Genomic DNA, 57,671 nt, shown 5'->3' with positions numbered 1-57,671 from the left:
GCCGCCGCCCGCGGACCGGCTGAAGCGCTGCCGCGTGCTGTACGTATCGCCCCTGAAGGCCCTGGCCGTCGACGTCGAGCGGAATCTGCGCAGCCCGCTGACCGGCATCCGGCAGGAGTCGGTGCGGCTGGGGCTGCCGGAGCCGGAGATCCAGGTCGCGATCCGCTCCGGGGACACCCCGGCGACCGAGCGCAGATCGATCGCGCGCCGCCCGCCGGACATCCTGATCACCACCCCCGAGTCGCTGTTCCTGATGCTCACCTCGTCCGCGCGGGAGGCGCTGACCGGCGTGGAGACGGTCATCCTCGACGAAGTGCACGCCGTCGCCGGGACCAAGCGGGGCGCGCATCTGGCGCTGTCCCTGGAGCGGCTGGACGAGCTGCTGGACCGGCCGGCCCGCCGTATCGGCCTGTCCGCGACCGTGCGTCCGGTGGACGAGGTGGCCCGTTTCCTCTCCCCGCAGCGGAAGGCGACCGTCGTCCAGCCGCCATCGGGGAAGGAGTTCGACCTCTCGGTGGTCGTGCCGGTGGAGGACATGGGCGAGCTGGGGTCTTCTCCCGCGGCGGACGCCGGGGGCGCGGGCGGCGCCGCCGAGCGTCCGTCCATCTGGCCGTCGGTCGAGGAGCGCATCGCGGATTTGGTGCAGGCGCACCGCTCCACGATCGTCTTCGCCAACTCCCGTCGGCTCGCCGAGCGGTTGTGCAACAGACTGAACGAGATCGCGTACGAGCGCGCCACCGGCGAGCCACTCCCCGAGCACCACTCCCCCGCCGAGCTGATGGCCGAGGCGGGCGCCGCCAAGGGCGCGCCGCCGCTGCTCGCCCGCGCACACCACGGCTCCGTCTCGAAGGAGCAGCGCGCGCAGGTCGAGGAGGACCTGAAGGCCGGGCGGCTCCCGTCCGTCGTCGCCACCTCCAGCCTGGAGCTCGGCATCGACATGGGCGCCGTCGACCTGGTGATCCAGGTCGAGTCGCCGCCCTCGGTGGCCTCCGGGCTGCAGCGCGTGGGCCGCGCGGGGCACCAGGTCGGCGCGGTCTCGGCCGGGGTGGTCTTCCCCAAGTACCGCGGTGATCTCGTCCAGGCCGCCGTCGTCACCGAGCGGATGAAGGAAGGCGGCATCGAGGCCCTCCGCATCCCGGCCAACCCGCTGGACGTGCTCGCGCAGCAGCTGGTCGCCATGACGGCCATGGACACCTGGGACGTCGACGAGCTGCTCACGCTCGTACGCCGCGCCGCGCCGTTCTCCTCACTCCCGGAGTCGGCGTACACGTCGGTGCTCGACATGCTGGCCGGCCGGTATCCCTCGGACGCCTTCGCCGAGCTGCGCCCCCGCGTCGTCTGGGACCGCGTCGCGCACTCGGTCACCGCCCGCCCCGGCGCGCAGCGGCTCGCGGTCACCTCGGGAGGCACCATCCCGGACCGGGGCCTGTTCGGCGTCTTCCTCGCCGGCGCCGACCCGAAAAAGGGCGGCGGCCGCGTCGGGGAGCTGGACGAGGAGATGGTGTACGAGTCGCGGGTCGGCGACGTCTTCACCCTCGGCACCACCTCGTGGCGGATCGAGGACATCACCCGGGACCGCGTCCTGGTCACCCCCGCGCCCGGGGTGCCCGGCCGGCTGCCGTTCTGGAAGGGCGACCAGCTGGGCCGCCCGCTCGAACTGGGCCGCGCGCTGGGCGCGTTCCTCCGCGAGGTCGGCGGCCTGCCCGCCGAGGCGGCCCGCGCCCGGCTCACCGCGGCGGGTCTGGACGAGCTGGCCGTGCGCAACGCCCTGGCGTATCTGGACGAGCAGCGCGCCGCCTGCGGCCATGTCCCGGACGACCGGACGATCATCGTCGAGCGCTTCCGCGACGAGCTCGGCGACTGGCGCGTGGTCGTCCACTCCCCGTTCGGGGCGCAGGTGCACGCCCCGTGGGCGCTCGCCCTGGGCGCCCGGCTCACCGAGAAGTACGGCCTGGACGCGCAGGTCATGCACGCGGACGACGGCATCGTGCTGCGGCTGCCCGACGCCGACGTGATGGGCCTCGACCTGCTGGACGAAGGGCCGGGCGGCGACGCCTCGTACGACACGGAGCAGGCCCCCGTAGGCGCCGCCGACGTGCTGCTCGACAAGGGCGAGGTCGACCAGGTCGTCACCGACCAGGTGGGCGGCTCGGCGCTGTTCGCCGCCCGCTTCCGCGAGTGCGCCGCGCGGGCGCTGCTGCTGCCCCGGCGCAGTCCGGGCAAGCGCACCCCGCTGTGGCAGCAGCGTCAGCGCGCGGCCCATCTGCTGGAGGTGACCAGTGAGTTCGGCTCCTTCCCGATCGTGCTGGAGGCCGTCCGCGAGTGCCTGCAGGACGTCTTCGACGTGCCGGGCCTGACCGAGCTGATGGGCGACATCGAGGCGCGCCGGGTCCGGCTGGTCGAGGTGACCACCCCCGAGCCGTCGCCGTTCGCCCGCTCGCTGCTGTTCGGTTACGTCGCGCAGTATCTGTACGAGGGCGACTCCCCGCTGGCCGAGCGCCGCGCCGCCGCCCTCTCCCTCGACTCGCGGTTGCTCGCCGAGCTGCTCGGCCGGGCCGAGCTGCGCGAGCTGCTGGACGCCGACGCGCTGGCGCGGCTGGCGGACGAGCTGCAGTGGCGCACCCAGGAGCGGCGCGTCAAGGACGTCGAGGGCGTCGCCGACCTGCTGCGCGTCCTGGGCCCGCTCACGGACGAGGAGTTGGCCGAGCGCGGCGCGGAGCCGGGCTGGGCCGGGGAGTTGCAGGGCGCACGCCGGGCGATCCGGGTGCGGTTCGCGTCCCGGGACCACTGGGCGGCGATCGAGGACGCGGGCAGGCTGCGGGACGCGCTCGGCGTCGCGCTGCCCGTCGGCGTCCCGGAGGCGTTCACCGAGCCGGTGGCCGATCCGCTCGGCGACCTGCTCGCGCGGTACGCCCGCACGCACGGCCCGTTCACCTCGGCCGACGTGGCCGACCGGTTCGGCCTGGGGCCCGCCGTCGCGGACGGCGCGCTGCACCGGCTCGCCGCGGACGGCCGTCTCGTGCAGGGCGAGTTCGATCCCTCCGGGAGCGCCCAGGAGTGGTGCGACGCCGCTGTGCTGCGCCGCCTGCGGCGCCGCTCGCTGGCCGCGCTGCGCGAGGAGCTGGAGCCGGTGCCGCCCGCCGCGCTCGCCGCGTTCCTGCCGCGCTGGCAGCACCTGGACACGGGCAGCCTGCGAGGCGTCGACGGCCTGGTGCGCGCCGTCGAGCAGCTCCAGGGCGCGCCCGTGCCGGCCTCCGCGCTGGAGAAGCTGGTCCTGCCCGGTCGCGTACGGCACTACGCACCGGAGCTGCTCGACCAGCTCACCGTCTCCGGCGAGGTCCTCTGGGCGGGCGCCGGTGCGCTGCCCGGCAAGGACGGCTGGGTCTCCCTGCATCTCGCCGAAACGGCGCCGCTGCTGCTGGCACCGCCGCTGCCGCTCGAGCTGTCGTCGCTGCACGAGGCGGTGCTGGACGCGCTGCGCGGTGGGTACGGCCTGTTCTTCCGCCAGATCGCCGACCACGTCTGCGCCACGCACCCGGAGGCCACCGATCCGCAGCTCGCCGACACGGTCTGGGACCTGGCCTGGTCGGGGCGGCTCACCAACGACACCGTCGCGCCGCTCCGTTCGCTCCTCGGCTCCGGCCGCACCGCGGGCTCGACGGCGCACCGCGCCAAACGGGCCGTGCCGCGCGGCCGTTACGGCTCGCTGACCGGCGCCACGCGGCGCCCCGCGGCCTCCCGTACAGGGCCGCCGACGGTCGCCGGACGCTGGTCGCTGCTCCCCGCCCCGGAGAGCGATCCGACGCACCGCGCGCACGCGCTGGCCCGCACCCTGCTCGACCGGCACGGCGTGGTCACCCGGGGCGCGGTGCAGGCGGAGGGCGTCGAGGGCGGCTTCGCCGCGGCGTACCGGGTGCTGGCGGTCTTCGAGGAGAGCGGCCAGGCCCGCCGCGGTTACGTGGTCGAGGGGCTGGGCGCCGCGCAGTTCGCGATGGACGGCGCCGTGGACCGGCTGCGTGCGGTGAGCCAGGCGCGGGAGCCCGGAGCGCCCACGCGGAGCGGCGAGGGCGCGGCCGCACGCCCCGTGGTGCTGGCCGCCGCCGACCCTGCGAACGCGTACGGCGCCGCTCTCCCCTGGCCCGAGCCCCCGCCGGGCGCGGCGCACAAGCCCGGCCGGAAAGCCGGCGCGCTGGTGGTGCTGGTGGACGGCCACCTGGTGCTGTACATGGAGCGGGGCGGCAAGACGCTCCTCGCCTGGCCCGAGGGCCAGCAGACCGAGCCGGATCCGGCCGGCGGCGCCATGCTGCAGGCGGCGGCCGACGCGCTCGGCCAGGCCGCCCGGGACGGGGCGCTCGGCGGCATCACGGTCGAGCGGATGAACGGCGTCCCCGCGCTCACCGCCCCGTACGCCGCCGCGCTGGAGGCGGCGGGCTTCCACGCGACGCCGCGCGGCCTCCGGATACGGGCGTGACGGCCGTACGGGCACGGCCCGCGTCCGGTACGGATACGGGCCCGCTCGCGTCCGTACGGGCCCGGCTCACGGGCTCGTACGGCAGCCCCCGTCCGCACCGGCGGCCACGCCCCACCGCGTCCCGCACGTGCCGCATCATGGGTCCATGCCCGAGGGAGACACGGTCTGGCGCACCGCGCACGAGCTGCACACCGCGCTCGCCGGTGCCCCGCTGACCCGCAGCGACCTGCGGGTGCCGAAGCTCGCCACCAAGGACCTGACGGGCCGCCGCGTGCTGGACGTCACCCCGCGCGGCAAGCACCTGCTGGCCCGCTTCGAGGACGGCATCACCCTCCACTCCCATCTCGGCATGGACGGCTCCTGGCGGGTGCACGCACCGCGTGAGCGCTGGCGCGGCGGTCCGGCGCACCAGGTGCGCGCAGTGCTCGGTACGGCCGGGCACACCGCCGTCGGATACCGTCTCCCGGTGCTCGAGCTGCTGCGTACGGCCGAGGAGGACCGCGTGGTGGGCCATCTGGGCCCGGACCTGCTCGGCCCCGGCTGGGACCCGGACGAGGCGCTGCGCCGCCTCCTCGCCGACCCCGCCCGGCCGCTCGGCGAGGCACTGCTCGACCAGCGCAACCTGGCGGGGATCGGCAACGTGTACCGCTCCGAGCTCTGCTTCCTCGCCCGTGTACCGCCCGAGACGCCCGTCGGTGAACTCCGCGCGCCCGAACGCCTCGTCGCCCTCGCCCAGCGGCTCCTGGAGGCCAACAGAGCGCGTCTCGCCCGCAACACCACCGGCGACCGGCGCCGGGGCAACACGCTGTGGGTGTACGGGCGCGAGCACCGCCCGTGTCTGCGCTGCGGTACGGCGGTGCGCTTGGGCGAACTGGGCCCGCCCGCCGAACGGCGCATCGCCTACTGGTGCCCCCGCTGCCAGCCCGCCGCCTGACCCGTACAGGCCGGGCCCACGCGCCCTACGGGACGGCTCCGCCGCCGTCCGTACGCCCCGGCCCGCGCCGCTCGTCCCCGTACGCGACGGCGTGCACCGGCAGCAGGCTCAGTCCCCACCCGCCGGCCACGACCACCGCCTCCACCGGCCCGCACGCGTCCGGCCGTACGGCCAGCCGCCACGCCGCGTACGCGCAGACCACCGCGCCGGCAGCGCCCGCCAGGCGGCGAACTCGCCGCAGCAGCACGCCGCGTGTCCGCATGTCCGCCCGCCTTCCGTCCGCCGGGCGGGCCAGGGAGGTGCCGCCCCGGACGATGTTCCCGCACCGGGAGCGACCACGCGACCACACAGGGCGATACAAGGGCGCCCGCCGGACAGGGGCGGCGCAAGAGGGGGCGGAACACAGCGAGGCCCTGCCGGGTGGCCCCGGCAGGGCCTCGCCCTACGTCTGCGTGCGTCTGCGTCGCCACGTCCGTGCGGAACGTCCGTGTCAGGACATCCGCGCCTTCCCCCGTCACGCCGTCCGGGCCGGAACGCCCGGCTCAGGCCGCGACGACGTCCACGGCCTCCGTCGGCGCCTTGATGGTGACGCGCTCTTCCGGTACGCCCGTGACCGAAGTCACAGACGTCATACGCTCGATCGGGTTGAGCATCGACCGCATCGGCGCGGGCACCGTGTCGCTGGTGGCGGACTCGGCGAGCTCCGCGAGCGCCAGCTCGTCGCTGACCTCTCGCATGACCTCCGACATCCGCACTTCGAGGGCGTCGCAGATCGAGGAGAGCAGCTCGGACGAGGCCTCTTTCTGGCCGCGTTCCACTTCGGAGAGATAACCCAGCGAAACACGTGCGGACGAAGAGACTTCGCGCAGGGTACGGCCCTGGCGTTGGCGCTGCCGACGCAGCACGTCACCCAACAGGCGACGGAGCAGAATCATCGGTGCTCCTCCCTCTAGAACGCGCGGCGTCATCTGCGTGCCCCATACTGCGTTGGTCATGCGGCTGGGCCCTCGGACCCGTCATCCTTCATGCTCCACCGTACCCCCTCGGGCAGGGCCCGTGCGGGGAGCGATGTCGTGTTCACTCAGGGCTGCAAACATCAAATCCCCCCGGGATGTTCCGTATCCTCTGCCCCCGCATTCTCGAAGAGTTCGTCCCACAGCAGCTTGAGCGCCGCTTGAACCGCCGCCCCGCGCACCGCCGTACGGTCCCCGTCCAGCCGGAACTCCCGTACCGCGGGCGCTTCACCGCCCGGTCCGGCGACCGCCGCGAAGACCGTGCCGACCGGCTTCCCGTCCTGCGGTGTGGGCCCCGCCACTCCGGTGGTGGCGATGCCCCAGTCGGCGCCCAGTGCCCGCCGCACGCCCCCCGCCATGGCACCGGCCACGTCCGGGTCGACAGCGCCGCGCGCTTCCAGCAGGGCGCCGTCCACGCCCAGCACGTCCCGTTTGAGGCCGGTGGCGTACGCCGTGACGGACCCTCGGAAGACACGTGAGGCGCCCGGCACCTCCGTGATGCCGGCCGCCACCAGACCGCCGGTCAGCGATTCGGCGACCGCCAGCGTCTCGCCGCGGCGCGCCAGCTCCTCCAGCAGCCCGGCGGCGTACGCGCCCTCATCCCTCAAGCCCTCAGTCCTCAAGGGCGTCACGCACCTCGGCCGCGCCCCCGGGGTCGGCCGCCGCACGAGGCCCGGCCGGCTCGGCCTCTTCGCCCGCCGGCTCCGTGTGGCCCTCCGCCGCAGTCGCGGTCGCCGTCGCCGCACCCTCCGTCGCCTCCGCGAGCCCGGCCCGGCGGAGTACGACCGCCTGCCGTACGTAGTCCAGCCCGGTGCCCACCGTCAGCAGCACCGCCAGGCCCATGACCCACCAGCGCAGCGAGGCGAGCGGCCCGGTCAGCGCCAGCACGTACATGCCCACGGCGACGCCCTGCGCGAGCGTCTTCATCTTTCCGCCGCGGCTGGCCGGGATCACCCCGTGTCTGATCACCCAGAAGCGCATCAGCGTGATGCCCAGCTCGCGGACCAGGATCACCGTGGTCACCCACCAGGGCAGGTCGCCCAGGGCCGAGAGGCAGATCAGCGCCGCGCCCATGATCGCCTTGTCGGCGATCGGGTCGGCCAGCTTCCCGAAGTCGGTGATGAGGTTGTAGCGCCTGGCCAGTTCGCCGTCGAACAGGTCGGTGATCATGGCGATGGTGAAGGCCGCCCACGCGAACGAGCGCCACGCGGGGTCGTCCCCGCCGTTCGCCAGCATCAGCAGGACGAAGCCGGGCACCAGCAGCAGCCGGACCATGGTGAGGATGTTGGCGATGTTCCACAGGCTCACCTGGCGCACCGCCGCGGTCTTCGGCTTGGCCACCGGACCGTTACCAGCCGCGGAGGCCGGCACTCCGGTCATCTGCCCGCCTCCTCGCTCTCGCCGGGGAGCAGCTCGGCGACCAGGTCCACGCCCTCGGTCGCCACCACCCTCGCTTCGACCATACGTCCGACCGTCAGACCCCGGGGTCCCGCGCCGGTGAGCAGCACCTGCCCGTCCGTCTCCGGCGCCTGGTGCGCTCCGCGCCCCAGCGGACCCTCCGCCTCCGGGCCGGCGCCCGCACCGGCGGACTCCACCAGCACCCGTACGGTCTCGCCGACCCGCTCCTCCGCGCGCTGCGCGGTGAGCTCCTCGGCGAGCCGCGAGACCCGCTCCAGCCGCTCGGCGACCTCCTCCGGGGCGTTCTTCTCCGTGTACGTCGCGGCTTCCGTGCCGTCCTCGTCCGAGTACCCGAAGACGCCCACGGCATCCAGCCGCGCCGCGCTCAGGAAGCGCTCCAGCTCGGCCACGTCCGCCTCGGTCTCGCCGGGGAAACCCACGATGAAGTTCGACCGGACGCCCGCCTCGGGGGCCTTCTCCCTGATCGACTCCAGGAGTGCCAGGAAGCTGTCCGTGTCCCCGAACCGCCGCATGGCACGCAGCACCCCCGGGGCGGAGTGCTGGAAGGACAGGTCGAAGTACGGCGCGACCCCGTCCGTGCCCGTGAGCACGTCGATCAGGCCGGGGCGCATCTCCGCGGGCTGCAGGTAGCTGACCCGGACGCGCTCCATGCCGTCGACCGCGGCCAGCTCGGGCAGCAGCGTCTCCAGCAGCCGTACGTCGCCGAGGTCCTTGCCGTACGACGTGTTGTTCTCGGAGACGAGCATGACCTCCCTGACGCCCTGCTGCGCCAGCCACCTCGTCTCGCCCAGCACGTCCGAGGGCCGCCGGGAGATGAACGAGCCCCGGAACGACGGGATCGCGCAGAACGTGCACCGCCGGTCGCACCCGGAGGCGAGCTTGACGGAGGCGACCGGGCTGCTGCCCGTACGCCGGCGCAGCGGCGCGCGCGGGCCCGAGGCGGGTGCCACCCCGGCGGGCAGGTCGGCGGGCGCCTCGCGGGCCTCCTCGGGGGTCTCCTCCGGCGCGGCCGTCCCGTGCCCGGGCAGGGCCACACCGGCCCCCGCCTCCTGGCGCGCGGCGGGGCTCACGGGGAGCAGCTTGCGCCGGTCGCGCGGGGTGTGCGGGGCGTGTACGCCGCCGGCGAGGATGGTCTGCAGCCGGTCGGAGATGTGCGAGTAGTCGTCGAACCCGAGCACGCCGTCGGCCTCGGGCAGCGCGTCCGCGAGCTCCTTGCCGTACCGTTCCGCCATGCAGCCGACGGCGACCACGGCCTGCGTTCTCCCGTGGTCCTTCAGGTCGTTGGCCTCGAGCAGGGCGTCGACGGAATCCTTCTTCGCGGCCTCGACGAAGCCGCAGGTGTTGACCACCGCGACATCGGCGTCGGCGGCCTCTTCCACGAGGGCCCAGCCATCCGCCGCCAGGCGGCCGGCGAGCTCTTCGGAGTCCACTTCGTTGCGGGCGCATCCGAGCGTGACGAGGGCGACGGTACGGGGTTCGGGCATGGGCTCAGCCTACGTCGTCCCAGGCGGCCGTCCCCCAAAGATCGACGGGACAGCTGCTTCGTCCCGCTTCGGCCCTGCTCGTAACCGCCGCGTCAGCCCTGCTCGGGGTCGCCGCGGGTGTAGCTGACGCGCTCCACGTTGCCCTCGTCGCCGAGCCGGTCGACCTCCTTGCCGTTCACCCACAGGCGTACGGCTCCGGCGTTCCCGAGCACCAGGTTGATCCGCTTGTCGTCGGTGAAGGTCTTGGTGGCGCCGTCCTTCAGCGGTCCCTCGAAGATCAGCTTGCCGCTGTGGTCCTCGGCGGAGACCCAGCTGTTCCCGTCGTCGGCCACCATGCGGACGGTGACCTTGTCCGCGGGGACGCCCGCGACAGCGCTCTCGGAGGGCTTGGGGTCGGCGGGCCGGGTCGGGGTCGGCTTCTGGGTGGTGGGCTTGGACGACGGCTTGGGGTCGGCGACCTTGTTGCCGGACTCGCCGCTGTCGCCGTTGAAGAGGGTGAATCCGACGAAGCCGACGACCGCGACGATCGCCGCGACCATGGCTGCCGTCCAGTTCGGCCGGCGCGGCTCCGGACGGATGCGCTCCGCCTCGAACAGTGCGGCCGCCGGGGTGGGCTCGGGGCGTCCGCCGTGCTCCTCGTCGTACTGCGCGACGAGCGCCTCGGGGTCCAGTCCGACGGCGCGGGCGAGCGTACGGATGTGGCCGCGTGCGTAGACATCCCCGCCACAGCGGGAGAAATCGTCGTCCTCGATTCCGTGCACGATGGGCACACGCACTCGGGTTGACGTACTGACCTCGTCCACGGTCAGGCGTGCGTCGATTCGGGCCTGATGGAGGGCTCGACCGACCGAGGGCCGGTCCTCTTCGGGGGAGTTGCCGATGGACACGAGGGCGCCTTTCGAGCTGCAGCCACCTGCTGGAGGTTCAGTCTAGGGGGGTCGCAAAAGGGTGGGGCAAGCGGGCGGGCGGATTTGTCCGCCATCAGGATTGCCGTACCGCCTGACAGTGGGACATCCATCCGTCCCCCACTTCACGTTGACGTATCGGAAGCGGAAACGGTTGCCTGACTCACTCTTACGTGTGAGTCTCCCCGCGGATGACGCTCAGCACGCCGTCCAATTCATCCGGCTTGACCAGAACATCCCGAGCCTTGGATCCCTCGCTCGGCCCCACCACGCCCCGCGACTCCATCAGGTCCATCAGCCGCCCCGCCTTGGCGAAGCCCACCCGCAGCTTCCGCTGCAGCATCGAGGTGGAGCCGAACTGCGTGGAGACCACGAGCTCCGCCGCCTGGCAGAGCAGGTCGAGGTCGTCCCCGATCTCCTCGTCGATCTCCTTCTTCTTGCTCTGCCCGACCGTGACGTCGTCCCGGAAGACCGGCGCCATCTGCGCCTTGCAGTGCTCGACGACCCCGCTGACCTCCTCCTCCGTCACAAAGGCGCCCTGCATGCGGATCGGCTTGTTCGCGCCCATCGGCAGGAACAGCGCGTCGCCCTTCCCGATCAGCTTCTCGGCGCCCTGCTGGTCGAGGATGACCCGGCTGTCGGCGAGCGACGAGGTGGAGAACGCGAGCCGCGACGGCACGTTCGCCTTGATCAGACCGGTGACGACGTCCACCGACGGCCGCTGCGTGGCCAGCACGAGGTGGATGCCGGCGGCGCGCGCGAGCTGCGTGATACGGACGATCGCGTCCTCCACGTCGCGCGGCGCCACCATCATCAGGTCCGCCAGCTCGTCCACGATGACCAGCAGGTACGGGTACGGCGTGAGCTCCCGTTCGCTGCCCTCCGGGGCCTGCGCCTTGCCGCTGCGCACAGCGGTGTTGAAGTCGTCGATGTGCCGGAAGCCGTACGCCGCCAGGTCGTCGTAGCGCAAATCCATCTCGCGTACGACCCACTGCAGGGCCTCGGCGGCCTTCTTCGGGTTCGTGATGATCGGCGTGATCAGGTGCGGGATGCCCTCGTAGGCGGTCAGTTCGACGCGCTTGGGGTCGACCAGCACCATCCGTACGTCCTCCGGCGTGGCGCGCGCCATCACGGAGGTGATCAGGCAGTTGATGCAGGACGACTTGCCGGAGCCGGTCGCGCCGGCGACCAGCATGTGCGGCATCTTCGTCAGGTCGGTCGAGACGTACCCGCCCTCGACGTCCTTGCCGAGCCCGACGAGCAGCGGATGCTCGTCGCCGCTGGCCAGGGCGGAGCGGAGGACGTCGCCGAGGTTGACCATCTCCCGGTCGCTGTTCGGGATTTCGATGCCGACCGCGGACTTGCCGGGGATGGGGCTGATGATCCGGATGTCGGGGCTGGCGACGGCGTAGGCGATGTTCTTGGCCAGGGCGGTGATCTTCTCGACCTTGACCGCCGGGCCGAGCTCCACCTCGTAGCGCGTGACGGTCGGGCCACGGGTGAAGCCGGTGACCGTCGCGTCGACCTTGAACTCCGAGAAGACCGTGGTCAGCGACGCGACCACCTGGTCGTTGACGGCGCTGCGGGTACGCCCCGGACCGCCGCGCTCCAGCAGGTCGAGCGAGGGGAGCGCGTACGAGATGTCGCCGGACAGCTGCAACTGCTCGGCGCGCGGCGGCAGCGGGGCCTCGGCGGGAGTGCTGGTGGCCTTGGTCAGATCGGGTACGGCGGCGTGGCCGCCGCTCTGCGCGTCCTCGCTGCGCGCACCGGGGACGGCGGGGGCCTGCTCGACGGCGGGCGCGTCGTATCCGTACGCGGCCGGGTCGGCGCCCGCGGGGTCGTCGCCGGCCGGGTCCGTGCCCAGCGGGGACGACGGCTGGACGCCGTGCAGCACGGCGCCGTCCAGCGAGGCGGCGGCAGCGGCGGCCACGTCCACGGCGTCGGGCGTACGGGGGCCCGCGTCCGCGGCGCCGTTCGGCAGTCGGGGCTGCACGGCGCGGCCGCGGCGGTTACGGCGCTTCTCCAGCGCCTCCTGCTCGGCGCGCTCCGGATCAAGGTCCTTGCGCATGCTGAGCCGGCCGGGGCGGCGATGCTCGTCGGCGCCGCCGTCCATGAGGTCGTCGAAGTCGGCGTACTCGTCGTCGCCGTCCTCGCCGTACTCGTACTCGGCGTGCGGATCGGAGAGCAGACCGAGGCGTACGAGGACACCGCGCATCCGCTGCGGAATCGTGTTCACCGGCGTCGCGGTGACGACGAGCAGCCCGAACACGGTGAGCAGGAACAGCAGCGGAACGGCCAGCACCTCGCCCACGGTGCGGGCCAGCGGCGCCCCCACGCCCCAGCCGACCAGCCCGCCGGCATCCCGTATCGACTCGGCGCCGTCCTCACGCCCGGGTGAACCGCACGCGAGGTGCACCAGCCCGAGCACGCCGATGAGGAGCGCCGAAAGCCCGATCACGATACGGCCGTTGGCCTCCGGCTTCTCCGGGTGCCGGATCAGCCGTACGGAGATGCCGCCCAGCAGCACCGGCACCAGCAGGTCGAGCCGTCCGAACGCGCCGGTGACCAGGATCTCCACGAGCTCGCCGACCGGGCCGCGCAGGTTCGACCACGTGCCCGCCGCGACCACCAGCGCCAGCCCGAGGAGCAGCAGCGCGAGGCCGTCCTTGCGGTGCGCGGGGTCCAGCCCGCGGGCACCGCGGCCTATGCCGCGGAACATCGCGCCGAGCGCGTGCGCGGTACCGAGCCAGCAGGCGCGCACCAGCCGGTAGACACCGCCGGTGGGCGACGGCGCGGGCTTGGCGGGAGCCTTCGCGGCGGCCTTCTTCGCGGGCGCCTTCTTGGCCGGAGCCTTTTTGGGTGCGGCCTTCTTCGCCGGGGCCTTCTTGGCCGCGGCCTTCTTCGCGGGCGCCTTCTTGGCGGCGGCCTTGCCGGGCGTACGTGAGGCCATGGTGCTGAGATTACAGAAGTTACCCGCATGGAGCACGGACGATCCCTGGGGCGGCTGGAGCCGGCGGGACGGAGGCGTGCGGAGCGCGTACGAAGGAGGGCGCGCGTGACGGCCACTCACCGAGCGGCCGGCGCACCGGACGTGGGGCGTTCCGTACGGTCGCGGCCGGGCGGGCGGCCCCGCTTCCTCGTCAGCCCCGCTGCGCGCCGCGGTCCGGGCGCGCTCAGTTCTGCGAGGGCAACTGCGCCGTCGAGCCGCCCGTTCCGGGCTCGAGAGCGTCAAGTGCCCTGCGCAGACCGGTGAGTTTCCGCTCGAGATGCGCCGCCGTCGCCACCGCTGCCGCGTCCGGCGAATCGCCCAGCTGCTTGGACAGCGCCTCGGCCTGCTCCTCCACCGCCGCGAGCCGCGCGGAGAGTTCGGCCAGGAGACCGGCCGGCTCGGGCTGCTCGGCGGCGGCCTCCGCCTGTCTGCTGCCCTCCAGCTGGAGCCGGAGCAGGGACGCCTGCTCACGCAGCTGGACGTTCTTCATGTAGAGCTCGACGAAGACCGACACCTTGGCCCGGAGCACCCACGGGTCGAACGGCTTCGAGATGTAGTCCACCGCGCCCGCCGCGTATCCCCGGAAGGTGTGGTGCGGACCGTGGTTGATGGCCGTCAGGAAGATGATGGGGATGTCGCGCGTCCGCTCACGGCGCTTGATGTGCGCCGCCGTCTCGAAGCCGTCCATGCCCGGCATCTGAACGTCCAGCAGAATGACCGCGAAATCGTCCGTCAACAGCGCCTTGAGCGCTTCCTCCCCTGACGATGCCCGCACCAGCGTCTGATCGAGCGCCGAGAGGATGGCCTCCAGCGCCAGCAGATTCTCCGGCCGGTCATCGACCAGGAGGATCTTGGCCTTCTGCACCATGGCCCGTCCTCCTCGCCCCGGCAGCCCACCGGACGCCGCCCCTGGGAGCGGCTCCTGTACGCCGCCGCCCGTCCTTGTGCCGGTCATGGTAGCCGCACCCAGCGGCTCGCCACACCCTGTCACCGTGATGTCACTGTGCACGTATCAGAAACGGCCCAGGAGAACGGAAGGTTCCCGGTTTCCCGCGTTTCCACACGTAATTGACCACACTCCGTCAACAGAGGGCGGTTCCCCACCACCGTTTCACATCAACGCGCGTCCATCCACTGCCCCATGACGGACAGCAGGTGATCGGTGTCCACCGGCTTGGTGACGTAATCCGACGCTCCCGATTCGATGCTCTTCTCACGGTCGCCCTTCATCGCCTTCGCGGTCAGCGCGATGATCGGCAGCCCCTCGAACTGCGGCATCCGGCGAATCGCGGCAGTCGTCGCGTATCCGTCCATCTCGGGCATCATGATGTCCATCAGCACGACAGCGGCGTCGTCGTGCTGCTCGAGCACCTCGATGCCCTCGCGGCCGTTCTCGGCGTACAGCACCTGGAGGCCGTTCTGCTCCAGCACGCTGGTCAGCGCGAACACGTTCCGGATGTCGTCGTCGACGATGAGCACCTTCTGGCCGCTGAACTCGGGCGTGGGCTCGGGCCGTACGAGGTCCTGGCCGTTGTTGCGCCATGACTCGTCGCCCTCGCCCGGCGCCGCGGCACGCTCCGACAGGCTCTCCTCCGCCGACTGCGGCCCGAGCTCACCGCGCCTCCCGGCCCGGTGCCGGCGGCGGCGTACGAGCGAGGCCGCGGCGCGCTGTGCGTCCGCCTCAGGCCCTTCCGCCACGTCCTCCGGCGGGAGGGCCTCCGCGCCGTTCACGGACTCCTCAGCGGTCTTCTCGGCCGTGCCGGAGCCGTCGCCGTCCCCGGGCTCCGGCTCCGCTTCCGGCTCGGCTTCCGCTTCGGTCTCCGGCCGGGACCCCGAGGTGATCGCCAACTTGCCGGGGGTGAGCTGCGGGTAGCCCTGCGGCGGCAGTTCGGCGGGCTGGAGCGGCAGGTAGAGGGTGAACGTGGAGCCGCGGCCCGGCTCGCTGGCGGCGTAGATCTCACCGCCGAGGAGCCCGGCGATCTCCCGGCTGATGGACAGCCCCAGACCGGTGCCGCCGTACTTCCGGCTCGTCGTGCCGTCCGCCTGCTTGAACGCCTCGAAGATCACCCGCATCTTGCTCTGCGCGATGCCGATCCCCGTGTCCGTGACGGAGAACGCGATCAGGTCGGCGTCCGCGTCCCGCAGCGAGCCGTGCTCCAGCATCTGCTCCCGTACGGAGTCGGGCACGCTCTCCCGCGCGGACCGGATGACCAGCTCGACGGCGCCGGAGTCGGTGAACTTCACGGCGTTCGAGAGCAGGTTGCGCAGCACCTGGAGCAGCCGCTGCTCGTCGGTGTGCAGGGTCGCGGGCAGCTCGGGCGAGACCCGTACGGAGAAGTCGAGCCCCTTCTCGGCCGTCAGCGGCCGGAACGTCGCCTCCACATAGTCCACGAGCTGGACCAGGGCGATACGGGTCGGGCTGACGTCCATCTTGCCCGCCTCGACCTTCGACAGGTCGAGGATGTCGTTGATCAGCTGCAGCAGGTCCGAGCCCGCGCCGTGGATGGTCTCGGCGAACTCCACCTGCTTCGGCGAGAGGTTGCCCTCCGCGTTGTCCGCGAGCAGCTTGGCGAGGATGAGCAGTGAGTTGAGCGGGGTGCGCAGCTCGTGCGACATGTTCGCCAGGAACTCGGACTTGTAGCGCATCGACACCGACAGCTGCTCGGCGCGCTCTTCGAGCACCTGCCGGGCCTCTTCGATCTCGCGGTTCTTGATCTCGATGTCGCTGTTGGTCTGGGCGAGCTGCTCGGCCTTCTCTTCGAGCTGCTCGTTCGACTCCTGGAGCGCCTTCTGCCGGCTCTCCAGCTCGCCGGAACGCTCCTTCAGCTGCTCGGTCAGCTCCTGCGACTGGCGTAGCAGCACCTCGGTCTTGGTGTTGACGCTGATGGTGTTCACGCTGGTCGCGATGACCTCGGCGATCTGGCTGAGGAAGTCCTTCTGGATCTGCGTGAACGGCTGAAAGGCCGCCAGCTCGACCACGCCGAGCACCGTGCCCTCGAAGATCACCGGCAGCACGATCACATGCGACGGCGGTGCCTCGCCCAGCCCGGACGAGATCTTGAGATAGCCGGGCGGCGCGTGCTCCACCAGGATCGTGCGCTTCTCCTCCGCGGCCGTGCCGATCAGCGTCTCGCCGGGCCCGAAGGTGGTGGGCATGGTGCCCATCGCGTAGCCGTAGCTGCCCAGCATGCGCAGCTCGTACGAGACGTTGTCGCCGGTCACGGCGCCGATCTCGCCGCCTCCTATGCCGTCCTTGCCGCTGCCGACCGGCACCGCCACGAAGAACGCGCCGTGCTGGGCGGAGACGACCGGGGTCAGCTCGCTCATGATCAGGCCGGCCACGTCCTTGAGATCGCGGCGGCCCTGCATCAGGGCGGAGATACGGGCGAGATTGCTCTTGAGCCAGTCCTGCTCCTTGTTGGCCAGGGTGGTCTCGCGGAGGTTCGTGATCATCGTGTTGATGTAGCCCTGGAGCTCCAGGATCTCGCCGGCGGCGTCCACGTCGATGCGTACGTTGTGGTCGCCGCGGGTCACCGCGGTCGCGACCTCGGCGATCGCGCGCACCTGGCGGGTGAGGTTGCCCGCCATCTCGTTCACCGACTCGGTGAGGTCCTTCCACGTACCCGCCACGTCGCGGACCCGCGCCTGGCCGCCCAGCATGCCGTCGGTGCCCACCTCGCGGGCCACGCGCGTGACCTGCTCGGCGAAGGACGACAGCTGGTCGACCATCGTGTTGATGGTCGTCTTCAGCTCGAGGATCTCGCCGCTGGCCTCGATGTCGATCTTCTTCGTGAGATCGCCCTTGGCGATGGCCGTGGTGACCATCGCGATGTTGCGGACCTGTCCGGTCAGGTTGGACGCCATCGAGTTCACGGACTCGGTGAGGTCCTTCCACGTGCCGGCCACACCGGCCACCCGCGCCTGACCGCCGAGCACGCCGTCGGTGCCCACCTCGCGGGCCACGCGGGTCACCTGCTCCGCGAACGACGACAGGGTCGTCACCATGGTGTTCACCGTGTCGGCGAGCTGTGCGACCTCGCCGCTCGCCTCGACGGTGACCTTCTTGGTCAGGTCGCCGTTCGCGACGGCGCCCGCGACCTGCGAGATGTTCCGCACCTGGCCCGTCAGGTTGTTCGCCATCAGGTTGACGTTGTCCGTCAGGTCCTTCCAGATGCCGGACACGTCCCGTACGCGGGCCTGGCCGCCCAGCTGCCCCTCGGTGCCCACCTCGCGGGCCACCCGCGTGACCTGCTCCGCGAACGACGACAGCTGGTCCACCATCGTGTTCACGGTGGTCACGAGCGCCAGGATCTCGCCCTTGGCGTCGACGGTGATCTTCTTCGACAGGTCGCCCTGCGCGACCGCGGTCGTCACCTCGGCGATGTTGCGGACCTGCGAAGTCAGGTTGTTGGCCATGAAGTTGACGGACTGCGTGAGGTCCTTCCAGGTGCCCGCCACGCCCTTGACCTCGGCCTGGCCGCCGAGGATGCCGTCGGTGCCGACCTCGCGCGCGACCCGCGTCACCTGCTCGGCGAACGACGACAGCTGGTCCACCATCGTGTTGAGCGTCGTCTTCAGCTCGAGGATCTCGCCCCGCGCGTCCACGTCGATCTTCTGCGAGAGGTCACCGCGCGCCACGGCCGTGGCGACCTGCGAGATGTTCCGTACCTGCGAGGTGAGGTTCCCGGCCATGCCGTTCACCGAGTCGGTCAGGTCCCGCCATACGCCCGCGACGCCCGGCACCTGCGCCTGGCCGCCCAGCCTGCCCTCCGTACCGACCTCCCGGGCCACCCGGGTGACCTGGTCGGCGAGGCCGGAGAGCTGGTCGACCATCGTGTTGATCGTGTTCTTCAGCTCGAGGATCTCGCCCCGCGCGTCGACCTGGATCTTCTGCGACAGGTCGCCGCGCGCGACGGCCGTCGTCACCTGGGCGATCTGCCGGACCTGCGAGGTCAGATTGCCCGCCATGGAGTTGACGGAGTCCGTCAGGTCCTTCCAGGTCCCCGAGACGCCCTCGACGCGCGCCTGGCCGCCCAGCCGGCCCTCCGTACCCACGTCCCGCGCCATGCGCGTCACCTGCTCGGCGAACGCGGACAGCTGGTCGACCATGGTGTTCACGGTGTTCTTGAGCTGGAGCATCTCGCCGGAGACGTCCACGGTGACCTTCTGCGACAGGTCGCCGTTCGCCACCGCCGTCGTCACCTGCGCGATGTTGCGGACCTGTCCGGTGAGGTTGCGGAAGGCGGTGTTCACCGAGTCGGTGAGGTCCTTCCACGTCCCGGCCGCGCCCGGCACCCGCGCCTGGCCGCCCAGCTCGCCCTCGACGCCGATCTCCCGCGCGACGCGGGTGACCTCGTCACCGAACGAACGCAGCTGGTCCACCATCGTGTTGACGGTGTTCTTCAGCTCCTGCATCTCGCCGGAGACGTCCACGGTGACCTTCTGCGACAGGTCGCCGTTCGCCACCGCCGTCGTCACCTGCGCGATGTCCCGCACCTGCGCCGTGAGATTGCGGAACGCGCTGTTGACGGAGTCCGTCAGGTCCTTCCAGATCCCGGCCGCTCCCGGCACCTGCGCCTGCCCGCCGAGCACACCCTCGGTACCGACCTCGCTCGCCGCGCGGGTGACCTCGTCCGCGAACGTACGCAGCGTCTCCGTCATCGCGTTGATCGTCTCGGCGAGCTGCGCGACCTCGCCGCGCGCGCTCACCGTGATCTTCTGGGACAGATCGCCGCTCGCCACCGCGGTGGTCACCTGGGCGATCTCCCGCACCTGCGAGGTGAGGTTGCCCGCCATCAGATTCACGGAGTCGGTGAGGTCCTTCCAGACCCCCGCGACCCCCTCGACCTGCGCCTGGCCGCCCAGCTCGCCCTCGGTGCCGACCTCGCGCGCGACCCGCGTCACCTCGGACTGGAACGACGAGAGCTGGTCGACCATGGTGTTCACGGTGTTCTTCAGCTCGAGCATCTCGCCGGCCACGTGGACGGTGACCTTCCGCGACAGGTCGCCCTTCGCCACCGCCGTGGTCACCAGCGCGATGTCCCGCACCTGCGCGGTCAGCCGGGACGCCATCGTGTTGACCGAGTCCGTGAGGTCCTTCCAGGAGCCGGACATGCCGCGCACCCGCGCCTGGCCGCCCAGCTTCCCCTCGGTGCCGACCTCGCTCGCCACCCGCGTCACCTCGTCGGTGAACGTGGACAGCTGGTCGACCAGCCCGTTGACCGTACGGCCGACCTTCAGGAACTCGCCCCGCAGCGGGTGCGCGGCCCCCTCCGTGCCCGGGACCCGCAGGTCCATCCGCTGCTCGAGATCGCCCTCGGCCACCGCGGACAGCACACGGCCGACCTCCGAGACCGGCCGTACGAGGTCGTCCACCAGGGCGTTGGATCCGTCGATCGCCGCCGCCCAGGCGCCCTCGCAGGCGCCCGTCTCCAGCCGCTCCGTGAGCTTGCCGTCCCGGCCGACCACTCTCCGTACGCGGGCCAACTCGCTGGTCAGATGCAGATTGCGGTCCGCCACCTCGTTGTAGACCGCGGCGATCTCCGCCATGGGGCCGTCGCCGGTGACGGTCAGCCGCTTGCGGAAGTTCCCGTCGCGCATCGACGACAGCGCGTTGAGCAGTCTGTTGAAGGAAGCCGCGTCGACCTCGATCGTCCCGTTCTTCCGGGAGCGTCCGCCCTTCGCGCGCGTGTTCGTGCTACGCGCCGCTGCGCCAGACTCCACCGTGTCCCTCCCGTAGGGTCGACCGTCCTACCCGGGCATTGCTTCGAGCCTTCCCAGTGTTTCACCCCGCCCGAACCAGGCGATAACAGTTCGGCAGCATGGCATACCACGCTCCTGACACGTTCGGCTGGGGAAAACACCGGCATCCGGCACCCGCGCACCCTGCGAACGTAAGTAACCTGGCATCCGGCTGTCCATTCGCTCCGGTGCACCGGGTCGGGCGGCGGAGCGAGCACTACGGCAATGGAGGGGCGCCGGGGAATGCCAGAGAAGAGCGCCGAGCGGGAGCAGGCGGCCGCGATCGGCGCCCAGCGCACACCCGTAGACACGGGCAGTGACCAGACAGCCATGGGGAGACCAGTGATCACCGCACGGGCCGCGGCCACGTTCGAGCCGGTCGGGCGCTCCGTCGCGGCCGCCCGTGGCTTCGTGCGCGACACCCTGCAGGGGTGGGGCCTCGGCGACATCGTGGACGACGCGGTCGTCCTGACCAGCGAGCTGGTCACCAACGCCGTCGTGCACGCCGGCACCGCCGCGGACGTGGTCTGCTTCCGCGACGCCGAGGGCGTACGGGTCGAGGTCGCCGACCACTACCCCGAACGTGAGCTTCCGCTGCACGACGCCGGCCAGCCGCCCGGCAGCCCCGACCGCGAGGGCGGCCGCGGCCTGCTGCTCTGCGCCGCGCTCGCCTCCCGCTGGGGCGTCGACTACACCGCGGCCGACAAGCGCGTCTGGTTCCACCTCGACCTCCCCGACCGCCCCGTCGGCACCCGTTCCGCCGGGCCGGCCGTGCCGGACACGGCGCTGCCCGTCGCCGCGACCCGGGTGCGGGTCGGTGTCGTGCAGGTGGACCGCGGCGGCGCCGTCTCCGCCTGGAACACCGACGCGCAGGAACTCTTCGGCTACGCACCGGAGCAGGTCATCGGCAAGCCCCTCACCGACCTCGCCGCCTGGCCGCACACCCCCGGCACCGGCACCGGCATCGCGGAGGCGCTGCTGCTGTCCCGCTGGGAGGGCTCGTACGGCGTACGGGACCACGAGGGCCGTACGGTCCCCGTCTACGCCTCCCACCTCCGCGTCCGCGACAGCGACGGCGAGCCGTCCACCGTGTGCCTGCTGGTCCCCGACCACGAGCGCGCCGTGCTCCAGTCGCCGCAGCGCGCCCCGGCCCCGGACGCCGCGTCCGGCCACGACGGGCAGGAGCGCTCCACGGCCGACCCGTTCGAGGTCTTCATCGGCTCACCGGCACCCGACGACCTGGACGGGCTGCTGCAGCGTACGGTCGAGCGCGCCCGCGACATGCTCGACGGCGACGCCGCGTATCTGCTCCTGGCCACGGACGACGAGACCGAGCTCGAGGTACGCGCCTCCACCGGGCTGCCGGCGGCGCGCCAGCGGTTCGCGCGCGTGCCGGTCGAGGGCGGCAGCGGACGGTACGGCTCCGCCCGTATGCCGTCGGTCCACGAGGACCTCAGCGTGGTGCCGGGAGCGGTCCCGCTGCTGTCCGGCACCGGGATGCGCTCGGTGGTCACCGTCCCGCTGAAGGTCGAGGGGCGGCTCACCGGCTCGCTCGGGGTCGCCACCGAGGCACCGACGCGCTACACGAACGAGGAGGCGCTGCGCCTCCAGTTCGCCGCCGACCGCATCGCCCTGGCCGTCGAACGGGCCCGGCTGACCGAGCTGGAGCGGCTGCGGCGCGGTTCGCTGTCGTTCCTCGTCGAGGCGTCCGACCTGCTCGCGGGCACGCTCGACCGGGACCAGACGCTCGCGCTGATGGCGCAGATGACCGTCCCCACGCTGGCCACCTGGTGCGCCGTCTACACGGTCGCGGACCAGGGCTCCGATCCCATGCTCTCGTACGTGCTACACGAGGACGAGGACCGCATCGACAGCCTCAAGGCACTGCTGGGGAAGGTCGATCCGCCCGACCCGGTGCCCACCCCTGGCGCCCGCGTGTGGACCGCCCCGACGGAGGCGGCGCACTCGGCCGCGCTGCGGACGTCGCTCCGTAACGCCGGAATGGACTCGGGCGACCACCGCCTCTCCCCCGCCTCCAGCCTCGCCACGGCGGCCGCGGTCGGCGGCGAGACGGTGGTGCTGCCGCTCGTCGCGCGCAACCGCGTCATCGGCATGCTGACCCTCGGCAAGCCCACCGACGAGCGCTTCCGGCAGGAAATCCTGGAGCTGGCCGAGGACTTGTCGCGCCGGGCCGCGCTCGCCCTCGACAACGCGCGGCTGTACTCGGAGCGCACCGCCATCAGCCAGTCCCTGCAGCGCAGCCTGCTGCCGCCGGAGCTCCCGGAAGTGCCGGGCGTCGAGGTGGAGGTCATCTACCGCGCGGCGGGCGAGGGCAACGAGGTCGGCGGCGACTTCTACGACGTCTTCGAGATCCGCGACGGCGCGTACGGCTTCGCCATCGGCGACGTCTGCGGCACCGGCCCGGAGGCCGCCGCCGTCACCGGCCTCGCCCGGCACGCGCTGCGGCTGCTGGCCCGCGAGGGCTTCGGCGGCCCCGCCGTGCTGGAACGGCTCAACGCCGCCATCCTCGACGAGGGCACCCGCAGCCGCTTCCTCACCCTGCTCTACGGCGAGCTGTGGCCGCAGGCGGACGGCAGCGCCGAACTCAAGGTGGTCTGCGCGGGACACCCGCTGCCGCTCCGGCTCCGCCCGAACGGCACTGTCGCCACCGCCGCGGAACCGCAGCCGCTGCTCGGCGTGATGGACGATCTCGAGCTGTACGAGGAGACGGTCGTCCTCGACCCGGGCGACGTCCTGCTCTGCGTCACGGACGGCGTGACCGAACGCCGCGAGGGCACCCGCATGCTCGGCGACGACGGCCTCGTCGACGCCCTCACCGCGTGTACGGGACTCAACGCCGGCGCGGTGGCGGCGCGCATCATGCGTACGGTCGAGCGCTTCGCGAGTGCCGCACCGTCCGACGACATGGCCATCCTGGCAATGCGGGTGCCGGTGCAGCAGGGCGAGCCGGCCTGACGGCCGGCTCGAGGGTGCTTCGTCGTTGAGGGCTCAGCGCCCGCTCTGGGTGCGGGGGGCTCAGCAGGCGGGCTCGAGCAGCAGCCCCCCGAGCGCGTTGCAGGCCGACACCACGCGCTGCAGTTCGCGCTTCGTCATCGACGCGTCGATCGGCAGGGCCAGGCACTCGTCCGCTGCCCGCTCGGCCTCGGGTAGGCGCTCACCGGAACGGAAGCCCGGCATCCAGTGCACGGGTATCTTCACGGGCACCCAGCACGGGACGCCGCGCGACCGGAGGGCGTGCTTGAACGCGTCCCGGTCCGGCCGCCCGTTCCCGGGCACCCGCACCACGTACTCGTCGTACGCGTGCTCCGCACCCTGCGCCACGGACGGCACCATGACGCCGGTGAGACGTGAGGACAGATAGGCGGCATGCTTGCGGCGGCGTACGGCGTCCAACGACCGCGCACGGGGCGGCATGCCGAACTCGACCGTCCGCAACTCGTGCCGCTCCGCCAGGTCTTGCAGCCGCACCATGTCGGCGGGATGGCCGAAGAGGTGTACGGGAGCTATCGCGGCGGTCCGTCCGGTGACGGCGGCGGCGACAGCCAACGGATCTATGCACAGGCTCCGGGGCTCGATGTCGACAACGACCGGGCGTGCTCCCGTCTCACGGACGGCTTGGGCGACCTCGCCACCGCCGTACGCGGGCAGAACAACCTCGTCGCCGGCGCGGAGCCCGGCGTCCATCAACTGTGTTGTCCCCATGGGGCGGATGCTTCCCGCGCAACGTGAACTGGGGATGACGGAACGCAAAATAGCCGTGGTCCCAGGATCGAAATCCTGGGACCACGGCTGTCAAAGATAGTTCGGCGGTGTCCTACTCTCCCACACACTCCCGTATGCAGTACCATCGGCGCAGAAAGGCTTAGCTTCCGGGTTCGGAATGTAACCGGGCGTTTCCCTCACGCTATGACCACCGAAACACAACGAAACCAGCACCCAACACCAGCACACCCCACACATGGGGTCGGGGGCGGGAGCGGGGGACCACGAGGGCTGGGAGTTGAGGGACGCCACGTCCATGTCCATCGCCCGCCGCGTGCCCTCCCGCATCACGTCCAGTTCCGTCGGCGTCAGCACGTCCTCGACGCGGCGGAAGCCGTCCGGGGCGCGTTCCGCGACCGTGTTCAGGACGCGGTCCGGGGTCATGTCGCGGCAGACGGTGAGGATGTCGTTCGCCGGGCCGCGCCGGGCGTCCTCGTACGCGCGCAGGCCTGCCGCCGGGTCGTCCGGGTGCCGGGAGAGGCCCCAGGCGAGGGCGCGGGCGTCGAGGATGGCCTGCGAGCCGCCGTTGGAGCCGACCGGCAGCATCGGGTGGGCGGCGTCGCCGAGCAGGGTGACGCGGCCGCGGCCCCAGGAGTCGAGCGGGTCGCGGTCGACCATCGGGTACTCCAGGATGTGCGGCGTCGTACGCAGCAGCGCCGCCACGTCGAGGCCGTCGATGCGCCAGTGGTCGTAGTGCGGGAGTACGTCCGCGAGCCGGCCCTCGCGTGACCAGTCGGCGGAGTGTACGGCGCCGGGTTCCGACGTGCGGACCTCGGCGACCCAGTTGACCTGTCCGTCGCCCAGCGGGTAGACGACGGCGCGCGCGGGCCGGTAGCTGCCCGCGACGATCATCGTGCGGCCGTCCAGCGGAAGCGGGGCCTCCGTGACGCCGCGCCACATCCAGATGCCGTTCCAGCGGGGTTCGCCCTCGTCCGGGTGCAACTGGCGGCGCACGGCGGAGTAGAGGCCGTCGCAGCCGACGAGCACATCCGTGTCCAGCGTCTCGGTGCCGCTTCCCGGGGGCTCCTCGGGAGCCGTCTCGTCCGCCGTACGGCGCCGCAGCACCGCCGTCACGCCGTCGGCGCGCTGCTCGTACCGTTCCAGCGCCAGCCCCGTCCGTACGACGTCGGGCCCGAGCCGCTCCCGTACGGCGTCGAGCAGCACCCGCTGCAACTCGCCGCGGTGTACGGAGAGCTGGGGCCAGCGGTAGCCCGCGTACCGGCCGCGCGGGTGGCTCGCGATGGTGTTGCCGTGCCGGTCGGTGTAGACGAGTTCGCGCGGTTCGGCGGCCACCGCCGCCAGCTGGTCGCCGAGGCCCAGCTCGGTGAGTTCCCGTACGGCGTGCGGCTGGAGGTTGATGCCCGCGCCGACGGGCAGCAGCCGCCGGGACGCGTCGATGACGACGACGCCGTCCCGTGCCCCGGCGGCATGCAGGCTGAGCGCCGTGCTCAGTCCGGCGATCCCCGCCCCGACGATCAGTGCGCGCAGGCCGCGCCGGCCCTCGGTTGTCAACTCCGCTCCCCGTTCACGTGGTTGGCCACGGCACATACGGTACCGGGAACGGCCGCCGGCCTCGTACGCGCGTTCGCTCAAACGTAACCAAGCCGGGTCCGGGCCGAGCCGGACCGGGGCCGACTCGACCGGGGCCGGACGGACCGGACCGTGCACCTACCGCACGGCGGGCCGGCCGCCCCGGTCCGCCGGGAGGACTCCCGCGAGCTCCCGCACCGTGGCCGTGTCGCTGAACGGGATCAGCGCGTCACCGACGATCTGGTACGGCTCGCTGCCCTTCCCCGCGACCAGGACGATGTCGTCCGGGCCGGCCGCCGACAGCGCGAAACCGATGGCGCCGCGCCGGTCGGCGAAGCGCTCGTACGGCGTGCCCGTCTCCTCGATGCCCGGGGCGACCTGGTCCAGGATCGCCTCGGGGTCCTCGTTGCGCGGGTTGTCGGAGGTGAGGACGCACAGGTCGGAGTGTGTCCCGGCGATCGTGCCCATCTCGGCCCGCTTGGTGGTGTCCCGGTCGCCGCCGCAGCCGAAGACGGTGATGACCTTCGACCGGGCGAAGCCGCGGATGGTGGCGAGCACCTTGTTCAGGGAGTCCGGGGAGTGGGCGTAGTCCACGATGACCGAGGTGCCGGAGGACGTCGTGACGCGCTCGAACCGGCCCGGAATCTGCGGCATCCGCTCCAGCGCCGAGACCAGCCCGGCGAGGTCGTGCCCCAGGGTGTGGCAGGCCGCGACCGTGGCCAGGGCGTTGGCCACCGAGAACCGGCCGGGGGCCGGGATCGCGGCCGGGTACTTGCGGCCGTCGTGGTGGAGGGTGAAGCGGGTCCCCGAGGCGTCCACGACCAGATCGGTGGCCCGGTAGTCGGCCTCGGCGTCGAGGGCGTACGTGGTGACCGCGCCCGGCATCAGCTTGCCGATGCCGGCGCCCACCGGGTCGTCGGCGTTGACGACCGCGTGCCGGCACAGGCCCTGGAACAGCCTGAGTTTGGCGTCTCGGTAGTCGTCCATCGTGCCGTGGTCGTCCAGGTGGTCCTGGCTGAGGTTGGTGAAGACGCCCACGTCGACGAAGGTGCGGTCGACGCGGTGCGTCAGCAGGCCCATGGACGTGGCCTCCAGCACCACGGTGCCCACCGCTCGGTCACGCATGCACCCCAGGAGGTACTGGAGGTCGGGCGACTCCGGCGTCGTCAGCACCGACCGGGGCATGGGGATCAGCTCGTCGCCGATCCGGCTGCCTGCCGTGCCGATGACCCCTGCCCGTACCCCCTCGGAGATCCGCAGCACGGACTCGACCATGTACGAGACGGAGGTCTTCCCGTTGGTGCCCGTGACGGCCACCATGTCCATGCTCCGCCCGGGTTCGCCGTAGTAGCGGGAGGCGACGACGGCGGCGGTGACGCGGGCGTCCGGCACCCGTACGACGCACGCGCCCTCCGCTGCCGCCGGCAGCTCGCAGTCGTCCTCCACGAGGACCGCCGCCGCGCCCCGTGCGAGGGCGGGGGCGACCGTGCCGGGGCCGCCCGCCAGATGTCCGGGCACCGCGACGTACAGCGATCCCGGCGCCACGCGGTCCGCGTCGAAAGCGGTGCCGGCGGTGATGTGCGTTTCCCCGGGGTCGCCCTGAAGGACGTGGTGGTTCTGTCCGGCCAGCAGCTCGCTCAACTTCAAGATGGTCGTCCCTTCGAGGGTGGCTCGGCCGTTGTGCGGCCAGCGCCGGGAGCACGGCGACGGCGGTGCGCCGAAGCCGCGGTGGGAAGTGGAGCGCGTAGGCGCCATGTGCTGTGCGGGCGTACGCGGTGTGCGGGGGCGAAGCGGTGCGCGCCGCGCTGCTCACACATGGGCGCGGAGGCAGGGGCGGGGAAGCCCGTACGGGATCGCCCCGGGCGGTAAGCGGTGAACCCGCGAAGGTCGCTAGCCGTGCCCGTGCAGGGCGGCGGTGCGGCAGCTCGCCACCACACCGGGGGCTGCCCGGTGCGGGCACATCCCGCTGACGCCCGTACGACTCATGTGCCGAGTGTACGTCCGTAAAGCGCTCCGGGTTCCGCTCCGGAGACATACGGCCGCTCCCCCACGGGGAAAGTGCCTTCCGCCGGGTGCGGCGAACCCCCTCGAAAAGGTTCGCCGCCCCGGCGCGGAAGGCACTTTCGCGTTCCGGAACGGACGGTGGGCGGGGCTAGCCGCGGTCCTCCGCCGCAGCGTCCGGGCCGGCGTCCGGGCCGGCGTCCGAGTCGGCGTCCGGGCCGCCGCCCGTACGGGCGACCGCGCCCGTACGCGCGCCCTTGCGCCCCTTCGGCAGCAGCCGCTTCAGCCACGGCCACGCCAGCAGCAGCGCGATCAGCGCGTACACCGTCACCGAGAACGGCGTGTTGACCAGCCCCGACACGCTGCCGTCGCTCAGCTGGAGCGCGCGGCGCAGCTGGAGTTCGGCGCTCGGGCCGAGGATGACGCCGATGACCGCGGGCAGCACGGGCAGCCCGTAGCGCCGCATCATGAGCCCGATCAGCCCGATGACGAGCAGGATCACCAGGTCGATGGCCTGGCCGCCGATCGCGTACGCGCCGACCGCCGCGAAGAAGAGGATGCCCGCGTAGAGGTACGGCCGCGGGATGCGCAGCAGCTTCGCCCACACCGGTGCCAGCGGCAGGTTGAGCACCAGCAGCAGCACCATGCCGACGAACAGCGACGCGATCAGCCCCCACACCAGGTCGGCCTCGCGCTCGAAGAGCAGCGGTCCCGGCTGGATGCCGTACTGCTGGAACGCGGCCAGCATCACCGCCGCCGTGGCGGTCGTCGGCAGGCCGAGCGTGAGCATCGAGCCGAGGGTGCCCGCCGCGGAGGCGGACGAGGCCGACTCGGGCCCGGCGACGCCCTCGATGGCGCCCTTGCCGAACTCCTCGGGGTGCTTGGAGAGCCGCTTCTCGGTGACGTACGAGAGGAACGTCGGGATCTCCGCGCCGCCCGCCGGGATCGCGCCGAACGGGAAGCCGATCGCCGGCCCGCGCAGCCAGGGCTTCCACGTGCGCCGCAGGTCCGACTTGTCCAGCCAGGGGCGGCCGACGGGGATGGACTGCCCCGCCGTACGGCGCAGATGGGCCGCGACCCACAGAGCCTCGCCGATCGCGAACAGTCCGACGGCGACGATGACGACGTCGATGCCGTCCGACAGCTCCAGGCTGCCGAACGTGAGCCGCTCCTGCCCCGTCATCTGGTCCAGCCCGACGAGTCCGAGCGTGAGGCCGATCAGCAGCGAGGCGAAGCCGCGGACGCGCGAGCTGCCGAGCACGGAGGTGACGGCGATGAAGGCGAGCACCATGATGGCGAAGTAGTCGGGCGCGCCGATGTCGACGGCGAGCTCCGCCACCGCGGGCGCCAGCGCCACGAGCGCGATGGTGCCGATGATGCCGCCGGTGAAGTGGCCGATGGCGGCCGCCGCCAGGGCCTGCGCGCCGCGCCCGGCGCGTGCCATCGGGTTGCCCTCGATGGCGGCGACGACGGCGGCGCTCTCGCCGGGAGTGTTCAGCAGGATCGAGGTCGTCGAACCGCCGAACATGCCGCCGTAGTAGATGCCGGCGAACATGATGAACGCGCCCGTCGGGTCCAGCCCGTACGTGACCGGGAGCAGCAGCGCGACGGCCATCGCCGGGCCGATGCCGGGCAGTACGCCGATGGCGGTGCCGAGCAGTACGCCGACCGCGGCCCGCAGCAGGTTGAGCGGGGACAGCGCCGTGCCGAAGCCGTCGAGGAGGGAGTTGAGTGAGTCCATGGTGGCTACAGCACCTCCATCAGCGGGCCGCCGGGCAGGGGAACGCCCAGCAGGTTGTTGAAGACGACGAAGGTGAACACCGAGAGCACGGCCGCGATGAGCGGATCGCGGCCCGGATTGCGGCTGCCCAGTGCGTAGGCGGAGCCCCAGAACAGCAGCGCGCCGGACGCCGGGAAGCCGATCGGCCCGATGAGCGCGGCGTTGGCGAGGAAGATCCCGGCCAGCAGCGCGACCGTACGCCAGTCGCCGGGCTCGTCGAGGTCGACGTCCTCGCCGCCCTCGGCCTCGCCGCGGCCGCCGCGAAGTACGTCGACGGCCAGCAGCACGGCGACGGCCAGCAGGCCGGCGCCGACGACGTACGGCACGGTCTTCGGGCCGACGGGTCCGCGCTGGGCGAAGCTGGTGTCCATGGTCATGGCGTCGGTCAGGACGAGAACGCCGACGGCCAGCAGCAGTACGCAGACGCCGAGTTCGGAGCGTCCGCGCAGGGCGGCCCGCCAGCCGGTGAGGCCGTCCCCGACGGCGCTGTGGGGGGTGGTCGCGCCGTCGGGGACGGAGGCGCCCTGGGGGGAGGGGGCGCCCTTCGGGAGTGGTCGGTCGTCGGACGCTCCGGCGGCGGCTCCGGATCCGCGTCCGGTTTCGGTGTCGGTTTCGGGCCGGGCCCCGGGGCCGTTAACGTCGGGGCCGTTTACGTCGGGGTCGTTTCCGGTCGGGTCGTTCACAGTCCAAGCTCCTTCAGCACCGAGTCGGCGCGCTTCTCCTGAGCGGTCAGGAAGCGCCCGTACTTCTCGCCGGTCAGGAACGCGTCGTCCCAGCCGTTCCGCTTGAGCGACTTCCGCCACTGCTCCGTGCCGTGCAGCTTGCGGAAGAAGCGGATCAGCCGGTCGCGTTGCTGCTCGCTCAGGCCGGGCGGGGCGACGACGCCGCGCCAGTTGGTGAACTCGACGTCCAGGCCCGTCTCCTTGAGGGTCGGCGCGTCGAACTCCGCGACCGGTTCCGGCCCGGTGACCGCCAGCAACCGCAGCTCGCCGGACTTGATCTGGTCGCGGTACTCGCCGAGCCCGGACACGCCGAAGGCGACCTTGCCGCCGAGTACGGAGGCGAGCAGCTCGCCGCCGCCGTCGAACGGCACGTAGTTCACCGACTTGGGCTCGATGCCCGCGGCGCGCGCCATCATCATCGGCGCCAGATGGTCGGGGCCGCCGGGCGAGGAACCGCCGCCGACCGGCACCGAACCGGGCTTCTTCACCCAGTCGGCGCGGAGTTGCTCGAACGTCTTGTACTTCGAGTCCTTGGCGACCACGACGATGTTCGGCTCCTCCACGAGCCGCGCGATCGGGGTGGTGTCGCTGAGCGCGGACGGCGAGTGGTTCGTCTCGGCCGCGCCGACCACGCCGAGGCCCATGAGCATGGCGAGCTTGCCGTTGCCGCGCTCGTTGACAACGCGGCTGAGTCCGACGGTGCCGCCCGCGCCGGGCAGGTTGAACACCTCGATGTTGTGGTTGAGCCCGGCGTCCTCGGCGTCCTTGCCCGCCGTGCGCGCGGTGATGTCGTAACCGCCGCCGGGGGTGTTGGGCACCATGATCTGGAGGCCGGGGATGTTGGTGCCGGTCTCGGCGCCGCTGCCCGAGGTGAGCAGCGGCGGCCCGACGAACACGAGCAGCGCCGCCCCGAGCAGAGCGAGGGTGGTGCGCAGACGCACGCGTGACACCGCCTTCCGTATGTGGGTGGGGAGATGGGGACGAGGGGTCGGGGACAGGCCGGTTGGGGACAGGCCGGTTGGGGACAGGCCGGGACGGGATCGCCGATGTGTGAGGCCGCCCACATGTTTCCTACGGGGCGGCCCGCTGTCTCGCTTGTGGTCTTAAGGAGAGTTGTGGTCGTTGTGTTCGCCGCGTCCGCGAGGCTCCACGACTCCGTACGCGCACTCCACGACTCCCGCCCGCGACCCCCCTGGAGGGGGCGCGGGTGGTGATGTGAGGGTGTGGGGATGACCTTTCCCGCCGTTGCCCGGGGTGCCCGGGGTGCCCGGCGCGCCCTCGCCGTGAGCGCCGTCTGCGCCGTACTCGTCCCGCTCACCGCATGCGGCGGCGGAGACGGGGAGACCGCCTCGGGCGGCCGGAGTCCGGCCGCCGGAGTGCCCGTCGCGCCGACCGAGAGTCGCGCACCGGCCGAGGGGAAGGGGTCGAAGGACCCGGACGACATCAACGGCGACGGGCACCGCGACCTCCTCGTCCCCGTCACGGTCGGCGGAAAGGCGGGCGACCAGAACCGCCACGAACGCGTCGCCGTCGTCTACGGCTCCGCCGAGGGCCTCGACCCCGCGACCCGTACGGTGCACGGGCGCCGCGCCCTCGGCCTGCCCCAGCCGACTCCCCCGGACCGGCCCGAAGGGCCGTCCGACGCGGGGCCGTCGGGCCCTGAACCGTCCGCTCCGGCGCGGTCCGACGACGTCGCCGCGGAGGACGTCCTCACCGCCGACCTGGACGGCGACGGCTACGCGGACTTCATCACGGACGTCGAGGGCGAGCAGGCCACCGACGGGCACGTCTCCGCCGCGCACGCCGCCCCGTACGTGTCCTGGGGCGGTCCCGGCGGGCCCCCGGCGGGTTCGGAGGACGGCCCCGACGCGACTCCCGTACGGCTGCCGGGCAATGTGTCGAAACTCGGCGTCGAGGACGTCGTACGCGGCGACTTCGACGGCGACGGGCACCACGACCTCGCCGCACCCGCCCGGAACGAGCCGTCGCTGGTGCTGCTGTACGGGCCGTTCACGCGGTCCGGCGCCCCCGCGCGCACCGACACCGGCGTGCCCTGGGACGAGGGCGACCTCGTCGCGGACGCCATCGACCCCTCCGGCAAGCCGCGCGCCACCTCCCTGCTGCTGCACGACGTCAGCGACGGCGAGCAGACCGGCAACACCCTCTACCCGGCCCGCCGCGGCACCGGCCTGTCCCCCGAGGGCAGGAAGCTGCGCGTCGGAAACGCCCACGCCTTCGGCGACTTCGACGGCGACGGCACGCGCGACGTCGCCGTCGGCGACGACGGCAGCCGCAACAACGAGCCCGGCTACGAGACGGAGGCGCCCGAAGTCGGCGGCAGCTTCGCCGTCTACCCCGGCGGCGGCGCCGAACCGGTCACCCGCGAGCTGCCCGAGACGCCGGAGGACGCCACCACCTACTACGGGCCCGGCGGTTACGCCGCCGCCGACCCCGACGGAGACGGCCGCGACGGCCTGCTGGTCGCCACGTACGAGGGCGCCACGCTCATCGACACGCCCCTCGACGGCGACGAGCGCACGCAGGTGCTGCGCCGAGGGCCCGCGAAGGCGGGCGGCGAGAAGACGCCGGCGAAGTGGCGGCACGCGCGGCCCGCGGGAGCAGGCGACTTCGACGGGGACGGCACGGACGAACTGCTCCTGAACTGGGGGCCGGGCACGCTGTTCGGCCTGTACGGCAAGCACCCGACGCACTGGTGGCTCACGGACGGCACGACGCGCGGCGACAAGGCGTCGTTCGAGACGACGAAATTCGCGCCGCGCGCGTCGTAACGCTGCGCCGCGCGCGTCGTAACGCTGTGCCGCGCGCGTCGTAAAGCCGCCCGCACGTCCTCGCCGTAGGTCGCTCGGACGGGTCGGGGTGGCAACGGATCCGTAGTGCGCACGGACCAGGACGCGCGCGCGGCTGGTCCGTGCGCACCAGGGCGAGTCGGTGGCGCGGAACGATGCCGGGCCGGGCGCCGGGGGCGATCGTGGGGGCGCGCCAATCCCGCGCAATCCCCCCTCGCCCAGCGGCTGGAGTGATCAACAGGTGACGACGAAGTTGTCTGTGTCCGAGGCTACGGATGCCCCGGCCCGCATCGGGAAACTGTCGATAGGTGCCCTCGGCATCCTGGCACTCTCCCTCGGCACCCTGCAGACGGTGGTGGAGCCCGCGCTCCCGCAGCTGCAACGCGAACTGGAGGTCACCCCTGGCGAAGGGGCGCTGATCGGCAACGCCTTCCTCGTCACCGGCGCGGTCGTCGCACCCGTCGCGGGCAAACTCGGCGACCGCTTCGGCGGAAAGCGGGTGCTGGTCTGGCTGATGGCCGTGGTCGCGGCCGGCGGTCTGCTGGCCAGCCTGGCGCCGAACCTGCCGGTGCTGCTGCTCGGCCAGGTGCTGCAGGGCGCCATGGTGGGCGCGCTGCCCCTCTCGTTCATCCTGGTGCGCAAACACCTCCCGCCGCGACAGTCGCAGGTGGCGATGGGGGTGGTCATGGGGCTGTTCACGGGCGGCGGCATGGTGGGAACGGTGATCCCCGGGCCGATCTCGGAAAACCTGTCCTGGCACTGGATGTTCGCGATACCGACGATCGCGATCACCGTGACGACGCTGGTCGTGATGCGGCTGATGCCGCATGATCCGCCGGTCCGTACGGACAACAGGATCGACTGGCCCGGAGTGGCGCTGCTGAGCGCCACCCTGCTCACGTTCATGCTCGGGCTCGTGAAGGTGACGGGCTCCGGCCTGCCGCCGTTCGCGGTCGTCGGCCTCGCGCTGGCCGTGGCCGCCCTCGCGACCGGATGGGTCGCCGTCGAACGCCGTGCCGTCTCGCCGATGGTCGACCTGCGCATGCTGGCGAAGCCCGCGATGTGGAACGCGTGCGTGCTCACCTTCATCATCACCGTCAGCTCCGGGATGGTGCTCTATCTGCTCCCGCAGCTGTTCGGGGTGCCGGGTGACGGATACGGCTTCGGAGCCAGCACCACCGACATCGGACTGTTCCTGCTGCCCGGCGCCATCGCCGGGTCGGTGAGCGACTCGGTCGGCGGGATCGCGGCGCGGCGCTTCCATCCGCGTGCCGTGGTCGCCGCGGGGGCCGTCGTCACGGCGGCCACACTGCTCGCCCTGGCGTCGGTGCACGGCTCGGAATGGCAGCTCGTCCTCGCGAAGGTGCTGACCGGGTTCGCCGCGGGCGTCGCGAGTACGGCGCTGCTGGTCAACACCGCCACCTCCATCGAGACCAAGGACACCGGCATCGCCACCAGCCTGCTCGTGGTGACACGCGTGGTCGGCGTCGCGCTGGGCGCCCAGGTCGGCGGCGCGATCCTCGACGCCGCGGCCGACTCGTCGGGCATGCCGCCCGAATCGGCCTTCGTCACCGGCTTCGTCGTCGCCGGTCTCGTCGCCGCGCTGTCGCTGCTCTTTGTCCGCTTCACGAAGAAGGGAGCCCAGGCATGACACTCGCCGGTCTGTCCGGGGGAGTGAACACCCCCGCGCGCCGCAGCGTGCTGATCTCCGGAGCCAGCATCTCCGGACCCGCGCTGGCGTACTGGCTGCACCGGGGCGGCTTCGCCGTCACCGTGGTGGAGAAGGCCGGCGCGCTGCGCGCCGGCGGCTACCCGATCGACATCCGCGGTACCGCGATCGAGGTCGTGCGGCGGATGGGGATACTGCCGCAACTGCGGGACGTACACACCGACTCGCGTCTCGCCACGTTCCTCGACGCCGACGGCAGCACGCTGGCCGCGCTCAGCCCGGCCACCGTCGCCGGCAGCGTCGAGGGGCAGGACCTCGAGGTGCGCCGCGGCGATCTGGCCGAGATCCTCTACGCGGCGGTCCGCGACGACGTGGAGTTCCTGTTCAACGACTCCATCGCCACCCTCGACCAGTACGAGCGGGGTGTCGACGTGACGTTCCGCAGCGGGCGGCAGCGCACGTTCGACCTGGTGGTCGGTGCCGACGGGATGCACTCGCAGACGCGGGAGTCGCTGTTCGGGTCCGAGGAGCGGTTCCACCGCCATCTCGGCTACGCCTTCGCCATATTCACCATGCCGAACACCTTCGGGCTCTCCCGCGAGCTCGTGCTGTGGAACACCCCGGGGAAGGCCGCGGCCCTCTACGCCGTCGGCGACAGCCACGAGCTGCACGCCTTCCTGAACTTCCACCAGCCCGCACCGCCCCTGGACGCCCTCCGGAACCCCGGCACCCAACGGGACCTGGTCGCCGCGGTGTTCGCGGACGCGGGCTGGGAAGTCCCCGCCATCGTCAAGGCCATGCGCGACGCGGACGACCTGTTCTTCGACACGGCCGGCCAGATCCGTATGCCCCACTGGTCCAGCGGCCGCGTCGCGCTCGTCGGCGACGCCGCGTACGCGCCCTCGTTCCTCACCGGGCAGGGCTCCAGCCTCGCCCTGGCCGGCGCCTACATGCTGGCCAACTCCCTGGCCGCGCACCCGGACCACACCGCCGCGTTCGCCGCGTACGAGAGCGGCCTCCGCGAGTTCGCGGCGGTGAACCAGGCACTCGTCGACAACGGCGCGGCCACCCTCTTCCCCACCACGGAGCGGGCTCTGGAGCAGCGCAACAGCATGCTGCGCGACCTCGTCACCATGCCCTCCGCGCCACCGCGGTCGGCCCACTCGGCTCTTGTGCTGCCCGAGTTCGCCGTGATCCCGTGACCCACGACGCCGTGACCCCGTGACGCCGTGACCCCCGCGCCGTGGCCCGGTCCGCGCGGGCTACGGCAGGCGGTCGGTGCCGCCCCCGGGGGCGGCACCGCCGTCGGGGGCGGCGTGGGCCAGGCCCGTGCGGTAGGCGATGACGACGAGTTGGGCCCGGTCGCGGGCCTCCAGCTTCGTCATGGCGCGCTGCACGTGGGCGCGTACGGTGAACGGGCTGAGGAACATCTGCTCGGCGATCTCGTGGTTGGACAGGCCGGTCGCGACCAGCGCCACCATCTCGCGTTCGCGCGGGGTGAGCACCGCGAGCTGTTCGGGCTGGTGCGCCGGGGGTTCCGGGGTGGCCAGGAAGCGGGCGACCAGGGAGCGGGTCGCGGTGGGCGACAGCAGCGTGTCGCCGTCGGCGATCGTACGCACGGCGGCCACCAGGTCCTCGGCCCCGATGCCCTTGCCGATGAAGCCGCCGGCCCCGGCGCGCAGCGCCTGTGCGACGTACTCGTCGGTCTCGTACGTGGTGAGGATCAGGATGCGGCTGCCGCGCAGCTCCGGGTCCGCGCAGATTTCCGAGGTGGCCGTGAGACCGTCCACTTCGGGCATGCGGATGTCCATGATCACCACGTCCGGGCGCAGTTCCCGGGTGAGTCTCACCGCCTCCCTGCCGTCGGCGGCCTCGCCGACCACGGTGATGTCGTCGGCGGTGTCGAGCAGCATCCGGAAGGCGCTGCGCAGCAGTGCCTGGTCATCGGCGAGCAGCACTCGGAGCGTCACGGCGCCTCCCCCGCCTGCCCGGCCTGCCCGGCCTGCCCGGCCTGACCGGCCTGACCGGCCTCTCCGTGGCCCGTACGTCCGTCGCCTGTCGCTCCGTCGGCCATGCGCTCCTCCGTGGTGGTCGCTCCGTCGGTCCCCGGCGCCGTGTCCTTGGCGGGCGGGACGGGCAGCCGGGTGGAGACGAGGAAGCCGCCCTCCGGGCGGCTGCCCGCGGAGAGTTGTCCGCCGACCGCGGTGGCACGTTCGCGCATCCCGATGAGACCGTACCCGGGCGCGCGCTCCGGCGCCGTGGAGGCACCCGTTTTGGCGACCGCGGCCGGCGTCGTACGGGCGCCTCCTCCGTCGTCGGCGACGGTGATGGTGACGTGGTCGCGGCTCCAGACGAGGCGCACCCGGGCGCTGCCGCTGCTGGCGTGCTTGGTCACGTTGGTCAGGGCCTCCTGGACGATGCGGTACGCGGTGAGGTCGACTCCCGGCGGCAGCGGTCTGGCCGTGCCCTCCTGGTGCAGCGACACCTCGAGTTCCGCGCGGCGGAAGGACTCGAGGAGCGTGGGCAGCCGGGACAGTCCGGGCGCCGGCTCGTCGGACGTGGCCGCGTCCCCGGTCTGCCGCAGCAGACCGACGGTGGCCCGCAGGTCGTCGAGCGCGTCGCTGGTGGTCTCGACGAGTTCCTTCAGGCTCTTGCGGGTCTGCTCCGGGCGGGCGTCGAAGAGGTGGGAGGCGACCGTGGCCTGCGCGTTGGCCAGGGTGATCTGGTGGGCCACGAGGTCGTGCAGCTCCCGGGCGATGCGCACCCGCTCCTCGGACACTCTCCGGCGCGCCTCGCTCTCCCGCGTCTGCTCGGCGCGCTGGGCCCGCTCCTCCATGGCCGCCAGATAGGCCCGCCGGTTGTGCACCGAGAACCCGACCAGGCCGGCCACCAGCGGGAACGCCGCCACCACCCCCATCCTGCTCGCGTCCTTCCAGGAGAGGGCCCCGAGCAGGGGGGTGAAGGCGACCAGCAGCGCCGCGGAGGTGAGCGACACCGCGCTCAGCGCGTGCCGCTGGGTGCGCGCGGTGAGCGTGTAGGCGGTGATGACGGCGGGAGCGATGGTGAGCGGGGTCAGCATGACGCCCAGGAGCGGCACCAGCACCCCGCACACGGTGGTGGCCGCCATGGCGGCCAGCGGCGCCCTGTGCCGTACCGGCAGCACGGCACAGGACGCCACGGCGATGAAGTAGGCGGCGGCAGGCGGCGCCGACAGCGTCCTGCCGTCTTCCTGCAGCACGCCGCCGAGCAGGCAGAGCGCGAACGCCGTCGCGATGACCGCCCCCTCCCGCCACCACGTACGGCGTGGTGGCGGGACCCCGTCTGCTCTGTGCGCCATGGCCGGCTCAGTACCAGTCGACGGGCTGCCGCGGCGAGGCCGCGTCCGGCACGGGCTGGGGCGCCGGCTCGGGCGGCACGGGCGGTACGGACGGTGCGCCCGTGGCATGCCTGCTCAGTGCCTCACCCTCGATGTCCACATTCGGCAGCACGCGGTTCAGGATACGGGGCAGCCACCACGCCCGGTGGCCGAGCAGCGCCAGGACCGCGGGCACGATCGCCATCCGGACCACGAAGGCGTCGAACGCGACGGCCGCGGCCAGGCCGACTCCCATCGTCTGGATGGTCGGCATGTGGATCCCGATGAACCCGGCGAACACGCTGACCATGATGATCGCCGCCGCGGCCACCACGCGCCCGCTGTGCCGGAACCCGGTGACCACCGCCTCGCCGGGCGACGCACCGTGGGCGTACGACTCCCGCATCCGGCTGAGGAGGAAGACCTCGTAGTCCATGGCGAGACCGAACACGATGCCGATGATGAGGATCGGCATCAGCGACATGACCGGTCCGGTCGTCTCGATGCCGACCAGGTCCGCCCCCCAGCCCCACTGGAACACGGCGACGAGGACTCCGAACGCGGCACCCACCGACAGGAGGAAGCCGAGCGCGGCCTTGATCGGCACCAGGACCGAGCGGAAGACCACCAGCAGCAGGAGCACCGCCAGGCCGATGACCACGGACAGATAGGGGATGAGGGCGTCGGACATCGCCTCGGAGATGTCGATGTTCATCGCGGTGGTGCCGGTCACCAGGACGGCGGCGCCGGTGTTCGCCTCCACGCCGGAGACCGCGCCCCGGATCTCGTTCACCAGGTCCTTGGTCTCGCCGCTGGTCGGCGCGGTCTCCGGAACGGCGGTGAGGACGGCGGTGTCCTTGCTCTCGCTGAGAGCCGGGTCACCGACCGACGCGACGCCGTCCAGGCCCCGTACGGTCTGCACGACCTGGTCCGTGGCGGCCTCGGTGTCACCGGACTCCGGCGTGTCCACGACCACGGTCAGCGGGCCGTTGAAGCCGGGGCCGAAGCCCTCCGACAGCAGGTCGTAGGCACGGCGCTCGGTGGTCTCCGTCGACTTGGTCTCGTCTCCGGGCAGCCCGAGTTCGAGGCTCAGCGCGGGTACGGCGACGGCGCCGAGACCGAGTCCGGCGATCATCAGCACGGGCACGGGCCGGCGCAGCACGAACCGCGCCCAGCGGGTGCCGAGCCCCTGCTTGCCGGCCGCGGCGCCCGCCCGGTGCGGGCGTTCACCGCCCGGCCGGGTGGCCTTGCGGGCCTTGCGGGGCAGGATCCGCCGGTGGCCGAACATGCCGAACAGCGCGGGGACCAGGGTCAGTGCGACGAGTACGGCGAGGCCCACGGCGCCCGCGCCGCCCATGCCGATCCTGGTGAGTTCGGGGATGCCGACGACCCCCAGCCCGACCAGGGCGATGAAGACGGTCGCGCCCGCGAAGACGACGGCGGATCCGGCCGTGCCGACCGCCCGTCCGGCGGCCTCCTCCGGTTCGCTGCCCTGGGCGAGTTCGTCGCGGAAGCGGGAGGTGATGAAGAGCGCGTAGTCGATGCCGACGGCCAGCCCCAGCATCAGCGCCAGGATGCTGACGGTGGACGTCAGGCCCAGCGGCGCGGCCAGCGCGGTGATCAGCCCGAACGAGATGACCACGCCCACGATCGCGGTCAGCAGCGACAGTCCGGCCGCGACCAGCGACCCGAGGGCGACGATCAGCACCAGTGCGGCGACCGCTACGCCGATCATCTCGGTCGTACCGCCCGGTTCCTCCTCCGACTCCAGCGCCGAGCCGCCGATCTCCACGGTCAGCCCCGCGTCACGGGCCTCGCCCGCGGCGTCCTCGAGAGCGGCCTTCGTCGGCTCGGTCAGGTCGACGGCTCCCTCGGTGTAGGTGATCGTCGAGTACGCGATGGTGCCGTCCTTGCTGACGGCTCCGGTCTCGTACGGGTCCGTGGTCGACGCGACCTGCTTGCCGCCGTCCAGCGAACCGAGCGTGTCCTTGACGGCCGCCCTGTGCTCACCGGCCGTGACCTTCTGCCCGTCCGGGGCCTGGAACACCAGGCGGGCCTCGGCCCCCTGGGAGTTGCTGTCGGGGAAGCGCTCGTCCAGCAGGTCGAACGCCTGCTGCGACTCCGTGCCGGGCATGGAGAGGTCCTCTTCCTCCCCGGCCGGCGCCACAGCGGCGGCGGCGACGGCAAGAATCAGGGCCCCCAGCCACAGACCACCCACGAGCCGGCGGCGCCGGAAGGCCCACCGTCCGATCCGGTAGAGATACGTAGCCACCTGTTGATCACTCCAGACGCCGTGCAGAAAGGGAAATTCGCGGGATTCACGCGTCTCCCACACTCCCTGTCGGCGCCCCGGCGGGGCATCGTCCGCCGACGCCGTCTTCCCTTGGTGCGCGCGGACCAGCCACCCGCGTGTCTGGTGCCTACGCACTACGCCGAAGTGGCCGGCCCCGCCTCACCGAAGACGACCGCGACGCGGCCGTGCGGCGCCTCCGGGAGGCGTACGCCGAAGGGCACCTCTCCCACGAGGAGATGGACGCACGCCTCGACCAGGCGCTCACCGCCACGGCGACCGGCGAACTCGCGTCCGCCCTGGACTCGCTGCCGGAGGAGCCGGACACCACGTCCACGATCGCCGCCTACGGCGGACGCATCCGGCGGCGCGGCGCATGGCTCGTACCCCGGACCCTCAGGGTCGAGTCCGCGTTCGGACGCGTGCACCTGGACCTGTCCCGGGCCGTCATCGCGCACCCGGTGGTCGACATCGAACTGCAACTCGGCACCGGCCGCGCCCGGATCACGGTGCCGCGCCACGCGACCGTCGACATCGAGGGCCTCAGCACGGGCTGGAAGGACTCGCGTTACAGGCCGCCCCGGCGCCCCGGGCGCGGTTCCGGGCACGGCGGCCCGACGATCCGGATCTCGGGGGCGATGGGTTACGGCCGCCTGAAGATCCGCCACGCCCGCCGCTGAGGCCACTGCTCCGGCACGCCGACGCCGGGCCCGCCCGCCGCCGGACGCCGGGCTGAGGCCGCGCTCGGCTGCCGTCAGAAGCCGCCGCCGAAATCGCCTCCCCCGCCGAAGCCGCCTCCGAAGCCGCCGAAGTCACCGGAGTTGAAGTCGGCGCCCGACGCGTCGCCGCCGCCGTAGTCGCCTCCGGCGTCACCGCCGTCGCCCGCGCCGAAGCCGCCGCCGTACGCGTACGGGCCGCTGAGCATGCTGCCCAGCATCGTGCCCGTGAGCAGGCCCGGGAGGAGGCCGCCGCCGAAGTAGCCGTAGGCCCAGGGGCCGTACGCGGGACCCGCCTCCCAGTACGGGCGGCGGCCGGACGGGGTGTCGACCTCGCGGCCGTCGGGTTCCGTGCCCTCCGCGAGGCGGGCGGCGTCGGCGGCGCAGACCGGGACCATGCGTTCGGTGCCGCCGGCGGGTGACCAGGGTTCGTCCTTGACGGACGGGCCGTGCCGGGGGTCGAAGAAGCACGGGGCGCGCCGTTCCGGCAGCGGGCCGCCGTCGCGCCGGGCCTCCAGGGTGGCCAGGGCGAAGCGGCCGTCCTCGAGGGCTTCGGTGACCTTCCGTACGTCGTGGGGGCGGCGGGCCGCGTCCATGCGGGACTTGGCGTTCTCGTACGAGTCCAGGGCGCTCTGGTAGTCGGCGCGCATCGCGTCGTCCATCGCGGGGGCGGACGGGGAGAAGTCGATGCGGTCCAGTTCCTCGCCGAACGCCGTGATGTCCTCGTCGACCACCGGCCGCAGCGTCTCGAGCTGCTCGCGGTCCCGTTCGGCACGGCGCTTGCGGCGGTTGCGGCCGGCGACCAGGGCGCCGCCGGTGATGACGGCGAGTACGGCGAGCAGCCCGATCAGTACGGCCACGCCGCCCGTGCCGGTGCCGCGGTCGGCGGCGCCGTCCCAGGAGGCCGGGGCCTGCCCGTCCGCCTGCTGGGCGGCCTGGTCGGCGAACTCGGTGACCATCGCGCGTACGTCGCCGCGGTCCGAACGCTCCACCGCGCCGGAGAGGTTGGTGACGGCGTCCTGCGACATCACCGACGAGTCGGCGCGCGCCGCGAAGCGGTCGCCGAGCGCGACCGCGTACACGCCTGTGACGCCGACCTTCGTACGCAGGTCCTGGAACAGCGTCTGCGGGTCGAACTCGGCGGCGTCCGGCAGGACGGCGACGAAGACGGGCGCGTCCGCACGTTCGATGGTGCGGGCGAGCCGGTCGGCTTCGGCGGCGGACAGCTGGTCGGCGGCACGCGGGTCGACGTAGACGGGGCCGTCGCGGAGGGCGGCGGCCGCCTTGTCGAGGCCGTTCGGGCCGTCCGCGGCGGGCGCGGCAGGCGCGGCTGACGCGGCTGACCCGGAGGCCGCGGGGGCCGCGGTCGCCGTGAGGCCGGCCAGTACGAGGGCGGCGATGAGTGCTGCCAGCAGCGGGGCGAGCAGGTGTCGTCCGCACCGCCGCTCCGCCCGGGGCTTCGCTGCGGTGTTCATACCTACGACGCTACTCCCGCGCCGCGTTTCCGGATATTTCCCTGCACGGATCAGCCCCTCGGGCACCGGTGCCGATGCCGCCGCGGGCGGCTGCCCGGCCACCCGTGCGGTACGAGCCTTAGCTGCCCGTGATCGCTTCCTTAAGCGCTCCGTAAGAGCGGCCGCCGGGGCGATTTCGCTGGCTAGCGTGCTGATCGACACCTTCACCACCCCCCGCAGCAGCCGAAGGAGCCCCACGATGACCGTTCGGACAGCCTGGACAGCGCAGGGCGCCGAGACCGCCCGCCGGATCGCCGTCCGAACCGCGGCGTGCGGCGTCGCGCCGCTCGCACTCGTACTGACGACCGCGGAGACCGCGACCTCGCACGGATCGATGTCCGACCCGGTGAGCCGGGTCGCGGCGTGCTTCGCCGAGGGGCCGGAGAGCCCGCAGTCGGCGGCGTGCAAGGCGGCCGTCGAGGCGAGCGGCACGCAGGCGTTCTACGACTGGAACGAGGTGAACATCCCGAACGCCGCCGGCAAGCACAAGGAGATCATCCCGGACGGCAAGCTGTGCAGCGCGGGCCGCGACAAGTACAAGGGCCTGGACCTGGCGCGGGCCGACTGGCCGGCGAGCGACGTGGCGGCGGGCGCGCACACGTTCAAGTACAAGGCGACCGCGCCGCACAAGGGGACGTTCCAGCTGTACGTCACCAAGGAGGGCTACGACCCGTCGAAGCCGCTGAAGTGGTCCGACCTGGAGGCGGAGCCGTTCGCGGAGGTCACGAACCCGAAGCTGGAGAACGGCTCGTACGTCTTTGACGGGAAGATCCCCGAGCGGTCCGGGCGCCACCTCGTCTACAGCGTCTGGCAGCGCTCGGACAGCCCGGAGGCGTTCTACACCTGCTCCGACGTCGACTTCGGCGGCGGCGGCGGAAGCGCGAACGGCACGAAGAGCGGCTCGGACGCGGGCGCGGCGCCCGCCGCTCCCTCCGACAGGCAGATCGCCGGGGGCAGCGAAAGGTCGACGGTCGACCACGGCGGTCACGGCGGCGACGACGGGAAGGACGCGCACGACGCGCACGGCAGCGGAACGGGGCACTCCGAGGAGTCGGGTGAGTCGGGTCTGAAGCCGAACGGCGCGAAGGACGGCGCGGACGCCGCAGCCGCCGAGGACGCCAAGGACGCCAAGGACGCCAAGCCGGACCTCGCCGAGACCGGCGGCGACGGCAGCACCACCGGCATCGCCGTCGGCGGCGCCGCGGTGCTCGCGATCGGCACGGGCGTCGTCTTCGCGACGCTCCGCCGCCGCGCCGCCCTGGGCCGCCACCGCGCCTGACGGCCTCACCGTCCGGCCACGTGACCGCGTGACCGCGTGACCGTCCGACCAGGCCGGCCGACCGGTCCGGCGGGGCCGCCCTGGCCCGCCGGACCGTACGGCCGCCGTACGGCACCAGCCCGCCGTACGGCAGGACGGCCGGTGCCGCCGCCCCACTCCGTGCTCACACGGCGGCGGCACCGGTCCCACCTCGTCCGTCCCGCCGCTCGGGCCGCCGGCTCGATCACGAACACCTGGCTGTCCTTCCGCCCGCACGGCTCGACGACCGCCTCCGCGCCCTCGGTCACGGACGCGCCCTTGACGGCCACGCACCGCTCACCGTCCACGCGGAACACGAACCGGTCCTCCTGCCCCGGTGCGGACGTCTCGGCCGGCCCGTACGGCTCGACCGCGAACCGCGTGGTCTTCTCGCACGCGTCCCACGGTTCCAGCAGCCCGGCGCCGGGCCCCGAGGTGAGCACCTTCAGACAGCCCTTGCCGTGGTCCGGGTGGTACCACTGGATGCGGTACGCGTTCCCGCCCAGCGGCACCAACGTCGTCTCCTGCGGCGCCACTTCGCCGCAGGGCCGCTGCACCGCCACCAGCGACCCGTACGCGCGTGCCTCCCCGTCGGTCAGGCACAGGCCGTCCGCGAGGACGGGCCGGATGCGTACGGGGCCGTCCGGCAGCGCCGCCGCCCCGCTCGGCGCCGCCGGCTGGGAGGCCGCCGCCGGGCCCTTGCGCGAGGCGGTGTCGCCGTCCGCACCACCGGAGCCGGAACCCGAACCGGATCCGGTCAGCATGCGGGCGGTGACGGCCACGACCGCGAGCAGGGCCAGCGACGCCAGTACGGCGGTGAGCCGGCGCGGCCGCCCGGCGAGGCCCGTCAGACGGACCAGGCGCGCGACGGAGGCGAGGCGGGCGCGCCAGGACGGCTGCCCGTCCGGGCCGCCGTCAGCGTGCGGCCGCTGCGCGACCTCTTCCCGCGCCCGCAGCCACACCTCTCCCCGTTCGGCGGCGGCGCTCTTCCAGTTGCCGGTATGTCAGGCCGGACCGTTCTTTGAGTTGCCGCATGGCAGCCAGGAACTCGGCCACGTCGCAGGCGTGTTGAGGCGGTACCGCCCCCCGATTCCGCATGCCGTCATACTCGGCGGGCCGGCCCCCGGGGACAACCCTGATTCCGGCCGCTCCGCATTGTGCCCGAAGAGGGCCGGGACAGGACTGGGACAAGGCGCTGACCAGGATGGACAAGAAGTGCATTGTCCCGGACGGATATTGCGTTGCCCCGTACCCCGCCGCGTCGGCAAGCTCGTAAGTGCCCGGTCTGCAACGGGGGTACCGCTCTCTCCACTCGCCTCTCCGCGGAAAGCCAAGGGGAGAGGACCAAGAGGAGAGGAGAGAGCGGTCGGGACCGGGCATTCACCTTCTTGATTGCCGGTGCGGAACGGCCGTGGAACGACTCGGGGACGGTCCCGGAAAAGGGATTCCGCGGGGCCGTTCCACGAGTCCGTTACCGCTCCGCGCGATGGGACCGCACGTAGGATCGAACGCATGACAACAGATCTGGTGGAGGTCACGTCCGAGTCCGAACTGCGTGAGCTGATCGGCGAACCCGCCCGGCACAACGTCAACAAGACGCGCCCCGCGCTGCACGCGCTGGACCGCGAGTGGCTGGCCCGTTCGCCGCTCTGCCTGATCGCGACCTCGGACGCGGACGGCGCGTGCGACGTGTCGCCGAAGGGTGATCCGCCCGGGTTCACCAAGGTGCTGGACGACCGTACGATCGCGATCCCGGACCGCCCCGGAAACAAGCGGATCGACGGCCTCCGGAACATTCTCGCCAACCCGCACATCGGGCTGATCTTCCTCATCCCCGGCCGCGGCGACACCCTCCGTGTCAACGGGCGGGCGCGGATCGTACGGGAGGCACCGTTCCTGGACGAGATGGTCGTCCGGCGCAACCGCCCGAAGGTCGCGCTGGTCGTCGACATCGAGGAGATCTACCACCACTGCTCCAAGGCGTTCCTGCGCTCCAGCACCTGGCAGCCGGAGAGCTGGGAGCCGGACGCGCTGCCGAACCGCGCCCGGATCGCCAAGACGCTGGACCGCCCGGACGACTCGCTGGAGTTCCTGGAGGAGTACTACGGGCCGGAGTACGCCGAGAAGCTCTACGGGTGAGGGCTCCGCGGGTGAGGGCTCTACGGGTGAGACGGCCGTAAGGCGCGTCAGCGCGAGCCCTCCGGGGCGGGCTGTGCCTGTGCCTGTGCCGGGCAGTCCGTGTCGTCGTCCAGCAGGGCCAGGTCCGCCTTGGTGAGCGTCGTGGTGACGAGCAGGTCGGTGATCAGGTTGTGGTTGAGCGCGTTGCCGACCGGCTGCGGGACCTCCTCCTCGACCAGTCCGGGGACCCCCTCCTCCCTGCTGAGCCGGGTGCGCACCTTGGAGACGATGTGGGCGGCGCGGCTGGGCCCCCAGCGTTCCGCCGGCCGCAGTTCGCCCAGCTCGAACGCGACCTGGGCCCAGGTCAGGGGCTGCGGCTGCGGGTCGTTCCGGAGGTAGCGCCGGCCGAGGCAGACGAGCACCAGCCGCTCCTCCGCGCTCAGTTCGCGCGCGTCGCGGTCGTGCGTGTCCTCCTCGTACGCCTCCCGCGCCGCCTGCCCGGCGTCCGCGCCCGGTCCCGGTGGCTGCGCGGACGCGGCGATCCGTACCTCCAGGAGGTGTTCCTGCCGCGGGGAGACGATGAACAGCGGCGTGTACCCGGCCGCCAGCTCCACGTGGTCCCCGCTGAGCACGAGCCGCGAACCGGGGAAACGGATGGGCAGCTTCCCGGTGTTGGTCAGCACCCAGCGCGCGTACGTGTGGCTGATCACGCCCTGCCGCCGGCTCACGCACGTGTCACCGACGCCGACGCAGACGTGCACGTCGGGCTCGTTGCGCCCGAAGAGCACCGCGAAGTCCGCGTCCGGTGCGACGCTCATGCCTCCGTTCGACCCCATGACGAAGAGCGTGCCCGTACGGGCAGGGGGAACTCCGCGGCTCAGGCTGCCGGTGTCCTTCGGCAGGAGACTGACCTTGCTCGCCAAGCTCGCCATGGTGTGCGCCCTTCTTCTCGACCACTCTTCCCGACCGGGGGGCGGCGTTCTCGCCGTCGGGCCGACGCTAGCCTCCGGGGCCCGCGAGGGGTCCCGAGGTCATGATGTCGGTCGCCGCGACGAGACCGCCGGTGTCCACGTCGTACGGGTAGCCGAAAGCGGTGTTGACGGGGTGGCTCTCGTTCCTGGTCTCGGTGCCGTCCACGAGCACCCGGTATCTGATCCGCCCGGAGGGGAGGGTGAGCCGGAGCCGCCAGTCGGCGGCGGGGGTCTGGTGCGGCACCTCGACGGTCTTGCGCCAGGGCAGCGGCACGTTCTCCAGCCGGGTGAAGCGGCCGTTCACGGCGTAGGCGAGGGTGGTGAGCGGCGCGTCGCCGGTGATCACGAACTCGAGCCGTACGGGGTCCGCCGAGGGCGACGGGGACGGATCGGAGGGGTACGAGGGGGAGTTGGAGGCAGCCGGTACGGCGCCGGGCGTCTCGCGGAGCGCGTTCCCCGGCCCCGAGCGCGTGTCGTCGCCGCGGGTCAGGGCGAGCACGGCGGCCGTACCCCCGGCGGCGGTCACGACGGCGGCCGCGCCCGCGGCGAGCAGGCGGCGCCTCCCCGGACGCGGGGGCGGGGGCGCGGGCGGGTTGTCGGCGGCGCTCGCCCGCGCGTCGATCGCCGCCGTCACGGCGGGCGGCAGCCACCGCGCCACGTCCCGCACCGGGTCCCCGGCCGTACTCTCGGCCGCTCCCCCGGCCGTTCCTCCGGCTTCCGCCTCGACTTCCGCTCCGCCCTCCGCTCCGCCCTCCGCTTCGGCCTCCGCCCCGGCCAGCCGTCGGGTCAGTTCGGCGGCGGTGGGCCGGTCGGCCGGGTCGGGGCGGCGGCAGTCGGCGATCAGCGTACGGAGCGCCGCCGCCCGCTCGTTGTCCTCCCCGCCACGGGCGTGGTCGAGCGTCGCGCCGAGGGAGTAGACGTCGCTCGGCGGGCCGGCGTCGCCCGCGACCTGTTCCGGCGACATGTAGCCCCAGGAGCCCGCGTGTCCGGAGGTCCGCGCGCCCGCCGCGATGCCGAAGTCGACGAGCCTCGGCCCGTCGGCGGTCAGCAGCACGTTCGCCGGGGTGACGTCCAGGTGGACGACACCGGCGCGGTGGAGCGCGGCGAGTGCCTCCGCCAGCCCGGCGGCCAGCCGCAGCACCGCGTCGCCGGGCAGCGGGCCGTACCGTTCCACCGCCTCGCGCAGCGACACCGACGGCAGGAACTCGGTCGCCATCCACGGCACCGCCGCGTCCGGGTCCGCGCCGAGGACGGGCGGGCTGTACGCGCCGCCGGCCGCCGTCGTCACCCCCACCTCGTACCGGAAGCGCTCGCGGAACTCCGGCTCACGGGCGAACTCGGCGTGCATCACCTTCACCGCCGCCGCGCGGCCGCCCCGTGACCGGCCCAGATAGACGGTGGCCATGCCGCCGGTGCCGACGCGCGCGAGAATCCGGTACCGCCCGACCGTACGGGGGTCGCCCCGGTCAAGTCGCTCCACGCGAGCCTCCGTTCGCACCGCTCGAGCCGCCGCCCGTGCTGCCGCTTGAGCCGCCGCCCGTACCGCCGGGCGGGCTCACCGCCTCCACATGCCCGCCGTCCGAGGCGATGAACACGAGCCCGCCGAGCGCCAGCGCCCCGGAACCGGAGGCGGAAGCGGAGCGGTACGTGGCGTCCGTCCCGTACGTCCACAGCACGCGGCCGCCCGCCGCGTCCAGCGCGTACACCGTCCGGTCGGTGCTCCCCACCCACAGCGTGCCGCCGGAACGGCCCAGCACGTACGACTCGCCGTACGGGTTCGCCTCGGTCCTGCCGAACCGGCGCGCCCACACCTCCTTGCCCGTCCCGGCACGGACCGCGCGCACGCGCCCGTCCGTCTCGTCCACGAGGAGCAGGCCGCCCGCGGCCGGCCGTACGGAGCTCTGGGAGTGGAGCGACTGCCGCCAGACCGGCTTCCCGTCGTCCGCGCCGACCGCGTACAGCGTCCCGTACGTGTCGCGGGCGAAGACCAGCCCCTCCCCGATCACGGGCTGTTGGGGCGTCTCCCCCATCTCGTGCCGCCACCTGACCCGCCCGCTCCGCGCGTCCAGCCCGGCCAGCACGCCTTCGCCCGCCGCCACCACGAGCCCGTCGGCGGCGGTGAGGTCCATCCCTGTCGCCCGCGCGGTCCAGCGCTGCCTGCCGTCCTCCGCGCCCAGCCCCGTGACCTCCTCGCCGGAGGCGAGGCAGAACACCGGCCCGGTGGCGGCCCCGGCCCACGGGAAGCCGAACGGCAGCCGGTACCTCCAGCGGATCTTCCCCGAGGCCGGGTCGCGGGCGTCGATGACCGTGGGCTGCTCGCCGCCCTGGCCGACGAGGTACACGCCGTCCGGGCCGGCCGTGACCGGGTCCATGGGGCCCGTCTCGGAGGGGTGCGACCACAGGACCTCGCCCGTACGCGGGTCCAGCGCGCGTACGTCGGACTCCTTGCTGTGCGCGGCCAGCACCACTCCCCCGGCGGCGTAGAGGTCCGGATAGTCGGGGTAGCCCGCGGCGACGACCTTCTTCTTCCAGCGCTGCCCGGCCTCCGGGGGCGGGCCCGTGCCGCCGCCCGGACGCGGCGTACGGGTCGTGCGTGCCGTACGCCCGGACCCCGAGAGCACCGACTCCCCCAGCACCACCGACGCGCCGGCGGCCACCGGCACGGCGGCCGCGGCCAGGAGCAGCGTGCGGCGGCCGGGCCGGCGCAGGCCGGGGAGGCGGGGCGGGCGGCCGGGCCCGTGCGCCCCGGCCGTCACCGCGCCGGGCTCCGCCGTCACCGCGCCGGGCTCCGCGGTCGTCTCGCCGGGGAGCCCGCCGCCGGGCCGGGGCAGCCCGGCCGCCTCCCCGAACGGCCCGTCGCCTCCCGGCGGTTCGGCCGCCGCGCGCCGGTCGACCGCCTCCGCCAGCGGCGCGGGCAGCCAGCGGGTGCCGCGTACGGAGGCCGCGGGCTCGCCCTGCCGGTCCTGCCGGTCCCGCCGGTGCCGCCGGTCCCGCAGCGCGGCGGCCCGGTCGAGCAACGCGGCCGCGGTGGGCCGCCGTTCCGGCTCACGGCGCAGGCAGGCCGCGACGAGCGCGCGCAGCCCGCGGTCGGTGAGCCCGGCGAGGTCCGTACGCGCCAGCCGCACCCGTTCCAGCGTCGCCGCGCGGTCCCCGGCGTCGAACGGGCCGCGCCCCGTCGCCGCGTACGCCAGCACCGCGCCGAGCGCGAAGACGTCGCCGGGCGGACCGGCGAGGCCGCCGGACGCCTGTTCCGGGGACATGAAGCCGGGCGTGCCGGGGAGGGCGCCGGGGACGGTGATCGCGGTGGCGTCCTCCGGCCGTGCGATCCCGAAGTCGATCACGCGCGGGCCGCCCGCGGTCAGCACGATGTTCGCGGGTTTCAGATCCCGGTGCGCGAGGCCCGCCCGGTGGATGTCGGCGAGCGCCTCGGCCAGCGCGGCGGCCAGCAGCAGCGTGGTGTCCGCGGGGAGCGCGCCGAACGTCCCGACGGCCTCCCGCAGCGACAGCCCCGGCAGGTAGTCCGTGGCGAGCCACGGCACCTCCGCCTCCGGATCGGCGTCCAGCAGTGCGGCGGTGAACGTGCCCGTGACCGTACGGGCGGCCGCCACCTCCCGGCGGAACCGGGCGCGGTAGCGGGCGTCGCGGGCGAAGTGCTCCCGTACGACCTTGACCGCGACCGTACGGGCGCCCGGCGAGCGCGCGAGGTAGACGGTGCCCATTCCGCCGGCGCCCAGCCGGGCCAGCAGCCGGTGGTCGCCCACGCGGCGCGGATCGTCGGGCCGCAGCGGCTGCACGATCGTCCCTCCCGGTCGCCGTGGTCTGGGGGTGTGCGGCGGGGACGGACGGGGCCGCCGTTTCTCCGCCTCGCGCGTTCTGCCCAGCGCGCGCACGACTGTAGCCGTACGCGGCCGCGCCGGGCGCGGCACCTCGGCTTCCGCCCCTTCGGCTCGGTCTCGGCTTCCGGCACCGCCCCTCCCCGCACGGCTCCCGCCGCTACGCCACGTGCAGCAGGCCCGCCCAGAGGAGGCCCGCCGGGTGGACCGCCGCGGCGCCGAACCGCAGGCGCGCGCGGTCCGCCGCCGCCTCCGCCCGGCGGGCGCGCTCCTCGCGGGGATCCAAGGAGAGCTGGTGGGCCGCGAGTTCGGCGGCGGTGAGGTCCTCGGCGCGGAGCGCGACCGCTCGTACGCGGGCGCGCTGGAGCGCGAGCGCGTCGTGCAGCGCGTACGCGGTGGCGGTGAGCGCCGGCGTGTGCGCGGTCGGCTCCGCGAGGCGCCGGGTACGGGTGATCGTGGAACGGTCCGCGCAGCGCACCGTCAGCGTGAGCGCCCGCGCGACCCGCCCCTCCGTCCGCATGCGGAAGCCCAGTTCGTCGGTGAGCGTGAGGAGCGCGCGCCTCCGCTGGTCCGGGTCCAGTTCGTCCCGCCCGAAGCGGTACTCGCGGCTCACCGACCGCGCGGGCGCGCTGGGCGTGACGGGCGTCGGGTCGATGCCGCGCGCCCGCTCCCGTACGAGCCGCCCGTTGGCCGCGCCGAGGATGCGCTGCAGCGTGGCCGGCGGCGCGGCGGCGATACGGCCCACGGTGTCCAGCCCGTACGTGGCCAGGGTGCGGGCGGTCGCCGGGCCGACCCCGTACAGCGCGGCGGCCGGCTTGGGGGCCAGGAACGCCGCCGTCTCCTCCTCGCCGGCGGGCACGCAGCGCACCGTTCCGGGCGGTCCGTCGTGCGCGGCCATCCGGGCGAGGAGCGGGTTGACGGCGACGCCGACGGTGCAGTCGGCGTCGTGCAGCGCGGCCGCGCGCAGCCGTACGAGCGCGGCGAGCCCGGCGGCGTCCCGGCGGAAGTAGCGCTGGGCGCCGCGTACGTCGGCGAGCGCGGCGTCGGGGGGCAGCGCCTGGACGACGGGGGTGATGTCGGCGAGCAGCTCCAGCAGTTCGGGGTAGTGCGTCGCGGAGCGGGGGCCGAAGTGGACGTACAGCACGTGTGGTCGGGCGCGCGCCTCCTCACGGGACGGTGCCTCCGGCTGCGGCTGCGGCTCCGGTACAGGTCCCGGGTGCGGTTCCGGTACAGGTTCCGGCTCCGGTTCCGGTACAGGTCCCGGGTGCGGTTCCGGGCGTGCGGGGTCGGCCGGGTGCGGCCGCACCGCCGGGTGCGGCGGTTCCGGGCCGGGGTCCGCCGGGTGGCGTTGCGCGCGTTCCGTCATCCCGCGCTCCCCGGGCTGGAGTGCCACATCTTGCGGGGGCTCTTCGTCGGCTCACCCGCGGGCCGGAGGTCGGCCCAGGGGTGCATCCGGTAGCCGTTCGGCATCTCGATACGCCGTCCCCCCGTGGGGTCGCCGTCCCCGGCCGCACCGTCGCTGTCCCCGGCGTCGTCCGCCTCGCCCCCGCCCTCGTCGCCATCGCCGTCGCCGTCGCCGTTGCCGGAGGCGAGCCGGGCCGCGACGGCCTCCAGCCCGCCCGTACGCCGCAGTTCGATCAGTTCGGCGAGGTCCCAGGCCGCCGCCCCGACCACGCTGAGGCTGCGCGGCCCGCGCCGCTGCACCACTCCCCGTACGAGCAGCAGCCAGGAGTGGAAGACGGTGTGCGCGCAGGCGGCGTGCGAGTCGTCGAAGAAGGCGCAGTCGACCAGCCCCGTACCGTCGTCGAGGGTGGTGAAGATGACCCGCTTCCCGCTGCGTATCGGCGGCGTCTGGGTGGCCGCCTTGGCGCCCGCGACCAGGACCGTCTCGCCGTGCCGCGCCTCGCGCAGGGCGCGCGCGGAGTACGCGCCCAGCTCGCGCAGGAACTCGGCGTGGTCGCCCATGAGATGGCGTGAGGCGTCCATGCCGAGGACGCCCAGCTCCGCGCCCAGCCGTTCGTCCCGGTCGAGGTCGGGCAGCCCGGCGGGGTCCGGCGCCGCCGCCTCGCCGAGCGCCAGCTGCCCCTCGCGCGCGCCGGGTCCGCGCTGCCGCCGGTGCAGCTCGGCGATGTGCAGCAGCATGTCGCGCCGGTTGCCGCCGAACGCGTCCAGCGCCCCGACCCGGGCCAGCCCCTCGGCGACGGGGCGGGGCGGCCGGGCCCGCCGCCACAGGTCGGTGAGCGAGTCGTACGGCTGGCCCGCGGCGATCCGTTCCGCGTCGGCCTCGCTGATGCCCTGCACCTCGCCGAGGGCGAGCCGGATGCCCCACAACGGCCGTTCGCCGTCCGCCGGTTCGACGCGGTAGCCGATCCCCGACCGGTTCACGTCCAGCGGCAGCACCGGCACCCCGCGCCGCCGCGCGTCCGCCAGCAGCAGCCGCTTCGGGTACATCCCCGGGTCGTGCTCCAGCAGCCCGGCGTAGAACGCGGCCGGGTGGTGCGCCTTCAGCCACGCCGACTGGTACGTCGGCACGGCGAAGGCGACGGCGTGCGCCTTGCAGAAGCCGTAGCTGCCGAACGCCTCCACGATCTCCCAGGTGCGCTCCACGACGTCCGCCGCGTAGCCGCGCCGTTCCGCCTCCCGCGCGAACCAGGCCCGTACCCGCCCCTGCCGCTCGCTGTCGGACAGCGCCCGCCGCGCCTCGTCCGCCAGCGCGCGGTCGCAGCCGGTCATGACGGCGATGACGTCGATGATCTGCTCGTGGAACACCACCACGCCGTACGTCTCGCGCAGCGCGCCCTCCAGGTCCGGGTGCGGATACCGCACGGGTCTGCGGCCGTGCCGGGCCTCGATGAAGGGCCGCACCATGTCGGCGGCCACCGGGCCCGGCCGGAACAGCGAGATGTCCACCACCAGGTCGTGGAAGTCCGCGGGCTGCAGCCGTCCGATCAGGTCGCGCTGCCCCGGCGACTCGATCTGGAAGCAGCCGAGCGTCTCCGCCGAGCGGATCAGCTCGTACGTCTCCGGGTCGTCCCGCGGTACGGCGTCCAGCTCGACGTGCTCCCCGCTCACCCGCTCGATCTCCCCCACCGCGTGCGCCATCGCGGACTGCATCCGCACGCCCAGGACGTCCAGCTTGAGCAGCCCCAGGTCCTCCACGTCCTCCTTGTCGAACTGCGACATCGGCAGGTGCTCGCCGCTGGTGGGCACGACGGGCGTACGGGCGCGCAGCGAGCCGTCGGAGAGCAGCACCCCGCAGGGGTGCATGGCGACACCGCGGGGCAGCCCGTCCAGCGCCTCGACCAGCGACCAGAAGCGGTCCCCGTACGCGTCCGGGTCCACCTCGCGCAGCTCCGGCAGCTCCGCCAGCGCGGTCCGCGCGTCGCGCGCGCGGATGTGCGGGAACGCCTTGGCGAGCCGGTCCGTCTCCGCCGGGTCCATGCCGAGTGCGGCGCCCACGTCCCGTACGGCGTGCCGCACCCGGTACGTCTCGGGCATCGCGACGGTCGCGACGCGCTCCGCGCCGAAGCGGTCGAAGATGGCGTGGTAGACCTCGATGCGGCGGGCGGACTCCACGTCGATGTCGATGTCCGGGAGCGCGGCGCGGCGCGGGGAGAGGAAACGTTCCATCAGGAGCCCGTGCTCCACCGGGTCCGCCTGCGCGATGCCCAACAGATGGCTGACGAGCGAACCGGCCCCGGAGCCGCGCGCGGCCACCCGTATCCCCCTCGCCCGCACGTCCTCGACGACCTGCCCGACGGTGAGGAAGTACGAGGAGAAGCCGAGCCGTTCGATGATCCGCAGCTCGTGCTCCAGCCTGGCCCAGCGCCCGCCGTCCCGGTCGTACCCGCGGCTCACCATGCCCGCCGCGCACCGCGAACGCAGCACGCGGGCGGCCGTCCGCCGCTCCGCGCCCACCAGTTGGGGCTCCGGGAAGTGCACCCGTCCGATGCCGAGGTCGTCCTCCGGGTCCACCCGGCACTCGGCGGCGGTCTCCTCCGTCAGCCGGAGCAGCCGGTGCGCGGTGTTCCGCCGGTACCCGGCGGCCTCGGCGGCGCGTACGGCCGCCTCGGCCATCTCGTCCGGGCCCTTCAGCCACCGTTCGCCGCCGTCCAGTCCGGCCCGCTCGTCGACCGGTACGAGGCGGCGCGCCGCGTCCAGCACGTCCGCGACCGGGCCCAGGCCGGGGTCGGCGTAGCGCACGGCGTTCGTCAGCACAGGACGGATGCCCTCCTGGACGGCCAGACCCAGCATCCGCGCCGCGTCCCGCGGCGGCCCGTGGCCGGTCACGGCCAGCCGCAGCCCGTCCCCGAAGACGTCCCGCCACGCCGCGAGCAGGCGCGCCGCCCGGTCGGGGCGGCCGGCGGCGAGCGCGCGGCCGACGTCGGACTCCGCACCGAGCAGCACCTGTCTCTTATACACCCTAAAAAAACAAAATTTTATCCATCATTTTTTCTTCTTCTCCTCTTCCCCCTTTCATCGCCTCTTTTTTTCCCATCTTCTGTCTCCTCTACACTTCTCCTATTCCTCGTTTCTCACTCCCATTCCTTATTACTTCTTCTTCCTTCCGCATACACCTCCACTCTCTGTACCCATCCTCTCCCATATTCCCTTCTTCCGTTGCTGTCCCCCTGAGTAGACTCCCTGATACTCCTCACTATCGGGTCCGGGGCCGGGGCCTCCGGTGGGCGGCGTGGCAAGTCGCGGAAGTCCGGGGGCGGACGCGGTACGGCGGCCGAGCGGGAGCGGGAGCGGGAGCCGGGGCCGGGGGCGTCGGGCTCCGACGACCGTGACGACCGCGACGACCGCGACGAGGGTTTTGAGTCCGGCCGTGACGACCGCCGTACGCGCGAGGGCGGCGCCCACGCGCACCGCGACATCGGCTCCGAGACGGTCGGCCTGCGCATCGTCGACCCGGCCGACCTCGAAGAGCACACCTCGCCCACCACCCAGCCGTGACCGGCAGACCACTGCGCACCCGCGCCGCGGTGGCCTGCTCCATCGCGGACCAGGGCGTGGCCGCGCTCACCAACATCGCGGTCCTGGTGGTCGCGGCCCGGCAGAGCAGCGCCGCCGGGTTCGCCGTGTTCTCCGTCGTCTACACGGTGTTCACGGTGCTGCTCGGACTCTCCGTCGGCTACGTCGGGCAGGCGCTCGTACTGGAACGGGGCCCGGTCCGCGAGGTGCGGGCGGCGTGCCGGGCGGCGGTCGTCTTCACGGCCGCCGCGTCGGGGGCCGTGGCCCTGTCGGCCGGGGGCGTGCTGTGGCTCGCCACCGGGTTCGAGGGGCGGCTGGCGGCGGGACTCGGCGCGTTGCTGCTCGTACTGCCGGTGGTACTGACCCACGACTGCCTCCGCTACGCGTTCGCCACGCTGCACAGCCCGCACCGCGCCCTGGCCGCGGACGTGCTCCGCCTCGCCACGGGTGTCGCGGCCCTCGCGGCGCAGCCGCGGGGGGCGGGGGCGGACCGGCTGATCGCGGTGTGGGGGGCGTCGGCGATCCCGGCACTGCTCCTGGGCCTGACCTTGCTGTGGCGCCTCTCCGCACGGGGTGCTCGCCACAGGGCTCAGCCGACTGGGCGCGCATTGGGGCCCATTCGGCACCGAATCAAGCCCGTCCGGCGCTTGAGGACGGCCCTCGGCCACCGTGGCGAGATCGCTGACGACGGCGGGTCAGCCGCACCTTCCCAGCCCGTCCGGCGTTTGAGGACGGCCGCCAGCCATCGCCGAGTGGCAGCGGACCACTGGTGGTCACGTGGCCGCGCCCATGGGTCGGCCACAGCCGGGAACCCGGCTGAGGGCCGTCCTCAAACGCCGGACGGGCTTGATTCGGTGCGGTCTGCCTCCAGCTCTTCCTCTGAGAGGGAGAAGAGCGTCACGGACGGGCTTGACGCAGTGCCGGTCGCAGAACGGGCGCGTGCGGAGGTCGTGGCGGGCGGTGCAAAAAGATACGTGCGGCGCGGACATCTCGGCGCCCGCTTCGCCCTCGAGTTCGCCGTCGGCAACGCCGGCACCCAACTCGCCGTCATCGCCCTCGGCCTGTGGGCGAACCCCCTCGCCGTCGGCGCGCTGCGCGGCGCGACCACCCTCTTCGGGCCCATGAACGTGCTGTTCAACGCCGCCACCGGATTCGGCCCGCCGCTTCTCAACCGTACGGGCGGCCCCCGCCGTTCGGCCCGTGCCGCGCTCGCCGCAGGCGGCGTGCTCGCGGCCGGGGCGGCGGTGTGGGCGGTCGTGCTGGTGCTGCTGCCCGACCGGTACGGGCGGATGCTGCTCGGTGACACCTGGGCGGCTGCGTCCGGGCTGCTGTCCGCGACGGGCAGCCAGTACGCGGCGATGGCCCTCGGCACGTGCGGGCTGCTCGCGCTCCGCGTGCTGCGCCCGCGTACGACGCTGCCCATCCAGCTGGTGTTCTCGCTGTTCACGGTGTGCTGCATGCTCACCGGTTACGCGCTGGGCGGGGTGCTGGGCGCCGCCTGGGGGCTGTGTGCGGGGTCGGTGTGCAAGGCGGCGGCGAGCTGGCTGCGCGTACGGCGCGTGCTCCGTACGCCGTACGACGCCGGGGACGCGGCCGACCCGGAACGGCCGACGCAGCCGGAGGCGCCGGTCGGTGCGGAACGGCCGGCCACGTAGGGGACGAGGTCCGCCGGGGCGGGGCGGACCGGCTCGGCGAGGGGCCGTACGTTGTATCGGCATGAGCCCCCGTATCGCAGTTGTCGGCAGCGGCCCGGCCGGCCTTTCCTTCGCCCGCGTACTGCATCGTCACGGTCACCCCGTCACCGTTCTCGAACGCGATCCCGCCCGCGACGCCCGTCCCGCGGGCGGCACGCTGGACCTGCACGAGGGCCTGGGGCAGCTGGCGTTGGAGAAGGCGGGGCTGCTGGCGGAGTTCCAGGCGCTGGCCCGTCCCGAGGGGCAGGCCATGCGCATCCTGGACACGGACGGGACCGTCCTGCGCGACTGGCCGCCTCGCCCGGGTGACCGGGCCAATCCCGAGATCGACCGCGGGCAGCTCCGGGACCTGCTGCTCGGGCCGCTGGAGGTGCAGTGGGGGCGGGCCGTGACGGAGGTGGTGCCGGAGGGCCGGGGCGGCGTGCTGGTCCGTTCCGCGGACGGGCGGCAGGAGACGTTCGACCTCGTGATCGGCGCGGACGGTGCCTGGTCCCGGGTCCGTCCGGCGGTGTCGTCCGCGGCGCCGCGGTACACCGGCGTCACCCTGGTCGAGACGTCCCTGGACGACGTCGACGCCCGCAATCCCGACCTCGCCCGGCTGGTCGGCGACGGTTCCGTGGCGGTGTACGGCGTGAATCGCGCGCTCGTCGCCCAGCGC

Annotated in this window: 35 protein-coding genes, 1 rRNA gene and 1 pseudogene (2 of these 37 only partly in view); 11 read left to right on the top strand and 26 right to left on the bottom strand. The window is 73.1% G+C overall.

What is annotated here, in order from left to right; genetic code table 11:
* Both DVA86_RS25865 and DVA86_RS25860 read left to right on the top strand, forming a co-directional pair.
* A protein-coding gene (locus tag DVA86_RS25865) for an ATP-dependent helicase (RefSeq protein ID WP_208881847.1) crosses the window boundary here: on the top strand, positions 1-4,471 show its 3' portion. Its footprint begins 209 nt before the window's first position; the window shows 4,471 of its 4,680 coding nt (coding positions 210-4,680); its start codon lies beyond the left edge, outside the window; it ends in the stop codon at positions 4,469-4,471.
* Between the two features lie 145 nt (positions 4,472-4,616).
* The gene (locus DVA86_RS25860) at positions 4,617-5,405 is read left to right on the top strand and encodes an Fpg/Nei family DNA glycosylase (RefSeq protein WP_208881845.1); all 789 of its coding nucleotides are present in this window, start codon (positions 4,617-4,619) and stop codon (positions 5,403-5,405) included.
* Between the two features lie 25 nt (positions 5,406-5,430).
* Here DVA86_RS25860 and DVA86_RS25855 read toward each other — a convergent pair whose 3' ends face one another.
* The 9 genes from DVA86_RS25855 to DVA86_RS25815 form a co-directional block, all read right to left on the bottom strand.
* Positions 5,431-5,667, bottom strand: a complete 237-nt coding sequence (locus DVA86_RS25855; RefSeq protein ID WP_245997162.1) for a hypothetical protein — start codon at positions 5,665-5,667, stop codon at positions 5,431-5,433.
* Positions 5,668-5,947: 280 nt separating this feature from the next.
* Positions 5,948-6,340, bottom strand: coding sequence for a helix-turn-helix domain-containing protein (locus DVA86_RS25850; protein ID WP_208881844.1), 393 nt, complete (start codon positions 6,338-6,340; stop codon positions 5,948-5,950).
* A gap of 161 nt (positions 6,341-6,501) precedes the next feature.
* The gene (locus tag DVA86_RS25845) at positions 6,502-7,026 is read right to left on the bottom strand and encodes a CinA family protein (protein WP_208881842.1); all 525 of its coding nucleotides are present in this window, start codon (positions 7,024-7,026) and stop codon (positions 6,502-6,504) included.
* 4 nt (positions 7,027-7,030) lie between these two features.
* Positions 7,031-7,798: a CDP-diacylglycerol--glycerol-3-phosphate 3-phosphatidyltransferase gene (gene pgsA / locus DVA86_RS25840; RefSeq protein ID WP_208881841.1), complete on the bottom strand. Its 768-nt coding sequence runs from the start codon at positions 7,796-7,798 to the stop codon at positions 7,031-7,033.
* Positions 7,795-9,321, bottom strand: a complete 1,527-nt coding sequence (gene rimO, locus DVA86_RS25835) for a 30S ribosomal protein S12 methylthiotransferase RimO (RefSeq protein ID WP_208881840.1) — start codon at positions 9,319-9,321, stop codon at positions 7,795-7,797. Before rimO ends, pgsA begins: the two co-directional genes overlap by 4 nt.
* A gap of 92 nt (positions 9,322-9,413) precedes the next feature.
* Complete coding sequence (locus DVA86_RS25830; protein WP_208881838.1) at positions 9,414-10,208, bottom strand: helix-turn-helix domain-containing protein; 795 nt, start codon at positions 10,206-10,208, stop codon at positions 9,414-9,416.
* A 187-nt stretch (positions 10,209-10,395) separates the two neighbouring features.
* Positions 10,396-13,176, bottom strand: coding sequence for a DNA translocase FtsK (locus DVA86_RS25825; RefSeq protein ID WP_208881837.1), 2,781 nt, complete (start codon positions 13,174-13,176; stop codon positions 10,396-10,398).
* 223 nt (positions 13,177-13,399) lie between these two features.
* Entirely contained in the window at positions 13,400-14,083 is a 684-nt protein-coding gene (locus DVA86_RS25820) for a response regulator (RefSeq protein WP_208881835.1), read from the bottom strand.
* Between the two features lie 248 nt (positions 14,084-14,331).
* Positions 14,332-19,938, bottom strand: coding sequence for a HAMP domain-containing protein (locus DVA86_RS25815; protein ID WP_208881833.1), 5,607 nt, complete (start codon positions 19,936-19,938; stop codon positions 14,332-14,334).
* Between the two features lie 360 nt (positions 19,939-20,298).
* Here DVA86_RS25815 and DVA86_RS25810 point away from each other — a divergent pair, with 360 nt between their 5' ends.
* Positions 20,299-22,932: a SpoIIE family protein phosphatase gene (locus DVA86_RS25810; protein WP_425471000.1), complete on the top strand. Its 2,634-nt coding sequence runs from the start codon at positions 20,299-20,301 to the stop codon at positions 22,930-22,932.
* Positions 22,933-22,992: 60 nt separating this feature from the next.
* On the opposite strand, the gene DVA86_RS25805 is transcribed toward DVA86_RS25810, so the two are convergent.
* From DVA86_RS25805 to DVA86_RS25775, 7 genes and pseudogenes are all read right to left on the bottom strand, one after another.
* Positions 22,993-23,679, bottom strand: a complete 687-nt coding sequence (locus tag DVA86_RS25805; RefSeq protein WP_208881831.1) for a DegT/DnrJ/EryC1/StrS family aminotransferase — start codon at positions 23,677-23,679, stop codon at positions 22,993-22,995.
* 99 nt (positions 23,680-23,778) lie between these two features.
* A 5S ribosomal RNA gene (rrf, locus tag DVA86_RS25800) occupies positions 23,779-23,895 on the bottom strand.
* A gap of 129 nt (positions 23,896-24,024) precedes the next feature.
* Positions 24,025-25,287 (bottom strand): annotated as a pseudogene (locus DVA86_RS25795) (flavin-dependent oxidoreductase); the annotation flags it as partial.
* Positions 25,288-25,407: 120 nt separating this feature from the next.
* Complete coding sequence (locus DVA86_RS25790) at positions 25,408-26,916, bottom strand: UDP-N-acetylmuramoyl-L-alanyl-D-glutamate--2,6-diaminopimelate ligase (RefSeq protein WP_208881830.1); 1,509 nt, start codon at positions 26,914-26,916, stop codon at positions 25,408-25,410.
* A 505-nt stretch (positions 26,917-27,421) separates the two neighbouring features.
* Positions 27,422-29,011 carry a tripartite tricarboxylate transporter permease gene (locus DVA86_RS25785; protein ID WP_245997161.1) on the bottom strand — a complete coding sequence of 530 codons (1,590 nt, stop codon included), beginning with the start codon at positions 29,009-29,011 and terminating at the stop codon, positions 27,422-27,424.
* A 5-nt stretch (positions 29,012-29,016) separates the two neighbouring features.
* Positions 29,017-29,733: a tripartite tricarboxylate transporter TctB family protein gene (locus tag DVA86_RS25780; RefSeq protein WP_245997159.1), complete on the bottom strand. Its 717-nt coding sequence runs from the start codon at positions 29,731-29,733 to the stop codon at positions 29,017-29,019.
* Positions 29,730-30,713, bottom strand: coding sequence for a Bug family tripartite tricarboxylate transporter substrate binding protein (locus DVA86_RS25775; RefSeq protein ID WP_208881828.1), 984 nt, complete (start codon positions 30,711-30,713; stop codon positions 29,730-29,732). Before DVA86_RS25775 ends, DVA86_RS25780 begins: the two co-directional genes overlap by 4 nt.
* A gap of 288 nt (positions 30,714-31,001) precedes the next feature.
* On the opposite strand from DVA86_RS25775, the gene DVA86_RS25770 reads away from it, so the two are divergent.
* The 3 genes from DVA86_RS25770 (at position 31,002) to DVA86_RS25760 (ending at position 35,450) form a co-directional block, all read left to right on the top strand.
* Positions 31,002-32,561, top strand: coding sequence for a hypothetical protein (locus tag DVA86_RS25770; protein ID WP_208881826.1), 1,560 nt, complete (start codon positions 31,002-31,004; stop codon positions 32,559-32,561).
* Positions 32,562-32,838: 277 nt separating this feature from the next.
* Entirely contained in the window at positions 32,839-34,230 is a 1,392-nt protein-coding gene (locus DVA86_RS25765) for an MFS transporter (RefSeq protein ID WP_208881824.1), read from the top strand.
* The gene (locus DVA86_RS25760; RefSeq protein WP_208881823.1) at positions 34,227-35,450 is read left to right on the top strand and encodes an FAD-dependent monooxygenase; all 1,224 of its coding nucleotides are present in this window, start codon (positions 34,227-34,229) and stop codon (positions 35,448-35,450) included. Before DVA86_RS25765 ends, DVA86_RS25760 begins: the two co-directional genes overlap by 4 nt.
* 60 nt (positions 35,451-35,510) lie before the next feature.
* On the opposite strand, the gene DVA86_RS25755 is transcribed toward DVA86_RS25760, so the two are convergent.
* From DVA86_RS25755 to DVA86_RS25745, 3 genes are read right to left on the bottom strand one after another with little or no spacing between them, the layout of a single operon-like run.
* Entirely contained in the window at positions 35,511-36,218 is a 708-nt protein-coding gene (locus DVA86_RS25755; protein WP_208881821.1) for a response regulator transcription factor, read from the bottom strand.
* The gene (locus DVA86_RS25750; RefSeq protein ID WP_208881820.1) at positions 36,215-37,585 is read right to left on the bottom strand and encodes a sensor histidine kinase; all 1,371 of its coding nucleotides are present in this window, start codon (positions 37,583-37,585) and stop codon (positions 36,215-36,217) included. Before DVA86_RS25750 ends, DVA86_RS25755 begins: the two co-directional genes overlap by 4 nt.
* Positions 37,586-37,592: 7 nt before the next feature.
* Positions 37,593-39,875, bottom strand: a complete 2,283-nt coding sequence (locus DVA86_RS25745) for an MMPL family transporter (RefSeq protein ID WP_208881819.1) — start codon at positions 39,873-39,875, stop codon at positions 37,593-37,595.
* Between the two features lie 137 nt (positions 39,876-40,012).
* Here DVA86_RS25745 and DVA86_RS25740 point away from each other — a divergent pair, with 137 nt between their 5' ends.
* Positions 40,013-40,573, top strand: a complete 561-nt coding sequence (locus DVA86_RS25740; RefSeq protein WP_208881817.1) for a DUF1707 SHOCT-like domain-containing protein — start codon at positions 40,013-40,015, stop codon at positions 40,571-40,573.
* Positions 40,574-40,647: 74 nt separating this feature from the next.
* On the opposite strand, the gene DVA86_RS25735 is transcribed toward DVA86_RS25740, so the two are convergent.
* The gene (locus DVA86_RS25735; protein ID WP_245997156.1) at positions 40,648-42,084 is read right to left on the bottom strand and encodes a hypothetical protein; all 1,437 of its coding nucleotides are present in this window, start codon (positions 42,082-42,084) and stop codon (positions 40,648-40,650) included.
* A gap of 238 nt (positions 42,085-42,322) precedes the next feature.
* On the opposite strand from DVA86_RS25735, the gene DVA86_RS25730 reads away from it, so the two are divergent.
* Positions 42,323-43,402: a lytic polysaccharide monooxygenase gene (locus tag DVA86_RS25730; RefSeq protein WP_208881815.1), complete on the top strand. Its 1,080-nt coding sequence runs from the start codon at positions 42,323-42,325 to the stop codon at positions 43,400-43,402.
* Between the two features lie 5 nt (positions 43,403-43,407).
* Here the strand turns inward: DVA86_RS25730 and DVA86_RS25725 are convergent, their stop codons facing one another.
* Complete coding sequence (locus tag DVA86_RS25725; RefSeq protein WP_208885627.1) at positions 43,408-44,382, bottom strand: RICIN domain-containing protein; 975 nt, start codon at positions 44,380-44,382, stop codon at positions 43,408-43,410.
* 550 nt (positions 44,383-44,932) lie between these two features.
* On the opposite strand from DVA86_RS25725, the gene DVA86_RS25715 reads away from it, so the two are divergent.
* Positions 44,933-45,559 (top strand): pyridoxamine 5'-phosphate oxidase family protein, encoded by a 627-nt coding sequence (locus DVA86_RS25715; protein WP_208881813.1) that lies wholly within the window; start codon positions 44,933-44,935, stop codon positions 45,557-45,559.
* Positions 45,560-45,606: 47 nt separating this feature from the next.
* Here DVA86_RS25715 and DVA86_RS25710 read toward each other — a convergent pair whose 3' ends face one another.
* The 5 genes from DVA86_RS25710 to DVA86_RS25690 form a co-directional block, all read right to left on the bottom strand.
* Positions 45,607-46,470: an FHA domain-containing protein gene (locus tag DVA86_RS25710; protein WP_245997154.1), complete on the bottom strand. Its 864-nt coding sequence runs from the start codon at positions 46,468-46,470 to the stop codon at positions 45,607-45,609.
* Between the two features lie 67 nt (positions 46,471-46,537).
* Entirely contained in the window at positions 46,538-47,989 is a 1,452-nt protein-coding gene (locus DVA86_RS25705; RefSeq protein ID WP_208881810.1) for a serine/threonine-protein kinase, read from the bottom strand.
* On the bottom strand, positions 47,976-50,303 hold the full coding sequence (locus tag DVA86_RS25700; protein WP_208881809.1) for a serine/threonine-protein kinase: 2,328 nt from the start codon (positions 50,301-50,303) through the stop codon (positions 47,976-47,978). Before DVA86_RS25700 ends, DVA86_RS25705 begins: the two co-directional genes overlap by 14 nt.
* A gap of 199 nt (positions 50,304-50,502) precedes the next feature.
* Complete coding sequence (locus tag DVA86_RS25695) at positions 50,503-51,486, bottom strand: DNA polymerase Y family protein (protein ID WP_222623363.1); 984 nt, start codon at positions 51,484-51,486, stop codon at positions 50,503-50,505.
* 218 nt (positions 51,487-51,704) lie between these two features.
* Positions 51,705-54,764, bottom strand: a complete 3,060-nt coding sequence (locus DVA86_RS25690; protein ID WP_245997152.1) for a DNA polymerase III subunit alpha — start codon at positions 54,762-54,764, stop codon at positions 51,705-51,707.
* A gap of 533 nt (positions 54,765-55,297) precedes the next feature.
* On the opposite strand from DVA86_RS25690, the gene DVA86_RS35530 reads away from it, so the two are divergent.
* Positions 55,298-56,974: an MATE family efflux transporter gene (locus tag DVA86_RS35530; RefSeq protein WP_245997149.1), complete on the top strand. Its 1,677-nt coding sequence runs from the start codon at positions 55,298-55,300 to the stop codon at positions 56,972-56,974.
* Positions 56,975-57,035: 61 nt separating this feature from the next.
* Positions 57,036-57,671: the 5' portion of an FAD-dependent oxidoreductase gene (locus DVA86_RS25680; protein ID WP_208881805.1), read on the top strand. The gene runs 558 nt beyond the window's last position; 636 of the gene's 1,194 nt are visible here — the first part of the coding sequence; it begins with the start codon at positions 57,036-57,038; the stop codon falls past the right edge of the window.

It is taken from the genome of Streptomyces armeniacus (genome assembly GCF_003355155.1).
In the GTDB taxonomy this organism is placed as follows: Bacteria; Actinomycetota; Actinomycetes; order Streptomycetales; family Streptomycetaceae; genus Streptomyces; species Streptomyces armeniacus.
Note: the sequence above shows the minus strand (reverse complement) of the source record. Positions and strands in the feature narration are given on the sequence as shown.

Bases quoted from the DNA above. Each gene is read 5' to 3' on its own strand.
- DVA86_RS25860 (WP_208881845.1), top strand. From the start codon at position 4,617: ATGCCCGAGGGAGACACGGTCTGGCGCACCGCGCACGAGCTGCACACC.
- DVA86_RS25855 (WP_245997162.1), bottom strand. From the start codon at position 5,667: ATGCGGACACGCGGCGTGCTGCTGCGGCGAGTTCGCCGCCTGGCGGGC.
- DVA86_RS25850 (WP_208881844.1), bottom strand. From the start codon at position 6,340: ATGATTCTGCTCCGTCGCCTGTTGGGTGACGTGCTGCGTCGGCAGCGC.
- pgsA (WP_208881841.1), bottom strand. From the start codon at position 7,798: ATGACCGGAGTGCCGGCCTCCGCGGCTGGTAACGGTCCGGTGGCCAAG.
- rimO (WP_208881840.1), bottom strand. From the start codon at position 9,321: ATGCCCGAACCCCGTACCGTCGCCCTCGTCACGCTCGGATGCGCCCGC.
- DVA86_RS25825 (WP_208881837.1), bottom strand. From the start codon at position 13,176: ATGGCCTCACGTACGCCCGGCAAGGCCGCCGCCAAGAAGGCGCCCGCG.
- DVA86_RS25820 (WP_208881835.1), bottom strand. From the start codon at position 14,083: ATGGTGCAGAAGGCCAAGATCCTCCTGGTCGATGACCGGCCGGAGAAT.
- DVA86_RS25805 (WP_208881831.1), bottom strand. From the start codon at position 23,679: ATGGGGACAACACAGTTGATGGACGCCGGGCTCCGCGCCGGCGACGAG.
- DVA86_RS25785 (WP_245997161.1), bottom strand. From the start codon at position 29,011: ATGGACTCACTCAACTCCCTCCTCGACGGCTTCGGCACGGCGCTGTCC.
- DVA86_RS25770 (WP_208881826.1), top strand. From the start codon at position 31,002: ATGACCTTTCCCGCCGTTGCCCGGGGTGCCCGGGGTGCCCGGCGCGCC.
- DVA86_RS25760 (WP_208881823.1), top strand. From the start codon at position 34,227: ATGACACTCGCCGGTCTGTCCGGGGGAGTGAACACCCCCGCGCGCCGC.
- DVA86_RS25750 (WP_208881820.1), bottom strand. From the start codon at position 37,585: ATGGCGCACAGAGCAGACGGGGTCCCGCCACCACGCCGTACGTGGTGG.
- DVA86_RS25735 (WP_245997156.1), bottom strand. From the start codon at position 42,084: ATGAACACCGCAGCGAAGCCCCGGGCGGAGCGGCGGTGCGGACGACAC.
- DVA86_RS25730 (WP_208881815.1), top strand. From the start codon at position 42,323: ATGACCGTTCGGACAGCCTGGACAGCGCAGGGCGCCGAGACCGCCCGC.
- DVA86_RS25715 (WP_208881813.1), top strand. From the start codon at position 44,933: ATGACAACAGATCTGGTGGAGGTCACGTCCGAGTCCGAACTGCGTGAG.
- DVA86_RS25710 (WP_245997154.1), bottom strand. From the start codon at position 46,470: ATGGCGAGCTTGGCGAGCAAGGTCAGTCTCCTGCCGAAGGACACCGGC.